Here is a 56,791-nt window from a genome sequence, read left to right on the forward strand (position 1 = left end):
CTCTAGTAGGTTTAATATCATATCTAGCAATAATCTGTTTACACAAACTTATAACACTATTAATTTGCCTTTCTGAATAGGGTAGCCAAACTATATCATTGTTTTTTGCATTTACTTCAAAAGCAGGATTTACGATTTCAATACCGATTGATGTATCATTAATACGCTCATGACCTTGCCAGTAACTTACTCCAGCATGCCATGCTCTATCATGCTCTTCTACTAATTGAAATATATGTTCAGGGTTTTCATTGTTTATTAAATAATGGCTACTTAACTTTTCACTGGTTAGAAAACCTAAAGACTGCTTAAAATCATACTGTGTATAATGTAGCACTAGGAATTTAATACGTTTATCAAATCCCACAGCTCTATAAGATGTTTTATCGATTACTATCATAATAATTCTTGTGAAAGTTTGCTTGCATGGATCGGTAAATCGTCATTGCGAGAAGAATTACGCAGTAATTCGACGAAGCAATCTCAGGAGTTTGTTATTATTTCATGAGATTGTCACGCACCCTACTGCTGCTCACAATGACGATTTGGTATCTATATAAAGATAGCCCCAGTATGACAAGAAAAATTTTGATGGTGCCGGATATCGGATTTGAACTGATGACCTACCGCTTACAAGGCGGTTGCTCTACCACTGAGCTAATCCGGCATATTAATATGATTATAGAGAAGAGATATGCGTGGCTTGACTATACGATATCTGGAAAAATAACTTGTAGTAGTCAAATTTACTAAATCCCGCAATCAAATAGCGGGATGACAGTAGCTGAATTGATCCACACAGTCAATGCCTGTTCGCAATGACGAAAAATATACTATAAACTAAGCTTCTTTAGCTTCCTTTTTACTTGGTCTAGCTTTGCGGTTTTTTGCTTTCACTTCCATTTCCTTTTTAACTTTCTCAGGAAGAGTAACACCCGCTTGCTCAATAAATTTTGCGACTCGCTCAGTTGGTTTAGCACCGGTGCTAAGCCAATATTGTATACGATCTTTTTTTAAAACAACACGCTCACTATTATCTGAAGCAAGCATTGGATCATAAGTTCCGACTTTTTCTAAAAAGTCACCGTCACGAGGTGCTGTTGCGTTAGCTACTACTACACGGTAAAAAGGACGCTTTTTAGCACCACCTCTAGCTAAACGAATTTTTACTGCCATATATTACTTACAATTATTTTATTTTTTCTTCTTTAAAAAGAACATGTTTTCTAACTACTTTATCATACTTACGAAAAGAAAGCTTCTCGGTTTGGGTCTTCGGATTACGTTTCTTTACCCAAAAAACACCTGTGCCGGCAGTACTTACTAGCCTTACCAAAACATTTTTATTTTTCTTTGCCATTAGCTGACACCTTAAATCAAGATATTATTTTATTATTCTAAGAAAAGCAGAATAAAACGAAATTGAAAAATAGTCAAGTAAAAACTAGGCATTGCAAACGACTGCAAGGAGCGTGGCAATGACGTATCTCTCTTTATTTTGCAATGCCTAGTTTTTACTTGACTATTTTTCAATTTAAACGAGTTACCGTCCAAATAAGCGTTCGATATCCTTAAGCTTCAACTCAATATAAGTAGGTCTGCCGTGATTACATTGACCTGAAAGCGGCATATTTTCCATTTGACGTAGTAAGGCATTCATTTCATCTACCGATAATTTTCGTCCTGCTCTAATAGAGTAATGACAGGCATAAGTTTCCGTTACATGCTCGATTAGCTCTGTCAAAGCTATATTCTTGCCAAAATCCGATAAATGATCGGCGAGGTCTTGAATTAACTTTTGCACGTTTACATCTCCAAGGATATTTGGAATTTCAGTTACTATAATAGATTTTTCGCCAAATTTTTCTAGAGTTAAACCGAGTTTATATAGTTTTTCTCTATGGTCATATAAACAATCTGCTTTTTTTTCATTTGGCAGTTCTACTATCTCAGGAATAAGCAAACGCTGTTTGATTAACTCTTCCGTTTTAAGGTAATCTTTTATTTTTTCATACCCTAAACGTTCGTGTGCTGCATGCTGGTCGGTAATCACTATACTATCTTCGGTTTGTGAAATAATATAAGTCGTATGAAGTTGTGCTTTAGCTGCCCCAAGTTTATATTGTTTACAGGTTTGCTGTTCATGTTCTATACGGTTTTCTACTTCTTGTTCTATTTTAGCATGTGATAATGTATCGATTAATTTTTGACAAACATGATTTTGAGGAACTGTATTAAGTGTAGAATGAGTAGCAGGTTTATAATCTGCCGATTTACTATTAACATTTATAACTTTACCTACTGGCGATTGTTTGTTAACTAAAGGATTTTTAAATAACTCAAGAGCATCATCAGAGGCAATAGTAGTAGAAGTAACATGGCTTTTATTTGTTAAAGCATTTTTAATTGCTTCTATTAATAAGTTTCGCACATAATTCGGGTCATGAAACCTAACCTCTGCTTTTGCCGGATGTACATTAACGTCAACAAGTTGCGGATCGATTTGTAAGAATATAGCACATAGTGGATAACGATCACGAGCTAAATAATCTTGATATGCTACCCTTAAAGCTACCTGTAATAATTTATCTTTTACCGGTCTATTATTAATAAATAAAAACTGATCTTCACTTGAAGCTCTATTATATGTCGGGCTACTAGTATAGCCGCAAATAGAGAAATCAGGTGTTTTGAAGTCTATATAAGAGGCGTTTTTTATAAAATCATCACCTATTACATCAATTATACGCTGTTTTAGGTTAGTTTCAGCATCTTTATTTTGTCCCTTTAGTTTTAATAAATTCTTGCCGTCATGTGTTAAACTAAAAGAAATTTTAGGATGTGCTAGAGCGATTTTCTTAACCACATCTACAGTTGCTGCAAGCTCTGTTTTATCGGCTCTAAGAAATTTTAAACGTGCAGGTGTTGCAAAAAATAAATCACGTATCTCTATTTTAGTACCTTCATTATGAACAGAAATAGTAACTTGTTTTTCATTGCCGCCAATTAACTTAATCTGAAATGCTTTGTCGGCATCTCGTTTTTTAGAAGTAATTAGCATTTTGCTAATAGCAGCAATAGACGACAGTGCTTCACCCCTAAAACCGAAAGTATGAATATTTAGAAAATCGCTTTCATCAAACTTAGAAGTTGTATGACGTTCAACGGCAATTTCTAATTCCTTATCAGTCATACCGATACCATCATCGGAAATAATGATTAGATTTTTACCGGCACGTTCTAAAATAATATCTATTTTAGTACTACTTGCATCAACAGCATTTTCAACTAATTCCTTTACTACCGATGCGGGCCTTTCTATAACCTCACCAGCAGCAATTCGGTTGATAGTACTTTCTGACAAAAACTTTATAGTCATTTTGTTACTAATTTAAATTTCTTACTACAATATGGGCAGATAACTTCCTTTTTTTCTTTATCTATCTCTAAATAAACTTTCGGATGGTCATATAGAGGTTCTTTGCCATGGCAAGATACAGATGCATCAACGCTATTAACAATTTCCATAGATTTATACATTATTTCTTTAAGTGAAATCTAATATAAGTTACTTTTAAATAAAAGACAAATATTACTTGGATTAACTATGTCATCCCATGACTTGATCAGCTTTGTTGCATGGTTCTAATTTTTTCATCATTGCGAGGAAATTACGTAAGTAATTGACGAAGCAATCTAATGCCAAAGTTCTGTGAGACTGCCACGCAGCCTATGGCTGCTCGCAATGACGATTTAGCTGGCTGGTACAAGCCACGGTATGAGATAGTACATATTTTTTATAAGGAGATAAAAATGAAAGACAAAGTAGTAGTTATTACCGATTCTACTAACGGTATTGGGCTTGAGATAGCAAAACATTTTGCAAAACTTAAGTCTAAAATAGTTATTAACGGTTTTGCAAAAGAAGATGAAGTAGCCAAAATTTCAGCAGAATTGAAAGAACTTGGGGCAAGTGCTGTATTTTATCAAGGAATAAATTTGGAAAAACCTGATGAAATTCATTCTATATTTGAAAGTATAATAAAAGAATTCGGTAAAATAGACATATTAGTAAATAATGCAGGTATTCAGCATGTTGCTCCTATCGATGAATTTCCTGAAGATAAATGGGAGCAAATTTTACGTATAGATTTAATAGCATCTTTCTATACTACAAAATACGCAATACAGATATTATGAAAAAAAGCGGCTTTGAGCGAATTGTTAATATCGCTTCCGCTCATGCATATGTCGCATCACCTTTCAAGTCGGCATATGTAGCAGCAAAGCACGGTATCCTTGGACTTACCAAAACCGTTGCTTTAGAAGTGGCTGAGAATAATATTACAGTTAATGCTATCTGTCCCGGTTACGTCAACACACCATTAGTAAGGAATCAAATAGCAGATACTGCTAAAGCTAGACATATCAGTGAAGAATCAGCGTTAAGGGATGTAATCCTTAAATCTCAAGCTACGAAAAAATTTATAGAAGCTGATGAAATAGCAAACTTAGTAATATTCTTATGTGACGAAAAAGCTTCATCAATAACAGGTAGTGGACTCTTGATAGATGGCGGCTGGACGGCACAGTAGTTTTTAATTCTAGTTATTGAGAAATAACTAACAATAAAAACTTCTTATTTACTCCTTTACACTTGAAATAAACCACAATTTATTCAAGGAGGAATTTATGCCAGAAAAAAAACATCTACATTTTCAAACTGAAGAAACTGAATTAAATAGGGAAAAATGACAAATTAATTCATTTTAAAGATGAACTGGGCAGCCCCATAGATGGGCAATTAGTTATAGGAAAAGTTGAAGAAGTAAAAGAAAAAGAATTTTCTAGATCCATAGAAGTTGAGGTAAAGCGTAATTTGGGTACGTTTAAAAAAGCTCTAACCTATCTTGGAATTATTAAAAATACGAAAAAAGTAGTAAGCAAAGAAGAGAAAATTATAGGCACCTATGAATTAGGCAATTTTACTAATGATAAGAATTCCATAGAGAACTTTTTAAACAACTTAGATTTCGATGAAGAAAAACTTTACGCATATGATCTTAGTGGTACAAAAGTTGGAGAAGTAGGTGATTTTGGAAAAGTAGTATTAGATGAGAATATTAAGCTTGATGAAACTATTCTTCAAAAAAAATGGTAAATTCTTAGATTTAGGAGGTAAAGCTTTACAAAATCAGTTTATACAAAAAGGTAGCGGAGTTTACCATATTAAGTACTGCTACAGACGTAAAATATTTTGATAAAGATTGAAAGTATTAAGACTTCAAAAGGGTGTTACGAATCTTAACACAAAGCCCGTAAAAAGTGCTTTTAAAGGTAGCAGAGAAGCTACAAAAATATGAGAAAAACTACGAAAACAACAAAAAGAACAGAAATTTGCAGGAATTAAAAAGCCAAAAGGAGCTAAACTTATAAAAGTAGGAATTCCGGTAGTTCCTACTAGAGGATAACTAGGTTATAAGTACTTGACCATTATAACGTGTATATTATAATAGTTATGATCAATTAATATGTACGTTATAATAGTCATAATAAATTATGTCTAATATAGCGTGTATTTAAGCTTGTGTCTCAAAGTCATTTGGCTCTAATTCTAATGCTTTGTTGTATGATTCAAGAGATAAATCGTATTTGCCTAATTTTTCCAAAGTAAGACCTTTATTAAGATGTGCTTTATAATCATTGATATTTAATTTAAGTGCTGCATCAAAAGCTTTTAATGCTAAATTATATTTTTTAAGAATTCCTAAAACTATTCCTTTATTCACGTAAGCTCTAAAATCATCACAGGATTAAGCTGTATTGTTTTATTATACATTTTAATAGCTAAATCATATTCTTCTATATTAAAATATATATTTCCTTTATTAAAGTATATTACAGGCTCATTCGGTTCTAGCTCTAATGCTGTATCATACGATCTAATAGCTTCTTCATATTCCTATAACGCATCTAAAGCTAAACCCTTATAGAAATATGCTTTAGCGTCATTAGGATTAAACTCAATTCCTTTATTATACGCTCCAAGTGCAAGTTCATTTTTTCCAAGTTCATATAATGCAACTCCTTTACTAAAGTAGGTGTATGAGTTATTTGGTTTTAATTTAAGTACTAAATCATATTTTTGAAGCCTACTCAAAATTGTTCCTAACTGAATTAATACCGCTCCTTTATTAAGATAAGCCTGAAAATGATTATGGTTTAGTATAATTGCTTTTTTATAAGCTTCAAGGGCCAACTTATATTTTTCAGGAAACCTAAGTCCCAGTATTCTTAGTCTAAATCCATATCCAATATATGCATCTGCATCATTCGGATTTTGTTTTATAGCTTTATCACATTCTGCTAATTCTTTTTCAAAATCATTTGCAACTGATTCAGGTTGTTTATTAAACAAGAACTTATAACCACAAAAACATATTACTATCACCACAAGAATTAAAATGCCGACAATTAAATATTTATACTGCATTGTAATTAATAATATGTAAAAAAATTAATATTATAAAGTGTAATTTATAATATTATAAATTACACTTTATAAATGATGTAACTTGTCTATAATAACTAATTAGTAATTAAGTTATTTAAAGCTCGATGAATAGGTCTAAGTTCATTTTTTTATCTGCTATTTCAGGTAATGTACTTGAATATTATGATTTTACGGTATATTCAGTTTTTTCGCTGATTATTGGACAAGTTTTTTTTCCAGGCGAATCAGAATTCATTAGAATTCTTCTAAGCCTTGGAGTATTTGCGGTTGGCTTTCTGACAAGACCGATAGGAGGCATATTATTCGGTTATATCGGTGATAGATACGGTAGACGTATCGCTTTAATAATCTCGATGCTAGGTATGACTATTCCGACCTTTATTATGGGTCTCATACCCTCATATGCAAGTATTGGGATTTATGCCCCTATAACTCTAGTTATAATGCGGCTTATTCAAGGTTTATGTATTAGTGGTGAAGGAACGGGAGCGGCCATTTTTATCCTTGAACATCGTCAAAATTTAAGACCGGGTTTTACGGCAGGTTTAGTACATGGTTCAAATATCGCCGGTACCTTAATTGCAACATTTATCGGTATTATAATAGAACGTTATTTCTCTCATATAGATTTTGCTTGGCGTTTTGCTTTTCTGCTTGGCGGATTTATGGGTCTTGCAGGATTTTACTTGCGATTGCGTGTATCGGAAACACCGATTTTTAAAATGCTTGAGAAAAAGAAACAAGTTCTTAAAGCACCTTTTTCCAATGTAATTAGAACTGCTTGGAGATCGATGTTTTTAACTATGTGTATAGGTGCTATCGCTAGCAGCGTTATGTATTTAGTAAAAACATATATAAATGTTTTCTATTATAATGTAATGCATCTTAGTAATACTATTGCTTTATCATATTTAGCGTATAGTTCGTTTATTGCGATGATAGCGATGTCGCTTGCCGGCGGTACTGCCGATATTATCGGAAAATTTAAAATGGCAATGCTTGTTGGTGTTGCTATCTTGATATTGATTTTACCGACCATGTTACTTATGTCGACAGAAGAGATGTGGCAACAAATTATAGCTCTTACAATGCTTGGTATGCTCGCAGGAAGCATAGCAGGTGCAGCTTATATATTCGTTATATCCTTGTTTACGGCAGAACAAAGATTTACCGGTGTTGCTTTCAGCTACAATTTTGCAATAGCGATATTCGGCGGAACTTCACCTATTATTTCTCGTTGGCTTGTAGAGCGCACAGGCTTATTCTATGCTCCGGCTTTTTATATTATGATCATTGCTGCCGTATTTTTAGTGATTATGTATATGATGAGGAAAATAATTAAATCGTTGCTTAATAATTATGAACATAGAAAATAAAGAAATAACAAGTAGTTGGTTTACTAATTTACGTGATTTATTGTGCAAAGAATTTGAAAAAATCGAAGAAGAATATGCACAAACCAAAGGTTTAAAACCGGCTAAGTTTGTACGCTCAAGCTGGCAACGTAACGGCGGCGGTGGCGGTGTCATGTCTCTCATGAAAGGAGAGGTATTTGAAAAAGTCGGGGTTAATATATCTACCGTATTCGGTGAATTTTCTCCCGAATTCCGCAGCGAAATTCCAGGAGCAGAGCTAGACGGGAAATTCTTTGCAACAGGCATTTCATTAGTCGCACATCTTAAATCACCGCTAATTCCCGCTATGCATTTTAATACTCGTTATATAGAAACTTCTAAAAGTTGGTTTGGCGGCGGTGGCGATTTAACACCTTTTTATCCGGAAGAAAACGAAACTGTAAAGTTTCATGCAGCTTTTAAAGAAGCGTGCGATAAGTATGATTCTAGCTATTATCCTAAATTCAAAAAGCAATGTGATGAATATTTTTATCTAAAGCATCGAAAAGAGCCGAGAGGAGTAGGCGGAATATTCTATGATTACTTAAATAACGATAATTTTGAACAGGATTTTGCCTTTACACAGGACGTAGGTAAGGCTTTGTTGTCGGTATATCCTGAAATCGTTAGAAGTAAGTTATTTTTACCTTGGACAGCTGAGCAGAAAGAATACCAGCTTATAAGGCGAGGTAGATATGTAGAATTTAATTTGCTATATGACCGCGGTACTAAATTCGGCTTAATGACCAATGGAAATGTCGAAGCAATATTAATGTCATTGCCACCTGAAGTAAAGTTTAATTGACTTTTTTAAAATCATAACCGGAATGGTAAAATGTTATTTCAGTGTGTTGAAACTTCTACCAAAAGTTAGAAAATCTCTCACATAACTTATGTATCCTCGACCTTATGGTCGGGGAGATAATAGGTATGTCTAGAACTTAAAGCAATCCTTTAAGCAAACCTATTATAGCTGACTTTTGGCAGTTTTGCTAACTCCCGACCACCAAGGGTTTATTTCTCTTCGGTAGTTGAAACTTAAGCAATTTAAGTTTAATTAATCGGGAGTAACTACATGCCCAACCAAACTAAATAGATGAACAGACATTGCTTTATTTATGTCATTCCTGCTTTCCTTTCACAGAAAAACATTGCCCGCATGGATCGGTTTTAACGTCATTGTGAGGAAATTACGTAAGTAATTGACGAAGCAATCTTAGGAGTTTGTTATTACCTCATGAGATTGCCACACAGCTTACCGCTGCTTGTAATGACGATATATCTTTAACAATCCCTTTTCAAATAAAAAGAGTATACTAGTCAAATGGTTTCACTATAACCATAATCACTGCAACAATCATACAAATAGCCGGAATCTCATTAACTATGCGATAAAATTTTTCTGAATGGACATTCTTACCATTTGCAAAATCTTTTCGCCATCTTGCAAGTAAACCATGAAATGTCACTAAAATTAATACTGTAAACATTTTAACGTGAAACCAAGTATCAAGAGCAACAAACCCGTAAATATGAGCATTTATTAAACCAAAAATAAATGTGCTAATCATTGCCGGATTCATAATGAATCTGAGTAATTTTAGCTCCATTACTTGTAAAGTACTATCTAGCTCACTACCTATTTTAGCTTTGGTATGATAAACATATATTCTAGGTAAATAAAGAAGTCCTGCCATCCAACATATAGCAGATATCAGATGGACTGACTTAAACCATAGGTAGTAACTTGCCATTCTTTTCCTTATTAATTTGTTAATTTACACAAACATTTAGTAAATTCGTTTGGACATATTCTTGTACTAGAGCTATTCATAACTAAATTAGTATCAACCTTATTAATAAATCGTAGCAATATATTTGTCAAACTATTAATAAAAATTTTATTTGTTCCAAGTGTCGGAATTCGGGTATATTGAATTTCATATTTATCTGCGATTAATTTATATTCAATATCAAGCTCTACTAGTGTTTCAACATGCTCGGACACAAAGGATATAGGTACGATAATTATGTCTTTTTTTAACTTTCCTGCTAGCTCTATTTCGTCTTCCGTATTCGGTTTTAACCACTCTATAGGTCCTACTCTACTTTGATAAGTTATCTTATAATCTAGATCTTTTATATTTAATTCTTTAACTATTGCTTGTACTGTTTCTTTTATCTGAAAACTATAAGGATCGCCTGCTTTTATTATTTTTTCGGGTAACCCGTGAGCAGAAAATAATATACGAAAATTTTTATCGTATAGTTTTTCTTTAATTAGTGAAACATGGGCTTTTATAAAATCTTTTTCTAGAGGATAACAGCAAATTGTTTTAATTGGAATATCAATATCAAGGTTTTGTAAAAAATTTTTAACCGATGATCCTGTCGTAGTACTTGAAAATTGAGAATATAGAGGCAATAATATTATTTCGCTTGGATTATATTTTTTTATTTGACCTATTACTTCTTTAGCAAAAGGTGCTGAATATCTCATATTTATAAAAATAGCGAAATCTTCTTTTATAAGTTGCTTTAGCTTTTCGGTTAGTGCTAATTTCTGCTCCTCTGTTTCCTGAAGTAAAGAAGATTTACCACCGATTAAAGAATAAGTTTTTTGAGATTTTTTCTCTCTAGTAATAGAAATTATTTTAGCGATAATATAACGCAAAGGATTTGGTAGATTAATTATAGCTTTGTCATAGAATAGATTAAATAGAAAAGGCTTCACTGATTTAAGGTCTTTTGGACCACCCAAATTAAAAAGTACTATTGCTATTCTTTTCTTCATATAACCTAACATATTCTGTCAAAAATTCTACATTTTCCGTAGGTGTTTCAGGCAAAATACCATGTCCTAAATTAAAGATAAAATTCTTTCCTTTCATTGCCTGAAGAATTTTATAAGTTTTTTCTTTAATAATTTCTTTATTAGTTAATAATACAACCGGATCTAAATTACCTTGTACTATTACTTTATCACTCCACTCTTTCATTTTTTCAAGAGGAACCATTTGATCTACGGCCAAAATATCTATCGGTACTTCTTTTATAAATTTTTCGTACAATAATCCCGCTCCTTTAGGAAAAGCAATTATAGGAGTTTTTGGAAAAACTTCTTTTACTTTTAGTACAATCTTTTTTGTCGGCTCTATTACAAATTCAGTAAATTTCTCTTCTGCAAGTACTCCTGACCATGAATCAAAAAGCTTTAAAACATCTGCTCCAGATTTTGCTTGGTTTATAAGATGATCAGCTGTTTTTTCCGTAATAAAATTTAATAATTCTTCAGCAAGCATTCTATTTTCATATATGAATTTTTTGCTCGTTTTAAAATCCTGTTTTCCTTTTCCTTCTAGCATGTAACTCATCACTGTCCAAGGACTACCTGCAAATCCTATTAAAGAAGTGGGTGATGGTAATTCTTTTTTTACTTTTTTTATTATTTCATAAACCTTTTCTAATTTATCATTCGGATTGATTTGCAGATATTTAAAATCTTCTTGTGATTTGAATTGCTTTAATTTAGGGCCTATATTTTCTTTAAAATCCACTTCCCATCCAAGAGCATGAAGTAAAACTAATATATCGGAAAAAATAATAGCTGCATCAAATCCATAACGTTTTATCGGTTGTAAGGTTACTTCCGTTGCTTTGTTAACATCGTAACAAAAATCCAGAAAATTTTTTGTTGTTTCTCTTACTTTTTTATATTCCGGCAAATATCTACCTGCTTGACGCATAAACCAAATAGGTATTTTGTTACTATTTCCTTTTAATGGATTTATAATTTGCTTCATGATATTAATAAAAATATTAGAATAATAAATAATTTATTATTTGTTGTTTATGTAAATAGAATTATGTAGATTAAATGTTTTAAACAGAGTTATCAACAAAATTTTCATTAAAATTTTCTTAAAAATATCGGTATTTTTAATTATTATTCACATAAGTTTGTAATGAATTTATACAAGTGGATAATTAAGTGTAAAATTCATTTATAGCTTAGAAAAGACTATTTTTTCAAAGAAAAATGATATTTATTCACAATTTTATCCACAAACTATTTGTTTAAAAGAAAATACACTAGATTTACTTGATTTAATAAGGATTTGAGGAAATTTTTAATGGATTTTAATAGGAAAAATAATAAGTTATTAAAAAAATTATCCACAATTACATGTGTAAAGTATGACAAAGCTAGTTATTCACTTAGTTTCAGATTCTTCCGTACAAACTGCAAAATATGCAGCAAATTCTGCCATTGCACAATTTACTTCCGTAAAACCAAAATTATATCATTGGCCAATGATTAGAAATTTGGAATTGCTAAATGAAGTATTAAGTAAAATAGAATATAAACATGGGATAATATTATACACGATTGCCGATAAAGAACTCCGAAAAGCTTTAACGAAATTTTGCTATGAATTAAAAATTCCATGTATTTCTGTAATAGGTAAAATTATTAAAGAAATGTCTGTTTTTTCAGGTATTGAAATAGAAAAAGAACAGAATTACAATTATAAATTTGATAAAACTTATTTTGATACACTTAATGCCATAGATTATGCTATAAGACATGATGATGGACAAATGCTTCATGAGTTATCAGAGGCTGATATAATATTAATAGGTCCTTCTAGAACTTCTAAAACACCGACTTCCGTATTTCTAGCGTATAACGGTTTAAAAGCTGCCAATATTCCTTATGTTTATAATTGCCCCTTTCCTGATTTTATAGAAAAAGATATAGATCAATTGGTAGTAGGACTCGTTATTAATCCAAATAGGTTAATTGAGATAAGAGAAGTTAGATTAAATCTATTACAAATTAGCGAAAATAAAAGTTATACGGATTTTAATATAGTACAAAAAGAGTGCCTAGAAGTCAGAAAAATTTGTGATCAAAGAAATTGGCCGGTAATTGACGTGTCGACTAGATCAATAGAGGAAACAGCAGCTTTAATAATGCGAATATATTATAATAGAAAAAATAAATATAATAAATAAAAAGATTTTCATTATTTACAAGTATAAGCCTGTACTTTATAATTTTATTTATAAATATAGATGTTGTCCATATGAATCCGAAAACAACACTATGTCATTCCCGCGTAGGCGCGTGGATCCAGAAAAATAACTTCAAATATAGAAGTTACACATTTAATAAAATAAACCTAAAAAACAAGTTTTTATAGGTTTTACTGGATCCACGCCTACGCGGGAATGACATAAAAGCCATATGGACAATTCTACAAAACATAGAGGAATTTATGGCAAATAACGTAACGGATAGCTCTTTTAAAAAGGAAGTATTAGAATCGGATTTACCTGTACTGGTTGATTTTTGGGCAGAATGGTGCGGACCGTGTAAAATGTTAACACCGATAATAGATGAAATCAGTAAAGAATTACAAGGCAAAGTAAAAGTACTTAAAATGAATATTGATGAAAATCCTAACACTCCTTCAGAATACGGTATTCGTAGTATTCCAACGATAATGTTATTTAAAAACGGTGAACAAAAAGATACTAAAATAGGTTTGCAACAAAAAAATTCTCTTTTAGATTGGATTAATAAATCTATTTAATATTTATTTTATGTCACTTAGCCATCCAAAAGTATTTATAGAGATAACTAATGGTTATGTTGAAGGTATTGATACTCATAAAAGAGCTCAAGGTTTAAAGCATTTCTTCTTGAAAAAAGGAGTCTCTCTTTCTCCAAATATATCTATATTAAACAATATTAATTTTTCTTGTTATGAGGGAGAAAAAATAGCTTTTATAGGGAGCAACGGTTCAGGAAAAAGTTCGCTTCTAAAGCTAATCGCCGGAATATATCCGTTAAAATCCGGTATAGTCAAAGTTCGTGGAGATATTGCGGCAATTATAGATATGGGAGTTGGTTTTGAGCCTGAGCAAACTGGTCGTGAAAATATAAAAATGTTAATGCTATATAATAATATGCTAGATAAATATAGCAAGAAAATTGAAAAAGAAATTATAGATTTTTCAGAACTTGGTAGTAAAATTGATTTACCGATAAAAATTTATAGCTCCGGTATGTTATCACGCCTTGCTTTTTCTGTATCGATATTTCAAAATCCGCAGATTCTATTACTTGATGAAGTTTTTGCGGCAGGCGATAGCTATTTTATAGAAAAATCTCTTAGTTTAATGAAGAATAAATTTAAAAATACTCCTATTTCAATAATAGTAAGCCATCAAGAAGAAATTATAAAAGATAATTGCAATAGATGTATTTTATTAAAAGACGGCAATATTATAGGTGATGGTACACCATCGGAAATGTTTAAAATCTATAGCCAACAACAAGGAAATTCATAAATGATAAAGTATTTTTTTTCTAAAAAATATTGGCGGGCAATAGCATTACTAGTTAAAACTTCTATAATTAGGCAAAATAAAGATTCTTTTTTAGGTTCTTTATGGAGTTTAATTCAGCCTTTTATTCACATAATGGTAATTTCATATTTTTTCGGTTTTTTATTAAGACAGCCGAGAGAATTTATGGTAATGAACTTAGTCGGTGGTATTCCTTTGTGGAGTTTTATAGTAAGCAGCTTAACGATTTGTTCAAGTTCTTTAGTTACACGTGATCAAATAATAAAAAAAGTTAGAATTTCTAAGACTTTTTTTCCTGTTGCGGATAGTTTAGGGCAATTATATACTTTAATTTGCTCATTTTCGGCAATGTATTTTGCTTTTATTTTATTATTTCCAGAAAAATTTTCTTGGCAAATAATATTTATGCCGATATTAATTTTGCCCTTAATAATATGTGTGATTAGCGGTTCTATCGCAGTAGCATTTTTAACGCCGTATATTCGAGATATTCCGCAAATGTTGAGTGTTATTCTTGGAGTTATTTATTGGAGTATACCGATAGTTTATCCATATTCGCTAATTCCGGAGTCTAAAAAGATATATTTTGAATTTAATCCGTTCTTTTTAGTTATAAGACCCGTACAAGCGTTGGTGATTGACGGAACATTACCGGATATGATGCTGATAGTTAAGTCTATTATAGTTGCATTTATTACTGTTTGTATCAGTTATTTAATTTATAGACAATTTTCTAAAAGAGTTATTTATTATTTATGAAGCTTGGTTTTAATCTAGATTTTAATGAATTAGATTTGACCGGACTTAAAAAATTAGATCAAATATTTTTAGATTATCTCTTTAAAGCCGATAGATCTTTGCATGAAGATTTAATGTTATTTAGATCGACTCCTCTCTCCATTATTCCAAAAGATTATTCCGAATTTTTGCTAAAAATTTCCCCTCATTTAGACGATTTTTTAGCAGAGTTATTTTGTATTTCAAAAGAAATAACGATATCAAGGTTAAAACATAAAGATTTTGATATTATTTATGAATGTAAAAGAAAATTTGTTCAACGTGTTGCCGTAAAGAAATATCCACCAGAAAAAATAAAAGATATTGATTTTGAAGATGTGTATTTAAAGCTAACTGATTTAATAGGTGCGAATTTTACTTCTAGAGAATTTGCCAAACAAATAATTATATGGCAACAGGCAGAAGAAAATTTTGCAGAAGAATTAGACATAGCAGCTAGGTATGCTGCGTATAGGGTTTATTCGTGTGAGGGTATCAAGCCACAGGATGATACCCTATTCAACCTCCCACAAAAACTAGATAAAGAAAATCTAATAGACGATAAAAAAATATTAAAATATCAAAAAAATGAGAGAGTAGATTTTGACTATACAGATTCTTTTTTAAATCTAGATGAAGCTTTAAACCATTCTCATTATTGTATTTATTGCCATAAGCAGGATAAGGATAGCTGTTCTAAGGGATTACTGCAACCTCAGAATCGTAATTGTGAGGAAGAGCGAAGCGACGTGGCAATCTCAGGAGATTTGATGAGATTGCCGCGCTCCTTGCAGTCGCTCGCAATGACGGATTTAAAACAAGGCTGCCCGTTAAAACAAAAAATTTCTGAAATGAACTATGTTAAGGCACAAGGTTTTAACCTAGGTGCTCTTGCTATTATAGTTATTGATAATCCAATGGTTGCAGCAACAGGTCATAGGATTTGTAATGATTGCTCAAAAGCTTGTATTTACCAAAAGCAAGACCCAGTAAATATCCCATTAATAGAATCAAATATTTTAGAAGAAACGCTTAAATTACCTTACGGCTTAGAGATATATTTACTGCTTACTCGTTGGAATCCGCTTAATATTTATGCACCGCTTCCGAAAGAACCTACTAATTATAATATTTTAGTTACCGGTCTTGGTCCTGCAGGTTTTAGTCTTAGCTATTATTTATTACGGTCAGGTCATAATGTTGTGGCTATTGACGGTTTAAAAATTACTCTACTGCCTTTTGACGTTCATAAGCCTATAAAATTTTGGCATGAATATAAAAATTTGTTATCGGAAAGAATGCCAAGAGGATTTGGAGGAGTAGCGGAATATGGGATTACCATTCGGTGGGATAAAAACAATCTCGATATATTGCGGCTAATATTAGAGAGAAATAATAATTTCAAATATTATGACGGAGTAGCTTTAGATTTTAATATAACGAAAGAACAAGCTTTCGATTTGGGTTTTGACTATATAGCTTTTTGCATTGGAGCAGGTCAGCCGAAAGTTTTAGATATAGAAAATTTTAAAGCTAAGGGCGTAAAAACGGCTTCTGATTTCTTAATGACTTTGCAAAGCGGAGGGGCATTTTTGAAAAATTCTAATACTAGTATGGTAATTAGGATGCCGATTGCGGTAATAGGCGGCGGTCTTACTTCCTTAGACGTAGCAACGGAAAGTTTATATTACTATAAAAAACAAGTAGAGGAATTTGCCGAAGATTATATAGAAAAAGATTTAACAGAGGAAGATAAAGAAATAGCTAAAGAATTTATTGCTCATGCAAAATTGTTTAAAGAAGCTAAGAATAATGAAGAATTAAGAAAGGTTTTTAATAAGCTTGGGGGTGCTACTATCTACTATCGTGGAAGATTGCAAGATTCGCCGGCATATAAGTTAAATCACGAGGAGCTAATATATGCATTAGCACTCGGTGTTGATTTTAAGGAAAATATGCAACCTTTAAGGGTTAATGTTGATAAATACGGTCATGTGGAATCTGTGGAGTTTGAGAATCGAAACCGTCATTGCGAGCAGTCAAAGACTGCGTGGCAATCTCAGGAGTTTAGATTAACAAGATTGCCGCGTCAATGCTACGCATTTCCTCGCAATGACATCAAAACCAAAACCGTGATTATGGCAATCGGCATAGAAAATAACACTCAATTCGATGAGGATAAATATAGTTATTTCGGTGATTGTAATCCTAAATATTCGAGTAGTGTAGTGAAGGCTCTTGCTAGTACCAAAGAAGGGTACGACGCTATTAACAAAAGGCTTATAAATAATAATCCTAGCTTTAAAGGTAGTTATAAAGATTTTTGTACGCAGCTTGATTATTTGCTGACTTCTAGGGTTAATAAAATAAATATTTTAGATGATAAAACTTTTGAGTTGATAATTCATTCGCCGCTTGCTGCTAAAAATTTTAAGTTCGGACAGTTTTTTCGCTTACAAAATTATTCTGAAGATGCTGCTAAGTTAATAGAGCCTGTAGCCTTAAGCCCTATCGATATTGATGTAGAAAAAGGCTTAATTAGCTTTATAGTTTTTGAAGTCGGTAAATCTACTAGCTTATGTAAAACATTATCCGAAAATGAGAAAGTAGTTTTAATGGGACCGACAGGTTCGCCGCTAGAAATACCTCAAAATAAAAAAATAGTTATTGTTGATTTCAAAGCCGGTAATATAGGCTTATTAAAAGTTCTAAAAGAAAACAATAATGAAGTTATATTTGTTACCTATCCTGATATAAAAATCCGTAAATTAGTTTCAGTGGATATAGTAATAATTAATGCTTCTCCTGAAATAATAGAGGAATTGCAAAGTCTAAAAAATGAAATATTCAGTGAAAATACAAAAATAATAGTTAGTGTTAATTCATCGATGCAATGTATGATGAAAGGAATTTGCGGACAATGTATTCAAAAAGTTAAAGGAGAGCAGAAATATATTTTTGCATGTAGCCAGCAAAATCAAAATGCAGAAATAGTTGATTTTAAGAGCTTGAAAACTTGTTTACGCCAAAACTCTTTGCAAGAAAAAATGAGAAATTAGTGGCTAGTTCATCCATAATTTAATAGCTTCAATTAACTCTTCTAGTTGTTCAGGTGACAATATTTTTTTGAATTTTATCAACCATAATATGAGTCTAATAAATCCGTTGTTAGAGGGCAAACTGTTTTATACTGGGATGATTTTTATATAAATTAGATTGAACAACAACAGTGGGGCGAGGTTTACCATAATCTCCAGATATTACAACCAAACAACAATATATCTTTTTTTAATATTATTTCCATTCATCTAACCAACTTTCTTCATTGTGTTTTAACCATAAGTCGGTATCAGGATTTCGTAATACTTTCTTATAATATTTAATTGTAACACATAAGTGTTACAATATCGTTAGTTAAATAAATTTACTTCTCAAAACGACAAAATGCTCTACTGCTATCTTGATTAAGAAAATCGATAATTTGTATTACTATAGAATTATTGTTATATTTCTCGGCAACTTGTTTTATACGCTCAGCAAAATTACCTTCACCTGAGAAGATTTCTTCGATAGCTTTTAAAGCACTTAAAGACTTTACTTTGTCAAACCCTTTTCTATTCATACCGATTAGATTTAAGCCCTCAAGCACCGCACGTTTGCTACTTACAAGCCCAAACGGTATTACATCTGCTCCGACCGGCGATAGCCCGCCGATCATCGAATATTCACCGATTCTAGCATATTGATGTACGGCAGACAGCCCGCCGATTATTGCATAATCACCTACCCCAATATGACCTGCTAGGCTTACATAATTAGCAAATACTACATTATTGCCGATTTTACAATCATGACCTATATGGACGCCGACCATAAATAAATTATTATTTCCTACTCTTGTCACCATTCCGCCGCCTTGGCTTCCTGCTTGTACCGTAACATATTCTCTAATAGTATTATTAGAGCCGATTATCGTGCTTGATCGCTCATTAACATATTTTAAGATTTGTGGAGGTTGACCTATTGATGCAAAAGGATAGATTACGGTATTTTCGCCGATTTCGGTAATCCCTTCAATTACTACATGGGATTTTAGCTCGACATTGTCATGAAGCACAACTTCAGGACCTATAATAGAATACGGTCCAATTTTTACCTTTTTACCGAGCTTTGCACCTTCTGCAATTACAGCTGTAGTATGGATATTAGAATTTGACACTATGTTCCTATGCTTTATCTTTAATCATTGCGGTAAACTTACTTTCTGCAGCTATTTCACCTTCGACCGTAACTGTACTTGAAAATTTCCATACGTTAGCTCTTTGCTGATCAATAATAGCGTGGATATGCATAGTATCCCCCGGCTGAACAATTCTACGAAATTTTGTATTTTCGATAACCATTAAAAACACTTCTTTATTATTAGTAGAATCTAAAGATTTAGCAACTAATATAGCAGCTAATTGTGCCATAGCCTCAACCATTAGAACACCGGGCATAACAGGTCTTGCCGGAAAATGTCCTGTAAATTGTGGTTCGTTAACAGTAACGTTTTTAATACCTGTTATTGATTTGTTAGGATCAATTTTAAGTACTCTATCTACTAATAAAAATGGATAGCGATGAGGTATCCAATCCATGATTTCGGTAATATCTATGATCATTTATTTAGGTCTCTTCTTTAATGTAAATTTTCCATCATTGCGAGGAATTTATGAAATAATTGACGAAGCAATCTAGTAAAAAGTACTAAAATCAGCACTTTTTGCTAATTTTTTTGGATTGCCACGTAGCCTATGGTTGCTCACAATGACGATTCAGGTATTCATGCAACAACAAAGCTCTTTTCAATAGTAAGCTACTTTTTTAATTTGCTATTAGAGGTCTTTAGTAATTGTTTCATAATAATAGATTGTCTATGCCAATCCATGATAGGAACTGCAGGGCTGCCGCCGACAATTTTACCTGCTTCTATATTTTGTGCTACACCGCCTTGTGCCGCTACCTGTGTCCCGTCGCCTATATTTAGATGTCCGGCGATTCCTACTTGTCCTCCAAGAGCACAATATTTACCGATCGTGCTACTTCCTGCTATACCTGTCTGTGCTACGATAATAGAGCCTTTACCTATTTTGACGCCATGCCCTATTTGTACTAAATTATCTATGCGGCATAAATCTTTTATAATTGTATCTTGAAGTGATCCTCTATCAATAGTAGTGTTTGCACCGATTTCAACATTATTGCCGATTTTAACTATTCCTATATGAAATATTTTGTGATGTACGCCTTTTTCGGTAGAAAATCCAAACCCGTCCTGTCCAATTTTTGCACCTGCAAGTATTACGACGTCGTCGCCTATAATTGCATAATTTATTGAAACATGTTGTTCTATTCTAGCGTTTCTACCGATATTTACGCCTCTACCTATAAAACTTCCGGCTTCTATAATACTATTATCACCTATAATAACATCATCTTCAATAACTACATTGTGACCTATATAACAATTTTTTCCGATAGTCGCTGAATCTGCAACAATAGCGGATTTCATTATTTTAGCAGGGTATGATTTAATAGGAGCATAAAAAAAATCTATTAATTTGCCGTAAGCAAAATATGAGTTCTGGGCGTGTAATAAAACAGTATTTGGATTTGCTTCTCCCGTAAAATTTTTTGGCACTATACAAGCAGCAGCTTTGGTAGTTTTTAAAAATTCAGAGTATTTAGGATTGCTTAAAAAGCTAATATCATTTGGTGATGCTTCCTGCAGAATTTTAATATCATGAATAGCTATATCTTCATGAATCTTAGGAGGTTCTATAATATCGTGTAAAAAATCTATAATTGCCGCCAGTTTTCGTGGCCCTAGATTTTTATAAAAATTACTACTTACCATATAACTTTAAGCAAATTAATCATTAGCGACAGTATATAAGTGATAGTTTTATTATGCAACAAAATTTACAGGTGACATAAAAGGTATTGCTAAGTAAAGAATGATATCGTCATTGCAAACGACTGTAAGCTTTGTTGCATGGCTCAAAAAACCCGTTCGATGTCATTCCCGCTTTCGCGGAAATGACATAAAACGAGTCATGCGACCAATACCAATTTTTGAAATCAATAATCATATTGACTTGTTTAAAGTTTTGCTTAGAATTATCTTGGAACAGCTAAGGTTGTCCTGGAGTATAGAAACCTCCATCAACAGGTGGTAAAATCACCGTTAAATTGGTTTATTCCTCAATATTTTACGATCGGGGAGATAGTAGTCATATTCAGGGCTTAGAGTATTAACTTTAAGCCTAAAAACTACTCAGCTGTTCTTGTTGCTCCCTGATCACCAATCGGCCTTTACTTAGCTTCTTGGTGATCAAACTTGAATCATTTAAGTTTAACTAAGAAGAACTAGGCCGTTATGAACACTAAAACAGTAGAAGAAAGAATAGCCATTATTGAGCCATATCTAGATTTTTTTATTAAAGACAAAGACTTATTACGTGAAATTTATCCAAATGGTATAAATAGGGAATTAAGAATAGAATTTATTTTAGCTAATTGTTGTTTAAAAGTTGACCACGTATATTCTCGATTGTATTAATAGCCCCTTGTCAGACATCTTGGGAATAAGTTTTAAACAAGCTTCTTATAAACCTGCATCAGCAGCTAAAATTAAGGCTGTATTACCATTTCTAGTAAAGATATTAGTTGATTATATAATATTTCATCTGATTCTTCAGGTGTTGATTCTTTTATGTATCCCAAAAATTTTTTTATACGTATAAACATAATTTATCCTTATTAACCTAAAGTTAATTAAAATTACAAAAATAAGTTTACAGATGCAATAGAAATTATAAAACAACGGGATTTAAAGTAAGGAATGGTGGTGGTGGCCACGGTTGGAATTGAACCAACGACACAAGGATTTTCAGTCCTTTGCTCTACCGACTGAGCTACGTGGCCGTATATACTCGATGAACTTGAAAAATTGGCTTCGTCGTCTTTGTAAGTCTTCAGATGTTCACTTATTTAGTATACGCTCCGCTCCTCGGCTTACAGACTCCTTGCTCTTTTCCAAGTTGATCTTCGTCTATGCTATTTTTTCATTTATTAGGGTGTAAGAAAAAGAAATATAACTTAAGCTTATAATATATTAATCGGCTTTTGTCTATTCTTAATTAGTAATATTAGACAAAAATACTTAATTATGATATTATGAGTGTTTATTTCTTAATTTTGGCTGTCCGGTGAAAATAAGTAGTAGGCGGTTATTCAGGCTCGGCTCTAATGAGGGATGAGCAGCTATAAAATTTTTGAAGCTACCGTTGAAGCGGTTAAGCTGTCAGTAACCGTTAAAATGTATATGGGTTGGGATGATAATACGAAAAATGCTCCGACTTTAACCAAAATTGCTGAAAGCTCAGGTGTTCAGATGGTTACCGTTCACGGTAGAACTAGATGCCAGTTTTATTCCGGTAATGCCGATTGGGATTTTATACGATCAGTTAAAGAATCGGTAAAGATTCCGGTTATTGCTAACGATGATATTACTAATTTTGCTAAGGCAAAAAGAAGTCCTACAAACAAAAATCTGGTGGTGCAGACGGTATTATGGTCGGTAGAGGAGCATATGGCAAACCTTGGCTTATTTCACAAATTGATCATTATCTTAAAACAGGTGAAGAAAAATCTGCTCCCTCTATAGCAGAGCAGCTAGAACCGAGCATTATGAGGCAATACTTGATTATTATGGTGAATCTGTGGGCGCGTACCTATTGCACGTAAGCATATTGGCTGGTATAGTAGTGGTTTACCGAATTCAGCAGAGTTTAGAGGTGCTGTTAATTTAATGAATGATCCTCTAGCTGTAAAAGAGAAAATTGCGGAATTTTATACGAGCGTTATGGAGACGAATAAATTAAAAGAATTTTAAGTTTTATTTTTGTAATATTGTTTTTTAGTTTAAGCTATGCAAGTGAAAAAGCAGTAATTATAACTGATTATAAACCGGTATTTTTGTCTGTAATTGCTGAAAATAAAAAAATAAGAATTGCTATTCGTTCTTATTTAAATAATGAAAAATCATATTTCGTTTTAGTAGATCCGAATTCTTTTAAAACTGAAATAACCCTATAAGAGCTGGTAATTTTACCTACGAATAAAATAGAAAAGAAAATCTTCTAAAAAAATTAAGTAAAACTCCGTATATTAAAGTTTTAAATAAATATAGCTCTGCACCTTATGTACAACAAAATTATGGTGTTACGAGTAGCATATATAAAGTAAAAGGACAGTTCTTGACAATTGACATGTGTCCTTCTTCCAAAAGCTTTGAAGAAGATTTTTTTAAAAAGCTCGTAGAATAAACTAAATAAACCTATTCCGATTGTTATATGTGTTTCAGGATTATGGATTAATGAGCATACAGAAGAATTCTTATGGTTATTAAAACAACAAGAAAACGGTTATTTACAAATAACATGGGTTAATCATTCATTTAGTCATCCTTATTTTAAAGATAAGCCTCTTGAAGATAATTTCCTTCTTTCCAATAAAGATGATTTTGAAAATGAAGTATTAGAAGCAGGAAAGATATTAGTAAGTTATAATATTGCTTCGTCACCTTTCTTTCGTTTTCCTGGATTAGTTTCCGATCAAACATTAATAGAAAAACTAAAAGATTTGGGATTTATTCCGCTTGGGAGTAATGCATGGCTTGCTAAAGGCGAAAAAGTTCAAAATGGTTCTTTTATATATTGGTACACGGTAATATTAACGAAAAAGCCGGAATAGATTTAATTATGCCGATGTTACCGGAATTAAAATTACTTCCTATTGAAAAGGCGTTTTTATTACATGACAATTGATTAGTTAGATATTAATAATTAGTAGTTATCATATTGATAATAACTTATCATAGCTAATATAATAATTATACAAACTAAATAAAGTAACAATATGAAAAGTATTAGTAGTAAAGAAGCTCAAAATCATTTTGGGGAGTTGATGAATCAAGCAGTAAAATCACCGGTAATTATAAATACGGTAAGCCCATAGTTGTTCTTATATCACATGAAGAATATGAGAAATTTAATCAGCTTGAAGATATGTATTGGGCAATGCAAGCAAAAAATGCGAGTAAAAGCGGTTTTTTATCAGAGGAAGAGAGTAAGGATTTTTTAAATAAGATATTAAATATCTTTCTTATAGGAAAAAGAAATGATGGAGAAGTTTATAAATTATTTAAAAGAAAAATTAAATAGTTCATAATTATAACTTAACTTTTCTAGTAGGGCTTTTATCTCTTTGAATATCAAGTTTTGTATCGAATAGCGGAGAATCTTGTAAAAAATCAATAAGGGAAGATTCTTGTGAATTTTCTTTATGATTTGTTATTATACTACATAAACGTTTATTATTATCTAATACTTCTAGATTTACTTCGATTAAAGGCGGAGTAAGTAAATGCTTAATAATTTCAGACCATTCTATTAAAATTAAATTGCCGTTTAATGCCTCTTCAAATCCAAGTTCATAAATTTCTTCAGGTGATTTAAGACGATACAGGTCATAGTGATATATAGTGAAGTTAGATGCTTTATACGTTTGCAGTAAGTTAAAAGTCGGGCTTATAATGCTTGTATTTTCACCGCAAAAATATTTAATAATTTCACGACAAAAAAATGTTTTACCTGCTCCAAGGTCACCGTTAAGTAAAACTATATCATTTGGTTTTAAGCTTTGTGCTAAAAGCTTTGCAAGCTTCTTTGTCTCTTCTTCGCTATTTAGTGTATGCATTTTTTAACTTGATAAATCATTTGTAAATATTGATTCTGAAAAGTGTTGGAACCTATATTCTGCACATTCCAGTTTTCGCTATTTAATATTATTATTTTAGCGTTTAATTTGTCGTATAATCGTGAATTTTGTTCATTACTTAAAACAAGACATTTGTTATTAGACTCTTTAATTAAATCTTCTAGCTTGCTTATATATCGGAGGCTTTTTTGACTTTCGCTATATAATTTTGCAGTTTTAATATTAGTATTAAGAAAAAAATACTCGCTACTGTCACTTAATAAAGTTACGTCTTTTATCGTTGCAAGCTCATTATTTTTAATCTCTTGTAGCTTATTTAATTCTTTAAGTGCTGTTGAAAGGTTATTATTAATATCTTCTTGTACCTCAGGAAAATTTTCACTAAATATTCGTGCAAATTCCTGTAGTAAAATCACAGCATTATTAAGATCAAGCCAAATATGCCAATTATCTTTTATAGTGGTTAAAGATTTAATATCACTGATTCTTATAATGTTTTTGCTATGATTATCAATTAATTTCTCGGCAAAACCGTCAAATTGTTCATTAATATAAATTGCTATATCGGAATTTTTGACTTTTACTAAATCACTAGGTTTTAAATTATAATGATGTGGACAGTCACTACTAATAGCTAAGCTCTCGATATCCGCTTTATCCTTAACAAGCATCGAAACAATACTACCGATTGGCGTAATACTTACAACTATCTTAGGCTTAGCATAGCTAGTAAGGCTGAGGAATGTAAGGAATAGTAATGCTAGGTATGTCATCCCTGCGAAGGCTTGCTTACGTTGATACCAAATCGTCATTGCTAGCGACTGGAAGGAGCGTGGCAATCTCAGGATTTTGGCACGAGATTGCTTCGTCAAAATTTTCAATTTTTCCTCGCAATGACGGTTTGACGTACTAGCTCTCATAATTTCTCCAACAACTCTAATTTACTAGGTTTAAAATCCTGCTCTATCCAAAAATTTTTTAGATATTCTAGTTTTGCTCCTATCTCTTTTTTTTCTATATTCATATTTAACAAATCATTACCGTTTACTTGGAATTTAGGACGTAATAACGCATCATATTTAAGGATAAATTCTTTTACTTGTGAATGATTTAATTTACCGATTATGCTAGCTGCTAATAAATATTCCTTATAATTCTTTTTTTCAAACCAAATTTTTTTCATGTTAAATTTAGCGTCATTCAGAAAGTTCGTTATTGATAATATTTGCATTGTTTCATGTTTTGAGAATTTCCAATTTAGAAAGACCTTTAAATTAAAATCTTTTTGACAATATAATAAGAGTGCATATCGAGTAACTAATTCTAATTTAAAATTATTTGCCTGCTCAAAAAATTTTATTTCATAATTTTGGATAGAGAATATTAGTTCTAATATTCCTATTTCAAACATAGCTTTTAAAATTTGTGCTGCTCTTTTTGAAACAATAATTTTATCCATTTCGCTTTTAATTCGCTCTCGTGATAAAGTTTTTAAGCCGTCTTTTAAAGCTTTACATGCTTTAAAGTTGCCATCATCAAGCTGATTCGCATAATAGCTAGAAAAACGAAAAAAGCGTAGAATTCGCAAATAATCTTCTTTAATTCTATCTAGAGCTTCCCCTATAAATACAACCTTTTCCTGCTGCAAATCCTTAAACCCTTCAAAATAATCATATATCTTGTTCTTAAAGGGACAATAGCTTAAAGCATTAATAGTAAAATCTCGTCTTGCGGCATCTTCGGCAAAATCGTTAGTGAATATTACTTTGGCATGTCTGCCGTTACATTCAATATCTTTCCTAAGAGTCGTGATCTCAAATTTTTCATTATTTAAAGTAGCAGTAATCGTGCCGAATTTTAAACCGGTCGGAATAGTTTTTATTTTAGCTTCAGATAAAATATTTGTTACTTCACTAGGTGTCAAATTAGTAGCTATATCTATATCGTAGCTACCTTTCTCAAGTCGATCTCTTGGATAACTTGCTTCTAAAGGTAATTTGTACGTCGATCCGGTACTCGAATCGTCACGTACGTTTATATACACTGCGATTCTGCGTTCCGTGTCTCCTTCAAATCCCTCTTTATTAGCTTTGTTATGCAAGAGATCTAGTAACGCATCACGTACGCAGCCGCCTATAAGTCTTGCTTGTCCTTTTTCATTTAAGAGACTCAAGATTTTTTTATATCCTTTTGAGGGGATTTTTAGTATTTTGTGTGTAACTTGCATTATTCGATTTTACCTAAAGTATCGGATAGTTTTTAAAAAGATTTTGATGTCATCCTAGCTAAAAGCTGGACCTTGTTATATGGCTTGTTTATGTCATTTCCACTTGGCATTGTTGTGTGGATACTGAGTCGTCATTGCAAGCGACTGTAAGGAGCGTGGCAATCCAGAAAAATAATAAAAAAATGTTAAAAACTAGCATTTTTACTGGATTGTTTCGTCAAAACTTACAGTTTTTCCTCGCAATGACTGATAGCCTATCCACGCAACAATGCCAAGTGGAAATGACATAGAACAAAAACAGTCCGGTACTACTAAGTTTACCGTACATTCCTTTTTATTGCAAAAGATAAGTATAACAGGGCTTTTTTTAAAAAAATCTTTATTAATCTTTATTAAGCTCCTGCGGCATTTAGATTTATAATTGAGATTAATATGAATTTCGGCTTTCTCACAATGATTATCTTTATTAATGACAATTTTTTGTCCGTAGTTGGTTAAAAAATATTATTCTCTAAAAGTAACACCATACTATCTTTTTGTCCAAACCAATTAGCCCAGTAAGTTCTATTGAAAACAGGTATTTTATCAGCATGTATTACTAGTTTATTTTCTCTATCTTTAACGCCTACCGCCATATGATTTGCATCAAATATTAATTCCGGCTTTGGGGAGTAGAACATAAATATAAAAGATATTGCCATGATTGCAAGACCAAGCAAACGCTAAGCAGTTTTCTATATACAAATCCAAAAAAAGCCGAATAAAAGGAGTAATATGCTGAAATTGGTAATATAACCGAAATACAATACAGCAGCCGGTAAACTATTAAAATAGGTGGCTGATTTTATTATTATATCAATAAAGAATCCCATAAGCTTTAGGATATAGTTATCAAACCCGATCATGGTAAAAGGCAGAGATAACAAAGCAAGCGGCATAAGAAAAAATGACGTTATCGGAACGACAATGAGGTTAGCTGGTACTGAGTAAGTAGCAAATATAAAGAATTGATTAATTACTACAGGTGCCGTTATAATGCTTGCTAAGAAGCTTGAATAAATATTTGAGGCTGTATGAAATTTTACTGCTCCAAAAATGCCTTTCTTTTCTCCAAGTAACCGTGAATTCTTTAAGTAAAATTCATATAACCGGCAACAAGCGATAATACGGCGATAAAAGATAATTGGAAACTCGGATGAAAAATATATTCGGGCTTGTAGTAAGGAAAATAATCATCACGACTAAAGATAGATGCAATCCTGAAACACAAAGCACGTGTGATATACCGCTTTGCCTCATATCCTGCATTATTTGTCTGTTTAAACCTTTCGTCTCGCCAAGTAATATTGCAGCTGCAAAATTCCCTTTATCTTTTCCTAGCTTTTCTATTAAATTATTATAAATATAGGAACGCACTCTATAAATAAAACTATCAAAATTTGTTTCATTACGTTCTATAATTTGCGGCTCAGACATCGCATAGCCGTTTGCTTCAATATCTGATAGATAAGCGTAAAAACCAAAATCATAATCCCCTGGTAGTATACTATTTTGCGGCTTATAGAGCTTAGCAAGCAAAGTAATTCAGTTATTTACCCTAATTTCTTGTATATATTTTTTCGGTATACTAATTTTAACTTTTTGTAAGTTACGATTAATTTTTTCTATCTTTATGCGACTTAATACTACTTATCCTCCTATAATAGTCGGTTTTATAGATTCTATTTTACCGCTAATTTTAGTGATGATAGCTTTATAAAGCATTTCGCTATGTAAATTTGTCACACAATATTTAGAGATGAATATGCCAAAAATAAAAGCAATAATCATTCAGTAAATAAACTGTAAAAATATATTAGAATTTCTAGTAAAGGTTAATATTAAAAAACACAAAAAATGAAAAAATTGTTGTAAATAAAAGCTCAAAATCAAGCGAAAATAAACAATAATACCGTAAATAAAACTAACAAAATACCAAATATTTAAATTATTATACTCCGTTTCCAAAGTTATTTTAAAATATTGTAGTATTTTCTATCAAAAGTTATAAATACATTATACGTCATATCTGTTATATTTTCAATAATTAGAACAAAATTCTCTTGTAATTATAAGTTAAGATAAATTAACTTATATATTGCTTTTTATTAACTTATTTGTTAAAATATCCAAGGTTTATGTATAAAATTTTAATTTAAATTGAGATATTTGTAATGAATAAGTTAACAGAACAACATTTACTAAAAAAGTCAAGATTTTTAAAATATTCTCTGCTTACCTCTATTTCAGTAGGAGCAATAATTGCAATACCTTTTGAGGGTATGGCGATGAGTAAAGAAGCATTTCGTACCGATCTCAGTAATAAATTGTTGAATAACTTGTCACAATTAAATGGAAGCAAAGATACGACAAGTACCTCGCAGCAGATAGGAACAGTAATTGTACCGGAACCGGAAATAAACACATATACTCCATCTGAAATAAGAGAAATGAAAATATCTAACAAACCTAAGGCATCTAATCCATTAAAAGATGTTCCTGTAGAGGATCATTATAAAGTGGTAGCATATAGTAAGTCTGATGTCGGAAAAGCAAGAAAAGTACGACCAATTACTAGACGCAAAACATTTGTAGGCACTGAAAAAACAGAACAAAGTCAAAATACTTATACTCCTGAACTGACAGAACAAATGCCTCAAAAACCAGAGATTATAATAACAGCGTCTTCGTCTACTGTTAGCCCAGCTTCAAATAGTTTTGTCACTGCACCTAATACATCAAATACTATCCTGACATCACCTGAACATTATACTACGGCACCTGGTACTCCATCATCAACACCGGCGACTCCGTATCAGCCTACTCCAGATTCTAAACCAAATGATAGTTTAGGAGCTAATATACCACCAAACATAAACACAAACTCAAAGGCAGCACGAAGATTATCGTTTAGCAGTAGCGACCCGCAACAACAGACAGTGCAATCTAGCTCACAAGTTAAACCAGAAGTTCATCTGAAGTCGACATTTCCGTTGCCTATGAAAAAAAGCAGTACTGAAATTGCAGCAGGAATGGTAAGTAATATATCACGAGTTAATGCGATGATAGGAATCAAGTTAGCTGAAGTAACACAGGCTATTAAAGATACCACAGGTAAAAAAAATAAAAAACCATTGCAGAAGTTGTATACGCAGCTAACTTCAGCACAAAAAACAATAGAAGCACTCAAGTCAAGAGCTGAAGAGATAGAAACAAAAATCAAAATAGGTGAAAATAAAAATAAAATAAAGAAACTTGAAAAAGAGTTAACAAGTAAAAACAATGAAGCAAATAGATTATTTCAGAAAATAGAAAAAATAGATATTCCAGCAAATAAAGTTTCGATAAAATCGCAGGAAACAGTTCCGGTTACAACGGCGTCAACCAAAGTTAGTGCGTTTCAAGTACAGCAAGCAAGAATTAATGAGGCTCAGCAAGGTGTATTAGTACAAAATCAACAACATATTGCTGCAGAAAAAACAAAAAAGCAGCGACAAGCAAAGGATAAGCAAAGAACAGAAAGAGAAAAGAAAAAACAAGAAGAACAAAAGCAGTTATCAGAAATAAAGAAACAAGAAAAAGCTATAAAAACGGCAGCAGATAAAGCTAAAGAAGTAGCTGCTAGTGCGAAAAAAGAAACAAGTAGAACGGCATTACGAGCCATGCAAGATAAAATGAATGGTTATTCTGAACAAACTCCTGCTGTTTATAATAGTTCTACCGGTTCTACTTATAAGCAGCCGCCAAAAGCAAAGCCAACCATACCATTAAGTCATGGGGTTCAGAGAATTTTAGGTGAACAACCAGAGGATGAAGAGGGGTACTTAGTGCCAATAAAAGTTCAGCAGCAACCTTATACAGTAATATTGCCGAGTCAAGAAATAGAGGACCCTAAAAGTATGGATTCAGGCTTGGGGAACTTATCAAGCGGCACTTTAGGTAAAGAAATAGATGAAGATGTCGGATTTTATTCAGGTTGGGGAAATATGCCGTATACGCAAGCTGCTAATGTGAATGGTTCATTTGCAGAGCATGAAGAGAAGTCAAGAAAAAGCGGTACTCCAGTATTATCACGCTCGTCTTCAGCTAAAAGTGACTCATCGAGGAAAAATAATGTAAGTGGAAGTATTCCGGAGATACAACAACTGCAATCAGAAAAAATGCGTACCGAAACTTTAGGTGTGCAGAATGATCTAGGGCTAGATTTACATTCACAAGAAGAACGTTTTGATTCAGCCTTTAGGAGTTTGGAAAGTCAAAATTTGTCGTCAGCCTATGATTTCGATCAACTATCAGCGAGTTGGGATGCAGCGTATAACCAAAGAATGAATACAAATGCACCTCAAGAAACTTTAACTGAAGAAAGTACCTATTTAGTTTCTAGTAAGAAAAAACAAGGTAATATAATAAAGAGAGCTGTATCAAAGGTAGGGTCAATTTTGCAAACAAATGATGCAGAGAACAGAAAAAGTAAAAGAGATGGAGAAACCTCAAAGCAAAGAACAGTAGATCAAGAGGGAGGATTTGGCCATGCTTGGGGAAATGAGAATCATAAGGAGTCTAGTTTAAGTGTAGTTAGTGGATTCACAAAAAAGGCAACTCAGCTTGTAAGCCTTTTAGATGCAAAGAGAACCGCAATACTGCAAACCACCAGTCCTTCACAAAAAAAATCACTTGATTTAGCTTTACAGGAAATAGAAAATGGTTACCAAGAAACAATTAAAATCTCTCAAGAATTACAGCAGGTATTAATACGCAAACCGGAAGATATAAAAGCATATAATGCAAAAGCAGAAAAAAAGTTGGATGCTATTAAAAGCAGAGCAAATAAACACTTATATAATACTGCTCCCCCTGAGGTACTAAAAGAAGCTGAAGCTTTACTTGATAGATCACAAGGTAGACTAAATTTGGTTGATAGTACTATTAAAAAAGGTACACAGTCATTATCTAATTTATCTACTATATATGAGTCGGTTAGTTATGAGAATTTAGCATCAGAAACAATAGAGCAACCCAAGCCATCTATAAGTTACAAGAATACTAGTAAACGAAAATTACCTATACCATTATTCAGAAGTGCCCAGCTTGACAAGAAATTAGATTATTTGGATTTAGAAGATAAACTATTAAAAGTAGAGGAAGCTAGAATAGTTAAGGAAAAGCAAGCTATTGCCAAATTGAATCAATATCAAGATCCAGAAAACCTAGAATTTAAGCGGTTAGCTATAGAAGCACGAGACTTATCTTCAAAAGAATCACAATTAAAAGAAAAAAGGAAAACCAGAGAAGCAACATTTTCTTTAAATAAAGAGTATTCAAGCACAGATGTATCAATATCACGTTCCTATTCAATTGGTGACATAAGCAGTTTACTTAGTGATGCAGAATCAAATCTATACTGTTCACCTTCGGTTAGTGGCTTAGAGGATTTAAACAATTCTAATGTTATGAAATTAGGGGAATTAAAATCTAAACATGAAAAAATAGCCAATGATTATAAAGCTAAGGAATTGGAGTTAGATACTTTAAATCACGATGATCCAGAATTTAAGAAGTTAAGGCTCGAAGTATTTGAGATATCAAAAGAAAAGATTTGGTTAGAAGGGGAGATAAAGCATCTAGATACTGAATCTAAACCTAAGGTAAATGAGAGTAAGCCAGTATTTTCATGTTCATCTTCAGTTGGTGGCATAAACAGCTTATCTAATGGTGATGATTTGAGTAGTCGTGATGTTGTAACTCCGGTAGATACTCTAACTATAGAAATTGATAAAGATTATGTAGATACCTATATAAGAGTATTAAGCAGTAAAATACAAAAAATAGAAGAATTGCCTGGCTCAAGTTCTGTAAGTGAGGAACTTAATCATATTAAAGAAGCAATGGCTTATATAAGTAATCGTATACAGGATGTAGAGGAATTAGATGAAAAAATGCTTTTGGCAATAAATGCACGATTACAAGAACATGATGAAAAAATTTATTCGTTACTTCTAGAGAAGTATACAGGCGAAGAAGCTGCAGATATTCTTGCTCAATCATTGTTACAAGAAATGTTAGTGTCGGATGGTAAATCAGAATCTACCTTACCTGCAGGAGATGAAGAACAAGAAGACACAGAAGTAAGTAGACAATTATCTTCATTACCTGCACTTGCATCAAGTAATGAGTGTGCATTAGCATTAAGTGACGATAGAGAAAAGGAATGTTTAGCATTAGGCGATGGTAGTGAAGATGAAGAAAGTTATGATTCAGGGTTTGAAGAGGAAGAAGAAACAATAGGGCAATTATCCGATTCCGATGGGGGTAATCTTAAAATAATGGAAGTTGATACGGCTATTCCTCTTGAACAGGAAGCAAAAAAAGAAATGCAAACGCAAATTTCAGAAAGTGCTCCTACTTTAAATCAAGCGAAAGTTGTTAATACTATTGTAAATAATATGATTCGTAACAGATTAGATACATCTATGAATATGTCTAATAATATGGTAGCAGTAGGAGCCGGTGATGAAGAAGAGTCTCATATAAAAAGAGGTTTGTGGATGCGTGGTATGTACGGCACTAATAATCATGGACGCGTTGACAATATGACCGGTTATAGAGGTACTAACAAAGGTGCTACTATCGGGTTCGATGCTGAAATCGACAATAATATCGTAGGTATAGCTTATAGTAATGTTCATTCAGTATTTAAATTTAAAAATAGTAAAAATAATGATAAAGAACTTATTAATAGTCATGTGGTTTCTATTTACGGACAAAAAGAATTACCGAAGAATTTTGCACTACAAGCTTTAGTATCTGCTTCTAAAAACTTTATTAAAGATAAAACAACTTATTCATATGGTAATACTAAAATTAGAAGTAATGTAAAACATCGTAATCATAGTTATAATGCGGAAGCATTACTGAATTATAATTATCTTTTGCAGAGCAAGCTCGTTATTACCCCGAATATAGGCTTAAGATACGGGAAGTCACGAGACGGGGTATATCATGAAACCGGTATTAATGTACAAGAAATAGCTCTTACAATGAAAGAGAATAATATATTGTCCGGAATTGTCGGTACTAAAGTCACAGTACCTTTAAAAGATGCTTTAAAATTTAATAATTTAGGTCTAACATTCCAAGGAGCGGTAGAACATAATTTTAAAGAGAAAACCCAAAGAATAAATAGAGTTGTTAAAATATTTGATGATACATTCAAACATGATTATCTAATACCGAAGCAACCGAAAACATCCTATAATTTAGGAACGGGTATTATAGGCAGTATCAAAAATACTACTATTTTGTTGGATTATAATTATTATCTAAATAAACATTATAGAAGTCATCAAGGTAGTGTTAAGCTTAAGGTAAACCTATAATTTTTATACTTGCAATATTTGCAAAGGTGTTGTATAAAACTTCTAACTTACTGTCATGCCGTGGTCATAGCCATGGTATGACTAATATATCTATATTGTCTACTTTAAAATTAAGGCCCCTTCGTCTAGCGGTTAGGACACCACTCTTTCACGGTGGGAACACGGGTTCGAGTCCCGTAGGGGTCACCATTCTATATTTTCCTATAATATAAGATCTTAAATAATCTAATTTTAAATTTAGAATAAAAATAATGGTTGAAAACGCAAAGTTCAGTTCAATTAGTATTATACAATACAACTAATAAATTTTATGAAAGCAGAGGAAAATGATATTGTAGAGTTTGCTGTAGAAAAAGAAAATAATGAAAAGGTCAAAACCCGAAATGAACAATTAAAAGACTGGAAAATATTTAACAAGCCTGAAATAGGTAGATATGAAGCTACAAAGGAGATTACCAAGTATGCTGAAGAGAATAATTATAATTTATCTTTCACAGGTCATTCTTTAGGTGTATGGCTCGCAGAGCTTAGTTTATATTTTGCTCATAGAGATTTTCATTATCCAAAAGCAAAGGCAATCACATTCGATAGTCCGGGTTTAGCTACAGAAAATCTTCAGCCGCAGATGTTATAGCCATGAAACTACCTTTGACGTAAAAAATTTAAATATAACAACTTGATTTATCAGCTCCGAATTTTGTAAATGTCTGTAATCCGCATATTAATAAAGCATATAGATTATTTCCTAAGCGGTAATATTGCAACCGGACAATTTTTAGAAGTAAATTTATCTGTAGATATAGCAAATACAAATAAATAAGGGCAGTAGCGATTGGTATCTAGCACAGTTGAGCAAAGATAGAAATACCAAATTTAATAAAACAACAGTTAAAAGTAATAAAAGAACTATATGAAATAAAACCTCAATATGGCAAATATTATATATTTACAAACTTACCTAAAGTTAAAGTAGATGACTTAAGAGAGCAAATTTTAAGGTTAATTGAAGTAAGTAGGGAAGCAAAGAAAGTATTAGAAGACTGCAATGCTTATACTCCTAATAAATCAATTAAAGTTACAGAAAATATAATTAGCAATTTACCCAATTTATCAACTTATAATTTGATTGTCTGTAATGAAATATTACAAAAAATAGAAGAAACTTTAAACGAAAAACGATTTGTAACAGTTAGTGCTTTCGCTGGAGCCGGTAAAACCACTCTAGCTATAAAATATGGAGATAGACAAACACAAGCGAAAAAGAAAATAGTACATTTTATTAACCTAGATTCTGCAGACAAAGTCCTTTTGAAGCATGTAGACAACTTTAAAGAATTTACTATTTACGTAATAGAGAAAAGGAAGAAAACATAATAAGATTAGTCCATGAGAGGATTGCTAATTTAAATTCAGCTATATTATTTATTTTTGATAATGTTGAAGATCATAAAGATATAGAGCCTTATCTTAACAGTATAATTAATATACTTAAAAAAATAGATTAAACAAGAAAGATATTGATAAATTAGTAGAAGACTTTGGTAGTAACGATGCTGCATCACCTTATAGGCTATCTAAAGCAGTAGCATATTTAAAAGCAAATAAATTACTTAAAGTAAATGATTACATTAATTACTTTAAAAATAGCAAAGATGATCATATAGAAACCGTTTTATTACTACAATTATTAGAAAAATCACCTTTAGCTTGGCAGATATTACAATATTCTGCAGATGTAGACCCTGATTTTATCAGTATAGAGATTTTTAAAGAATTATTTTTAATAGATAAAGAAAAGCTACAAGAACCTATAAAAAGGTTAGAAACATTATCGATAATGAATCTAACATACCAAAATGGACAAGCCGGCTTACAATTACATAGATTAATGCAATTTATAACAAAGCAATATATAAATAAATATAAAGAACATGCGATAGATGAAAAAGAGATTTATACAAGACTAGCAGAAATCTTAGATAATTTATTTCCAATATTAACAGATGTTTCAAGTGAAGACTGGGAAAATTCTAAAATGTTTTATCCCCATGTAGTAAAAATATTAAATGATGATATTGAAATTGATAAATTGAGTTATTATAATGAATATATATTATGTAAATTTGAAGAATCGTTAAAGTATTATAAGAAAGCTTTAAAAATTGATCAAGAATTAGTTCATCCTTCTTTTATTGCTAGCTCTCTTAATAATATCGGAGTGATTTATGAAAATTAGATAATACATACGAAGCTATAGAGTTCTATAAACAATCTTATTTAATGTACGTACAAACTTTAGGTTTAGGTCACTACAAGGCTAAAAACTTATCTCAAAAAAATTGCACCAGAATTTATAAAAAATAATGAAACTAGGGAGTTTATATTACAAAGAGGCGATTTTGAGGAAGTTACATTAGAAATTAAATAAAAATACAAAAGAATATTTTAAATAAAATATATATTAATGCTGCTAAAGATAAGTGGAATAGTAAGTTCTCAATCTTAGGAAATTGGGGGGTGAAAGGCTATTTAGGCGATAGATATTTAAAACAACTAGGAGTTTTATCTGACCTTAAAAATATAGAAATAGCTAAAATGTTATGTTTTGAAGCGATTTGCTTAGGAGCGATTAACAGCTCTAGTAAAAACTTCACTTGTGTAAAAGAATTTGTTAGAGCCTATCCTGAATTAACAAATAAGATAACAAACGAACATCCTGAATATTTTATTGATGGCTCGATATTACGGGGTATGTGTTAATAATGATGAAGCAATTTAAATAAATTGCTAACTAGTGGTTAGTGTGGCTATGTAGCTTTACCCTCATCCTGAGGAAAATCAGATTTATCCATTAAATTTTTAGCAATGTTACTTTCTGAAAGCTTAACTGATTGAAAATATTCGGATACAAGCTTTATCACTTCATCACAAAATTCATCTTGTAGCTCTTTACTTGCGGTTGATTTTTGGTTTTGCATTAACTGTATAGCATCAGATTTTTTATGCTCTAAAAATTCTTCAATTTCTTTAGTTTTTTCTTGAATGATTTTCTTGGTAACTTCATTACTTTCTTCTATCATTTGAGAGCGTAAAGTTTCTAATTTCTTTATTTGTGCGTTGGTGTGTTTAAAGAGCAAAGCAGCATCTTCTTTTAATTTTTCAGCTTTTAGAACTTTTTCTTGGACTTCTAAAATCTTAGCATCTAAAGAATTTAAAATGGCTTTTTTTGCCGGTCTATAAACTAAATATACAAAAATTACAAAACTAACGGCAAGCCAGAAGCTCTCATCTAGGAAATTCATTATTTTACTTTTATATTTTGTAGTAAATTCATATCTGCTTTAGTGCCGGTTATTTTTTCAATAATATTAACGGCAAGCTTTATGATTGCTGCGCTTTTATTAGTTCTAAATTGCTTAGCAGCTAAATTTATATCTTCAATGTTTTGATTTATAGAGTTTTTTAAATCTTGCTCTAGATTCTTTTTTTTAATTAAAAATTCTGATTCTAAAGAGTCTATTTTTTCTTTTTTTAGCCTATCTATTTCAGTATTTGTTTTGTCTATTTCCTCGTTATAATATTTATTTAGCTTTTCTACTTCTATGGTCAATGTATTGGCTTGCGTGATATTATCTTGAATATTTGTCTGTCTATTATTAAAAATTTCTTCAGCTTTTGGAGTTATAAATTTATAAACAAAGATATACAATAAGCTGAAAGTCACGATAAGCCAAAAAATTTGTGAATAATAGGTAGCAATATCAAATTGAGGCATCTTATTTAAAAATGAATTTTAAGAAAAAATAAGTAACATAGCAATTACAAAGGAAAAAAGTCCCATTGCTTCAGCAAGACCTGCACCGATCAGAGCCATTCTTTGTAAGTTTTCTGTAGCCGAAGGGTTTCGTGCTATTGAACTAAGTAGAGAGCTAAATATATTACTAACGCCTAAAGCTGCACCGTACATGCCGATAGCCATAAATCCTGTACCAATAAATTTTAAAGAAACCATATCCATAAAAAACCTTACTTTTAATTAATCAAAAAAGTTTATCTAATTATCTGTATAATAGGTTTTTTGCACAACGAAGCTAATAAAGAGGAATTTACAGGAAACACAAAGCACAGAACCACAGCGTACAAAAAAGTACGTGAGGATTCAAGCATCGGATTGACATACAAATTATCTTTAGAAGCAAGTTGTGCAAAAAGCCTAGTGTAAATTAATAGCATCATTAAGATACATACAAGATAAAATAGTAAAAATATAAGCTTGAAGTATTGCAACAAAAATTTCAAACCCAATTAGTATCATCATAAGAGGGATTGGCAGAAATTTCAAGTAAATCATTAATGAAACGGTAAAACCGGCTATTACTTTTAATAAAACATGTCCCGCCATCATATTAGCGGCAAGTCGCAATGATAAACTAACCGGTTTTGCTAAATATGTAAATAGTTCAATTACTATCATCAACGGTGCTAACCATAAAGGAGTACCATGCGGTAAAAAAAGGGTTAAAAAACGTAAGCCGTGTTTTACAAAACCGACTATAGTTACCGTTAAAAATACTAGAATTGCCAAGGTAAAAGTAACGATAATATGACTAGTAGCAGTAAAGCTATAAGGTGTCATACCAAGTAAATTACAGAATAAAATGAAAATAAATAAACTAAAAACTAACGGAATAAATTTACGTCCTTTTACTCCTATAGTCTGATTTAACATATCAGCTACAAGATTATAAACTATTTCAGCACTCACTTGTAATCTAGAAGGTACTAATTTCCGGTTATAAAAAGCTAAGTAAAAATAAGTTAGAGCTAAGATGCTAGCAAGTAACATATGGATACTCGAATTAGTAAAGCTGACGTCAAAACCGAACATTTTGATGTCTATTAATTTTTTGATATCAAATTGTGCTAAAGGGCTATGAGTCATTTCCTTACTTTTTATTATTTACTTTTTGGCTTATAATGTTAAAGCCGGCAATCATTCCTATTATTGTAAATATAATAAGAAATAAAGGTTTAGAGTTAAAAAATTTATCCGTAAATATTCCAATTACGACACCTACCATTGTACCTGAAACTAAATCTACAGCGATAGTGAACGGGCTAATTTCTTGCCGAATTTTAGGATTAAAAAACTTAGGAGTTTTTAAGTCTTTAATTCTTGCTTTGATATCTTTTAGTTTTTCCGTATTCATTAGTTTATCTCTGTCATTGCGAGAAGACGCCATAGGCATCGACGAAGCAATCTCAGGATATTTAATGAGATTGCCGCACAGTCTACAACTGCTCGCAATGTAAATTACAAGCTCATTTCATTTTTTGCTTTTTCTTTCTGCTCCTCTAAAGCTTTATCAACTGCTGTGGAAATAGTATCTATGCTATAACTTCCTGTTTGTACTCCGTTAACGAAGAAAGAAGGAGTACCTATAAATTGGGGTGCTTTTGCTACAAAATTGGTATTAGCAATTAGTATTTCAGTAATTTTATCATTATTTAAACATTGTTTATATTCTTCGGGGGAAATACCGCCAAGTTGTCCCATATCAGTTAATAATTCTCTGTATTTATTGCTATATGCCCACTTATCTTGTTGTGTTAATATAATATTATGAAGTTGTGTAAAACTATTTGTATCCCCCTTGCAGCGGGCTAAAATTGCAGCATCTAAATCTTGTTTAGTAGCAATAAATTCACGAATCACATATGCAATTTTGTTAGTATCAATATATTTTTTCTTAAGTTCCGGAAAAATTGTTTGATGATAATAAGCACAATGCGGACAGGTAGGAGAAAAATACTCGACTACTATAACATTTGATTTTTTGTTACCGAGAACCATATCATTATCATCAACTTTAAAAGTGACTTTAACAGGTTTTATTGCAGGATTTTTTTGTTCTTGTGAAGCCGGCGTTGATACTTCATCAGTCTGATTATTATCATTAGCAGGAACTATTGATTCAGCCGTATTTTCAGAATTTACGGCTTCCTGATTCGTTTCTTTAGAGGTTTCATTATTTTGTAGAGTTTCGTGCTCTATTATTTGTTTTTCCTCATGGTTCTTATCTTGTGCTTTTTCTTCTGAACAGCTACTCAAAAATAATAAAAATATTAGTACAATAAAAATACTTCGCATATTTATTCCTTTAACTTATTAATATTATCTACAATAAGATCGTATCAATTTTATTTCAATAAAAATCTCTACTTTATAATAAAAGCAAAATGTGCTATACTAAATAATAGTCTAACATTAAGTTCTTAGGCACTAAAACCACTACGGAGGAATTAATAATGGCAAATACAACACAATCCGAACATAAAACCGAAAAATCCGAGTTTAAAATAGGGCAGAGAATTGTTTATCCTGCACATGGAGTTGGTGAAATAACAAATATAGAATATCATACTATTGCAGGTACTGAAATTAAAGTATATGTAATTTCCTTTTCGCAGGATAAAATGACATTAAAAGTGCCTGTTAGTAGAGCTGCGGTTGTTGGTCTTAGAGCGGTTGCAAGCAGAAAAGATTTAGATGTCATATATTCAACTCTTCAAGGTAAACCAAAACAAGGAAATAGAATGTGGAGTAGAAGAGCCCAAGAATATGAAGGCAAAATTAACTCAGGTAATATTGTAGCCATAGCCGAAGTATTACGGGACTTACATAAAAATGTTGATAATGATCGTTCTTACAGTGAAAGAACACTCTATGAATCAGCTTTAAATAGACTTGCAGGCGAGCTTGCTATCCTTGAAAACATCCACCCAACCGAAGCAATTAATAAGTTAGTTGAAGTATTGCGTGAAAAATTAGTAGCATAGTTATACTCGTTCAACTTGAAAAATTGGCTGTGTTTTCTTTGCAAGTCCTCGGATGCTCGCGTATTAAGTATATGCTCCGCTCCTCGGCTTACAGGCTCCTTGCTCTTTTCCAAGTTGAGCTTCGTATAGCTACTCTTCATTTACTCGGATTATATTTTTATGGATTAGCTGTAGTCTACGACTACTCGCAATAACCGAAAAGCTGATTCATGCAACAAAGCAGACTTGACCACGAACATTTTAATTACTCTACTAACAGATAATTTATCCGGAATTTCTCAAGGGATGTATTAACTACATAGTCAACAAATTCTTTTAATAATTTTGGATCTGTTACTTCCTGTCCTTTATCGTCACGAGCAGTTAAAAGTTTTGAATTAATTTTTTCAAGAACGCCTTTCTTAATATCATCAATATTATGCGTACCGTCTAACATTTCTAAAATATATTTTTCATGTATCGGTATACCTACCATATCATTAAGTCTATTAGTGACGTTAAACACGCTAGTTACATTATTAAAATGTGCTTGTTTTGCTTGGTATCTTGCAAATTCGCTAATTTTAGGTTTTTCGGTGATAGTTGCTATAGCATGAGGTTTGGTCTCAAATATTTTGAGATAACCTTGAAAAATGAATATGATAAAATGCTGTTCTAATGCTGCTAAGAAATCTTGTAATTGATATTTACCAAGCTTTTTAAAAGCTTCTTTTGCTACTTGTTCTAAGCTTATCGGATTGCTAATATTTTCAGCATATACATATAAAATAGCTTTCATGATCGGCGAAGTGGTTGAAATAAAAGGCTCAGGTAAATTTTCGTAATAGAAGCTAACATTTTCCTGTTCGTTAGTTAAATCAACAGCTTTTTCTAGAATTACCGGTCTAATATTAAGGCTAGTAAAAAACTCTTTTAAATTATTAAATTCAATTTTTCTGTTTATAGGTATGTTTTGATGACATAATAATGTCGAGCGGAACTTTCTATTAGTGATAAAATCCATATATTGCTCAGTACGAACAATATCATTAACGGCTTGTAGCTTTTCTGCTGCCTGAGTAGGTAAATTACCGATAAACATTGCAGTAAGCGACGTATCACCTAAGTAATTTAGATGATTTTTTTGAGCTTTTTCTATGAATTGGTGAAAATATGTACCTGTATTAATTTCGCCTAAATATTCATGTAATACATATGAGTCCGTATATGCAGATAATAATTTTGTTTCATCTCGTAAGAAATTAGAATAAGGCGTTGTGGAGCTTTCTAATGAGTCATTGATGAACTTTAAAAGTAATCTAGCTTGCTGTAATTTATCGTGGCTAGTATTAAATAGCTCTGAATGGAACATCATCATTTCACGTATTGTTCGCTGCATATTCCAGCCCGGGAGGGTATTATAGCTTACAAAAGCTATGCCGTTCGGATTTAGCAGTTTATTACAGACTTCGAGTATTTTATTTTGTACTTCTTCAGGTACCCATGAATATACGCCGTGACAAACTATGTAATCAAACTTACCGTATGACTCATCAAGGTCCAATATAGATAATGTCTTTAGTTGGGCATTTTTTATTTTCAAATCACTGATAATTTTTTTACCTAATTCTATTTGTGTTTTGGATAAGTCAACACCTAGAGATTGTGATTTAGGATATGTTTCAGCAAAGTTAAGCAGATTAACACCGATTCCACAACCGAGTTCAAGTATTTTAGCAGTTTCAAGAGGTGGAGGGTTTAGCCCGAATAGCTTGCCGATAGTTCTTAAATAAGATGGGGAGGTATAACTGAAAGTAAATGGAGAATAAGGTACTTCATCATAGGATATTTTATTAGCTTGTTTTGTCATAGTATTTACATAAATTAAAAATTAATTTTAAGCAGTTTCAAAAGATTAAGCAATATATTTATATACAAAAAACTTTAAATTTAACTAATGCTCATATAATATGTAAGTGAAGTGTTATTTTATGAAAAATAATAATAGTTATTTTAGTTTTTTAAGAGGTGCGATAAAAATCAAGAAGGATGTTGTAAATTTTTCTTGTGAATCTGATTGGGATAGTGCTTTATTGTATGGATCGGAAAATACTCTTGATGTCATTCCCGCTTTTAGTGGGCGTTGTTACATGGTGCGAGAAAAGTGTTCAATGTCATTCCTGCGAAAGCAGGAATCCAGAAAAAAAGTATTAAATACAGCAAATTTTTGAAATTAAAAGCTCGATTTATCTAAACTATAACTTAATCAATTGTGCTTTAGTTGCAAAATTTTCTATTCCCTCTAGATTGGTAGTGGTAACCCATAGCTGCATGTTTAAACCAGTAAAAAATTCGATTAAATATTGACGTCTTTTGTCGTCTAAATGCACAAAGACCTCATCTAAAAGTAAAATCGGTGCTATTTTAGTTAGCTTTATAGCATAATTCATTTCAGCAAGGATTATTGCAATTAATATAGCTTTTTGTTCACCGGTAGAACAGAATTTGGCTAAGATATTTTTCTTTTGATGCTTTACTAAAAAGTCACTTTTATGAACTCCAAAACTAGTGCGACCAAGTAGTTTATCTTTGTTTCTTGTTTGATAAAGTTCTGCAGTAATAAAACTAATAATATTTTCTTCGCCGTTTAATATTTTTTGTTCAACAATGCCGTCAATCGATAAATCGGCTTTTGGAAATTCATTTTCAAGGTCATCTATTGTTTGCTGCATAAATTCTAAGGTTTTTAAGCGATTATTAGCAATATGGTTAGAAATATCAGCCATCTTTTCTTCAATAATTTTAAGCCAATTATCATCTCTTATATCTTCTACTAGAATTTTATTTCTCTCATGCATGTAATATTCGTATTTACTAACTAGCTCTGTATGCTTTGGATCAAAATTATAAACTATTCTATCAAGAAATTTTCTTCTATCACTGCTACCGCTTGTAAAGATTCCTTCCATGTGCGGAGTCAGCCATACCATGCTAGTGAATTTACTTAACTCATTATTGGCTATTTTACTTTCGTTATACTCAGTTATCCTTCTATTAGAACTACGTTTAAATTGGGTGGTAAATTCTGCAAGTCCTAGCTTACTTTGCAATAGAGCTTTAACTAGACAATGATCTTCTGAAGTTTTGCATATATCGGCAAGTTTTGCTGATCTCAGCCCTTTTCCTGGATAAAATAGCGATATAGCTTCTAAAATATTAGTTTTACCGCTACCGTTTTCACCTATTAAAATTATTGGTGTATTATCTGTTTTTAGTTCAAGATTTTTAAAATTACGATAATTCTCAAGACTTAAGGAATGTAGGAAGATATTTTTCATTTTATGAAAGAATAATAGTTAAATTATTGATACGTTGCATTTATACCGTCTAGAAATTGCCATAGTAGTTTTGCTCCTTGATATGCTAATTTTTGTTCTTTTGAGCTTAAATTATTAATCAAATTTGCACATTCTTGTGATACATACCATTGATCAACTTTACTATGAACAATGAAAAATTGTAAAGTTCTGTAATCTGAAATTCCATAAAATTTTTGTAATCCTTGAATTTTAGAGTCAGATACTTTAGGAGTCTGACGCTCATAAGCATAAAGTGCTCCAAGACCTATAGAAAAAGATTTCTCTGTTAATTTAAAATAACCTTGAACAAGTTTTTGAGTTGAGTCTAGGTTCTGAAGTGAGTTGGTTTCTTAAACATCCAAGTCCTTCAGCAAAACGTTTCCATGGTTCCGGGTGATTTTCTTCACCTTGTTCTTCTTCTATAAGATTACCAAGTAATATTTGTCTAGCTTGTATATCAACTACATTTGGAATGTATTGCACTTATATAACGTGGGAAAGCTGTAACGTGATGATAATATTCTTTTGCGTAAATTTGTAAAGTAGAATGAGTAAGTTTTCCCATATTCTATAATTGATAAAATAGATGATTTAAAAGGTTACATTGCTCAAGATTTATATTAAGCTGTTCTAAAAATTTCATCTTACCTCCTTTTAGAGGTTATCAGTAAATTTATAAATCTGATGATTGTTTGTTTTATCTATTATTACAGAATGCTATTCTGCTAAAAGATTAAGAGGCAAAAATTTATTTTTGTAAGTAAAAATTCATCAATAAGATTTTGCTCTAGGGGAAGAGTCGCTATTTCTGCCCCTCCAACCATAAAAATTTTCTTATCAGTAAAAGGTTTTATTACCTAAAGTCATCTAAAGATTAAATAAAAAATATATTATTATAAGATTGTAATGGTGTATTTCTTGAAAAAACAATACAAATACAATTTTTTAAAATCTTTGCAGGTATAGAGTCAAAGGTTTTTCGTCCCATGACTATAATATTATTTTTTACTGTCTGATAAAAATATTCAAACTCCTTAATATAAGATCAAGGCATCTGACCTTTATTACCTATCACCTCTTATAAATCTCACCTAATTCAATGCATTTAACTATACATATTTAATCATATGGTCTGCTACAAAAAATCTTTGATGCTCTATAACATTATGCACTCGTAAATAATCAACTACGTTTTCCATTAAATATTTTGATATTGCTATTGTTTCTAAGTCTCTTTCCGATGCTTTGGAATTATAAAAAGCAGAAATATAAGATTTTCGTGAGTGTCCTACCAATATCTCACATCCTAGATTTTTAAATTCTTTAATATGTTGTAATATATATATATAAATTTTGATAAACGGATTTTCCAAAACCAATTCCAGGATCAAGAATGATATTTTTTCTATCAAGTCCACATTTTTCTAATTTTGTTATTTCTTGCTCTGTCCATATATTTAAGCTAGCAAGCGGAGATTTATCGAAATCAAGACATTTTTGTTTTTGCGGTGGAACGGTTAATGAATGCATAGTAATAATTTTACAATTATAATCGGCAATTAATCGTAATGTGTAATCATCTAGATTATTTTTAACCAAGTTGATACAGGAAATAGGGTATTTTTTTAAAACACGTTTAATTACTTCAGGAGTAAAACTAATCAATACTGACTATAACTTCCTTAAGCTCTTCAAGAACATTATCAAGCCTTGCATATTCTTCATCTTCATTAATAATTAAAGCAGAAGGACGTGTTGATTGTGATCCAAGCTCAATTATTGTAGCCCCTTCATTTATCAAGCGTACAAAATTTCTAACGGCATCTTCTTTATGAGAACTCAATCCTCCATTAGAAAAAGAATCAGGAGTAATGTTTAAAATACCGACAAATTGAGGATTTAAAACAAGAGAGCGTATAACTCCTTGATTTTCAATTAAATGTGCTATTTCTGCAAAGGTTTTATTGTTGTAAAAATTATTGATCGGACATGAATAACGACATTCCAAGCTTAAACCTGCAATTAGATGAATAAGAAACGGTCTGTTTAATAATTCAGGATGCGGTATCTTTAAATCAGGTAAATCTATATGGCAATTATTCCAAAGTAGGATATCTAAGTCAATAACTCTTGGAGACCATTTATCATAAGAGCTTGCTCGACCTAGTTGTTTTCAATCTTTTTAAGCTCAATTAGAAGTTTACTAGGCACTAAAGTATTTTTGCCCTGCACCATCATCCCAAGCTTTATCTGCATTGGGTGGTAGAATAGCTTGTGTTTCGAAAATAATAGCTTGCTTAAGCAATATAAAATCACAACTTTTTAGTAAATTTAGAGCTTTTTTAATATTTAAAAGTCTATTACCTAAATTACTGACTATAGAAATATAAATCATAGTGTCTCCTTTCCTGAATAAGAAACTCCGCCATGCACTCCTGAAACCGGTGATTTTAATTTAGTAACGGTTACGTTTAGAAAAATCTTTTCTAATTTTAGATTCGATAAAATTTTGATAAATAATATCATATATTTGTACGACTAAATACTCGATAAGATTAAAGTGATTTTCTTGAGAAAGTTTTTGTACTAACTAACTGTTTACAGGTTGAGCGTAGTGTTTTCCTTGAGTACTGCAGCCAAGATGTACCAAAGTTATTAGTTCTGAAATGTTAAGTTTACATGAATAATTTAAGTTGAAAGCTTGATACCTATCCATAATATTAATGTTAGTTTAGTATAAGCTCTTTATAAAAAGATACAACAGTTAAATTGATATACCGCCACTTTTTTTAAAGCCGGCATGAGCTTTTTCAAGTTTTTTAATAAGTCTAGGTGAATATGATTTAATGTCTTTTTCCTTGCCGCCTTCATATTTTTTAGCGAGTTTCATGCCCCCTCTGATCATATTGTAGGCGAAGTTCATTAGCTTCGTTTCGCCTGCTATTCTTTTTGGGTTCATAAACATATAAATTTGGTAAACGGCAAAGCTTTTTAATAAACGTTTTAAGTCTATTCTAGCTTGTTTGGTTAAACCTTGTAATTTGTCTTTTGGTTTTACAAGGTTTTTATTAGCATCTCTAACTATTTTAGAATGCTGATGCATTAAATAATTACTGACTTCGGCAACATTCTTGTTAATGAGCTTCTCATCCATTTTAAGCATTTTAAGCTTTAAGTTTTTAGTTTTACCTAAATACTTACGGATTAATAAGATAATCTGACTTTGCAGTTGAGTTAAATCCATAGTTTGTTCATTTAAGATAGCAAGCATTCGTTCCATCTCATACTCAAATTCTTCATTTTGGCTTAATTCTTCAAAAATTTCCTCTACCTCTTTACTTTCAAGTACAAGATTGTCACTAATACCCATTAATGCATCTTTTATTTGATCAGCAATTTTTTTGGTATCTTCCGAAAATTGATTATTTGTCATAATCTGATTCATCGTTAAATATAGCTATTTTTATACTAGCACCACATTTCTACTTGTCTATAAAAATTGTATTAAGAGATATTAAATTTTTCTCATTGAGGATACTCTGAGGAATTATAACACAAACAAGCACCTAACATATTGCTAGAATCTTCATCATTATTATCATAATATGGTTTAAATGAAGAAGTAAGGTTTACATCATCAAACTTAAGTAAAGGTTCTTTAAAGTATGAATCATGTGACCAGCTTGTCGTAATATTCGTATAATCAGTTTCTAGTTTTTCTTCTTTAAATGTTTCTGCTAAATTTTTATATTTTTCAGTTTTTTGTATAAATTTAAGTTGACTACACGGTGAAGAAATTATTGATGTTAACTCTTTAGACAAATCATATAATATTCCATAAGGTTTAGCTCTTCCTTGTTCTTCTATATTCTATATCTATTAATTGTTTCAATTTGTTTGTTTTAGGCAAAACATCTTCAAAACTTAAATTATTTTCTATATTTTGTTCCCATTTTTTTTTCTATATATGTTTTAAGCTCAATATTGGCTTTGACAAGGGAAGAGTTAGAGTTTTTGGTTTCAATATTTTTTATTGCTAATATAAATTTAGTAGGAGTCGTACTTAGAATTTTTTGTAGGAAAAATTTGTCAATAGTAGATTCAGAGGATGAATTAGCAGCATCCAAATAAGAACTGTTATATGTTAAATATTTTTCGTTTTTTATATAAAAACTATCTGAAATATTTGAACTTGCTGTTAGACTTTTTTTTTGAGAAGTCCCAATCTCCATACTCATTACTTTTTAATATTAATTCACCGTCTTTAAGAAAATTAGCTATGAGATTTAAATCTTCTTTCTCTTGCCCTAATATAATTATAGCTTTATTACTCCTATCAATAATAGATTCATATTTCTCACTATCTTTATTAATTAAGTCGATAAAATTTTTATCCTTTAACATATCGGATATAAAATTTTCCATTTCCGCTTCCTTTATTTCTTCTTTTTTCAACATCATTATATCCCTCATATTTTCTGCTTTATTGTGTTCAATATTATTTGTTATTTCAAACGAATTTTAATTTAGGAGTGTTTATATCGGTTGAGTTGCTTTGAAATAAATGGTCTTCAGAAATAGTACTATCTACTATTTCCGTATGTTCGTGTTTTTTAAATTTATCACTTAAACGTTTTACATAAGCGGTATAATTGTACATAATTAATCCGTTTCTTAGTTGTTTTTTTATTTAATAATCTTAACTTTAAGATTTAAAAAATTTCAATTTAGTTAATAAGTTAATTAATTTTAACTAAAAATATCACAATTCAGATAATACGATATTTAATATACTGAAAGATGATTTTTATTGCATATATGATAAGAATAAGTTTTATTATAAATAAGTATTAATAATTACTTAGGTTATGAGAAATAATAAAAACCAAATGTATATTATAAAAATTTTTATAGCCCTAGCTATGATTACGAGCATAATATTTTTATTGTATTCTTCATTAACTCCGTCTAAGCTTAAGATTGGTGCGAAAACTAGTAATATGGACGATTCACCTAAAATTAAGTTTACTCTTATAGATCAAGAAGGAAATTTGATAGTACCCATTTGCAAGGTCATTTAAGTTTGATTTATTTTGGTACTACCTATTCCTTATATGACAATCAAGTACTAAAAAGAGTAGAAGATATTATTAAGATTTTGAAGAAAGAGAATATTTTAGTACAAGTAGTTTTTATTACTCTAGATTCTGAGCATGATACAAGTGAGGTATTATAAAAAAATATTTAGAAAAAATAGATGATAATTTTATAGGTTTAACGGGGAGAGTCCAAGATATTGAACAATTAGCAGATCAATTTAAGGTCTTCTTCTATACATCCAAAATATTTGATGTAAAAACAAACAAATATGAATTACAACATTCTAATTTTGTGTATTTAATTAGCAGTCAGGGAAAATTTTTAAAGCATTATTGCTTAGGCTTACCGAAAAATGGTTAACAGATAATCTCTAAGCATTTCCTATTTGTGATGAGAAATGTATTTCATCAATACCTAAGTGTTTTAATGCATTATGCCATTTACTTTCAGGATTATCGGCAAAAATAAATTCTTTATTACAATCCATAACCAGCCATAGATTTTTCTCTAATTCTTCTTCAAGCTGCCCTGGTTTCCATGCTGTATAACCGACAATGAATAAGCTATTTTTAGGTCCTTTACCGAAAGCTATATCTTCTGAAATTTCTAAATTAGAGCTTACTGCTAAATCATTATGGAAATCCAATAACAAATTTTTATTATAATCGCTAGAATGAAGAAAAAACCCTTTTTCATGTTCTACGGGTCCGCCAAGATATATAGGAACCATAACCGGGGTTGTTATTTCGTCATTTTTTATTTTAAAAAACGATTTTAAATCTATATGATTTACTAAGCGGTTAAATATTAATCCTATTGCTCCTTCTTCCGTGTGTGATAACATATAAATTAAGGATTTATGGTAAATGCCTTTTGTAATTACATGCGGTGTAGCAACTAGTGTTTTACCAGATAAGTTATGAAAAATTTTATCGCCCATAAATAAAACTTTTTTAATTATATAATATATAAGATTTAAATCCAATTATTCAATAGAAGTTAACAATAATGATCACATTTTTTGATATTACTATTTTTGCTATTATTACTCTTTTCTCATTTTTCGGCTTATATCAAGGCATAATCGGGTTTGCAACTAGAATACTCGGTTTTATTACTTCTATAATGTTAGGATATTTTTTATATCCGTATATTTCTGACCTAATCGGGAAATATATGGATAATGAGGTTATAAGAATAATTATTGTCGGTGTTATATCTTATGTTATTGCTTTAATTTTATGTGTTTTTATAGTTTATAAATTTCTTGCTATAATTTCATTTATGAGAAACGGTTTTATTGACAGATTCTTAGGGCTATTAGCAGGATTTGCCGTAGGTACTACTATCTCGTTAGTACTATTTTTTATAACAATGATCTTTACTTCTGAAAACTATTTTAAAAGTAAATCTTTAAAAGATTTTGTAGTAAGTAGCAAACAGACCAAATATGGAGGAGTACTGAAAGTTTCTGTTACCACTGATTATTTAGATGAATTAAGTAAAAATATTATAGTTATAATTCCAAACGAGACTTTAAAATCTATTGAAATATTTGAAAATAAAGACCTAAATAATTTCAAAAACTCTCTTAAGAAATCGAATGATTGTAACGATAATGAGGATGTATTTTCTCGAGAATTACAAGATGAGCTTTCTAATATAGATGATGAATAGGATGTTATTTTGACGTCATTGCGAGGAAATTACGACATTGTTGTGCGGATCGAAAAACGCACTCGGTGTCATCCTGTGGTCAAGCCACCGGATGACAACAGAAAACTGATCCACGCGGGCAATGCCTGCTAGCAATGACGATTACCTATCAGACAAACATCATAACCTCTACCTTTCATTAAACCAGCCTATTCCCCTTAAATTTCATAAATCACACCATCGTAAATAATTAGTAAATTATTATAGTAAATTTATTAATTAATTATTCTACGTCGTAAATAAATAGTGTATAATGACCGATAAGTTAAGTGGTAAAATCATTAAAAGCAATAATTTATAGGGGAATTTATGACTAATAAGAAAAAACTTTTTTAATAAACTTTTACTAACAACCAGTAGTATCGGCCTACTTGCAAGCATAGGAGGCTTTGTGGCGGATATTATTCCGGCGGGAAATCCATCTTCTAATATAAGTACGATGAATGATTGAAGATATAATCACAACCATTATCTTCCGCAAGATAATGACAATATTATTATCGTAGAAAATAACCATAGGGTTAATTTTGCCCAAAAGATTAATATTAATGATATTAATCTTTATGTTTTTAATGGGGTATTATTGAAGGCAATCCAACTACAAGAGTTAGTATTAACAATATAACTAACGTTGACAATCCGCAAACTCAAAGGGTAGTTCAAAATGCTTTAGGAGCACCTCTTGCATATGAAGCAAAAGCAAAGCTAAAGCTTACAAGCGGTAATGGAACAGGTTCTGAGCTAACCATTACCGGTAATGATATTAGTGCCGTTGAATCTATTGAGCTTGTATTTAAAGAAAAAGTTGATATGAAACATCGTAAAGGCGGTGTAATAGATACAGGGAATTTAGAGTTTATAAGTTTTGGGAAGGTAAGGGTTAATAAAGATTTTACTGGTCATATTACTACTACTAAAACTATGAGAGGAGAGGTAACTTTCGTAAAGGCTCCTGATATTTATGAAAACGTAATAGTAGCAAGAGAAACAGTAGATACGTTAGGGCAGAGACAAGCACGACTACAGCAAGATATGATAGCAGTTCCAATGAGGGTTCAGCAACAAGTAGACAGAGAAAACTTAAGGTTAAGGCAAGCACAGAATGCACTAGCACGGATACAAGCCGAGAATCCGCAACAATTAGCAGATGCACAGCAACGATTAAATGCTGCACGTGCAGGAGCCGTATAGGGGGAACAAATCGAGCACAGCAAGCTTTATTTGATATTCGTAATGCTCCGTTTGTAGCACAGCTGGACTTAACAAATGCACAAAGAGAAGTACCGGCACAAATTGCAATACTGCAGCGAGATGGACAAGCTAGACAAAGAGAGATACAATAACCAATTGATAATATAGCTCTAGAATTGGTTCAAGCCAGACAAGATCAAGTTGATGCAGAGACACAAGCTAACCTAGCAGGTTTAGTAGTACCGGCGATGCACAAGCACAGCAACAAGCACAAGCTCAGCGTTAACGAAAGAGCAGTGGTTGAAGAAAATAATAGAAGAATAGAAGCGCAAAGACTGCAAGCGGAGTCAGCAACGTCAAGCTAACGAAATAAGAATAGCAGAGGAATGTGTTAAAAAGCTTGAGTCGCAAAAATTAGCTGAGGCAATCAATAATACTATCGTTGTCCATACGGAAAATACTTTTGTAGCGGAAGCACAAAAAGAAGTGATTAGAGAAAAATCTGCACTTGTTATGCAAAATCCTGAAAAACACTCTGTAGAGCTTGCTAAGGAATTAGTAAATAATAAAGCTGAGCTTAAAGAAGTAGTTAATGATGATACTGTTGTAGTGAGTAAAACAAAACAAGAACAATCCTTATTATTCGTAGCAAACTTAGCTCAAGTTGCACCTGATAATGCAAAAAAAAGTAGTAGAGCATTTAACCGAGCAAGGGACAAGATCGGTTAGTGTAGCAAATGTTACAGCTGAAGCAGTAACTACTAATATTAATAATCACTTATCAGGTGGTATTATGATAGCTGTTGCAGCAGGTGATGAAGCAAACCCTTAGCTATAAAGGCACGGTATCTGGCGGCACGATCGGCGGTGAGCTTTACATCGGGGAAAATAGTTTTGTCGGTATTGCATACCGTATGAACTCTGACTTTAAGTTTAAAGGTTCAAGCACTGGTGATAAATTATCGGCAGAAAGCGATATTATTTCTCTATACGGTCAACAACAATTTAGTAATGGCCTTATATTACAAGAAATATTTTCAGCAAGTAACAGTAAAATCAACAAAAAGGACTTAAGTCCGGTCGGACTTAATAGCTATAAAACGGCTAGCGGTAAATATACAAGCAAAGCTTATGGTTTTGAGGGTAGTAATGTCGGTTATTAATTCTCTGCCATGGACGGTATAAATTTAATGCCTAATATCGGTATTAGATAAATACATATAAAGATAATGCTTACACCGAAACCGGTACAGGTGTGAATAATATGTATGTCGCTGGTAAGTCCGGTAACTTAACTACAGGGATTGCAGGCATAAAATTAACCGCTCCTAAGAGATTATCAAACGATACTCAAATAGTACCGGGACTACATGCTTCCGTAGAAAATAGTTTTAAGCAATAAGCAACCTAAGGTGAAAGCTAGATTTATTTGGGCAGATAATTACTTTGAGAACGCTACAAGTAGCAGTACACCGAAAGTCGGATATAATGTAGGTGCAAGTTTACTTACTGCTCATAAGAATATTGAGCTACTTGCAACGTATAACTGTAATTTACACAGCAAATATACTAGTCACCAAGGTTCATTAAAGTTAAAGATATTGTTCTAAAAATATCATTCCTGTGTGGGATACCAAATCGTCATTTTGCGAGCAGCCGTAGGCTGCGTGGGAATCTCATGAAATAATAACAAACTCCTGAGATTGCTTTGTCAAGTTACTTTGTAATTTTCCTCGCAATGACGAAAAAACAATATCCACGCAGCAATGCCTCATCGCCTTGTGAATTCCTTGCTCTTTTTGAAGTTAATCTTCGTCTACCATTCTTCATTTCACATCATTATACTCATAATTCCCTAACCGGTTTTAGTACTAACTTTTTGTTACTAAAGATATTGATTTTAGAAAAGAAATTACTTTTTGGCTTTTTAAAATCACGTTGATAATTTTCACCGGTGACAGCATTATAGCTAGTAATTAAAGAAGGTATAACCTCGTTATAATATATTTTATAAAGGTCATGCATAGTTTCTTTGGTAGTTAAATATCCCCATTTTACCACTTGTTGCGGTACTCTTGCTAAGGCTTCAATGCAGGCTATCGCTTCTTCAATTTCAGGGTTTTTATTTTTATACACGTCAGCTGCCGGTGATAAATTAGCTTGCATATCTTTAAACATAGCATTAATCATTAATGCCATATATTCATCGGTTTTAAATTTTCTTACAAATATTAGATTATTCCTACTGCTATAATTTAAAAGCCGAAATTTATATATAAAAATCATGAATTTTATAGCATAAACTTTTAAGCCGCTAACTTTATTTGCATTATAAAATTTAAGTTTCGTTTCATAATCTAATTGCTTTTTCATACCTGCTTTAAGGAGCTTACTCAGCAAATTATGACAATGTATTATGTCATTTTTTCTAGCAATTCGTACTTTATCGGTAGCTTTAGTACCGGAAAAATTAGCCGAATGGCGAGTTATTTGCCTGCCTTTATCATCTCTTTTTATATCGGCAAAATGCCCAAGCTCTTGGGCTGCGATAATCTGAAGTCTTGCTGCCGCAGCAAAGCCGTTGCCGTAAGTCGGATGATCTTTATTGTTTTCAGCAAAAGGATTACCGCCGCATGAAACAAAAATAGCTACGTCCTTGCCGTTAGTGCTTTGCATACCGCTATTACCGCCTACTCGTTGCCAGCTAACCATATCCATCATATCGCCGATATTGTGTGAGTAGGTAAGAAATACTTCCGTCTTATTAAGAAGAAGCCACCTTATTACGATCGGATGAGCCGACTGAACAAAAATACGTGCTAGCATTTCGGTTACTTCTTTCTTAACTGGCTGTAGCTTTTGTATTTGCTTTTTTAAATTATCGAAAATTGATTTTATTTTTTGATCTGAAGCGGAATTTCTGTATAAATTTTGAAAAAGCTTCGTAGTTTCAGGAATTAAATGCGGGCTTGTTAGTTCTTCTTGACTAACCATTAAGCTTATATTAAGAGCAGGTTCGGTAAACCTTGCAAAATTGCAGCAATCATCGGTATCTATCCGTAATTTACCGGACTTAATTAATTGCATAGCCAAATGCTCATATTCTATTTCCATGTCCTGCTTATAAATAGCAGGAACACGGTCAAGAATGTGATATATGCTAGTCATTTTAAAAATTTAGTGGTTATTTTCTACATTACCTGTTGGTAGTACATCATCATTTTCGTCTATATTTAAAGGTATGAGCTCTAAGTTAAATACAAGCTCAGGCTCATTAGGTACGTGCTTCGGTTTAGGTTCTTCTTCAAATATGAGGTTTACAACAACATCTACCTTGGGGAATACTGTATCAAAGCAATCTTTAAAAAATTTACCTGACGATTTTACTTTATTGCATCTAATGCTTTTTGTCTACCATCTTCTCATTTCTTTGGTATTATTAGTATCATAACGAAAAAATTTATTTTGCATTGGCAATTTAGTCGTAAAGAAATTATTGAAATCTGTCTCATTATTTTTTTTGATTTCTACACTCCTTAAATTAGCAAAAAGTAAAGCTAATCTCTGTAGATCTTGTCCTACAGGTACGGTACAAAATTTAGTAAGTACATCTACTAGCTTTTTTCTTCCTTAGAGTTAAACATATTATCACCGGCCTCATGCAGAACTGCTATTAGAGCAGTGGCAATAGAATTTAAAAAACCGGACGCTGCTATGTCGCCAAGATAACAAACCCATTTTATAAGAGAAGAGGCACTCACACGTTCCAAATACCCTGCATCATGCTACTAGGCCGCTACTTACAGCACTAGCAGCAATACATACATTGTGTAAAGCCATACTAAAACATTTATAATATTCTTCTAATTTAGAGTTAATGATTTTCAATTCTTTAATTTGGTTGTTTATATCTGCAGTATACACAACATTGCAGATTGTAACATTTTTTTATGTCTGCAATTGCTTGCGCATGTCGAGCTATATCGTGGTCATGTTTAGCTATTATGCTTATTAATGCATTTAATGTTTGACTCGCTTCTATTATATCATGCGAATCTTTATTATTAAACGAAGTT

Annotated in this window: 60 protein-coding genes, 3 tRNA genes and 13 pseudogenes (2 of these 76 only partly in view); 28 read left to right on the forward strand and 48 right to left on the reverse strand. The window is 31.7% G+C overall.

From position 1 onward, the window contains the following. From AB4K15_RS01645 to AB4K15_RS01670, 6 genes are all read right to left on the reverse strand, one after another. Positions 1-400, reverse strand: partial view of an N-acetylmuramoyl-L-alanine amidase gene (locus AB4K15_RS01645; RefSeq protein WP_032073724.1) — the 5' portion only. It extends 344 nt beyond the left edge of the window; 400 of the gene's 744 nt are visible here — the first part of the coding sequence; its start codon is at positions 398-400; the stop codon falls past the left edge of the window. Positions 401-592: 192 nt separating this feature from the next. Further along, positions 593-667: transfer RNA gene (locus AB4K15_RS01650), tRNA-Thr, on the reverse strand. A gap of 173 nt (positions 668-840) precedes the next feature. Beyond that, positions 841-1,176, reverse strand: a complete 336-nt coding sequence (rpsP, locus tag AB4K15_RS01655; protein WP_032073725.1) for a 30S ribosomal protein S16 — start codon at positions 1,174-1,176, stop codon at positions 841-843. 13 nt (positions 1,177-1,189) lie between these two features. Beyond that, positions 1,190-1,360 (reverse strand): 50S ribosomal protein L33, encoded by a 171-nt coding sequence (gene rpmG, locus AB4K15_RS01660; protein WP_004997072.1) that lies wholly within the window; start codon positions 1,358-1,360, stop codon positions 1,190-1,192. 183 nt (positions 1,361-1,543) lie between these two features. Further along, the gene (mutL, locus tag AB4K15_RS01665) at positions 1,544-3,379 is read right to left on the reverse strand and encodes a DNA mismatch repair endonuclease MutL (protein ID WP_032073726.1); all 1,836 of its coding nucleotides are present in this window, start codon (positions 3,377-3,379) and stop codon (positions 1,544-1,546) included. Continuing rightward, positions 3,376-3,540, reverse strand: a complete 165-nt coding sequence (locus AB4K15_RS01670) for a zinc-finger domain-containing protein (protein ID WP_084698762.1) — start codon at positions 3,538-3,540, stop codon at positions 3,376-3,378. Before AB4K15_RS01670 ends, mutL begins: the two co-directional genes overlap by 4 nt. 342 nt (positions 3,541-3,882) lie before the next feature. Here AB4K15_RS01670 and AB4K15_RS01675 point away from each other — a divergent pair. Next, a pseudogene (locus AB4K15_RS01675) lies at positions 3,883-4,592 on the forward strand (SDR family NAD(P)-dependent oxidoreductase); the annotation flags it as partial. A gap of 287 nt (positions 4,593-4,879) precedes the next feature. Next, positions 4,880-5,161, forward strand: a complete 282-nt coding sequence (locus tag AB4K15_RS01680; protein WP_500224134.1) for a hypothetical protein — start codon at positions 4,880-4,882, stop codon at positions 5,159-5,161. A 418-nt stretch (positions 5,162-5,579) separates the two neighbouring features. Here AB4K15_RS01680 and AB4K15_RS01685 read toward each other — a convergent pair whose 3' ends face one another. From AB4K15_RS01685 to AB4K15_RS01695, 3 genes are read right to left on the reverse strand one after another with little or no spacing between them, the layout of a single operon-like run. After that, complete coding sequence (locus tag AB4K15_RS01685; protein ID WP_032073728.1) at positions 5,580-5,789, reverse strand: tetratricopeptide repeat protein; 210 nt, start codon at positions 5,787-5,789, stop codon at positions 5,580-5,582. Next, a complete protein-coding gene (locus AB4K15_RS01690; RefSeq protein WP_500224304.1) occupies positions 5,786-5,947 on the reverse strand; it encodes a tetratricopeptide repeat protein in 162 nt (53 codons plus the stop codon). The genes AB4K15_RS01685 and AB4K15_RS01690 overlap by 4 nt, the downstream gene beginning before the upstream one ends. Positions 5,948-5,962: 15 nt before the next feature. Next, positions 5,963-6,493: a tetratricopeptide repeat protein gene (locus AB4K15_RS01695; protein WP_500224137.1), complete on the reverse strand. Its 531-nt coding sequence runs from the start codon at positions 6,491-6,493 to the stop codon at positions 5,963-5,965. A 125-nt stretch (positions 6,494-6,618) separates the two neighbouring features. Here AB4K15_RS01695 and AB4K15_RS01700 point away from each other — a divergent pair, with 125 nt between their 5' ends. Together AB4K15_RS01700 and hemF are read left to right on the forward strand one after the other, a co-directional pair. Continuing rightward, on the forward strand, positions 6,619-7,890 hold the full coding sequence (locus AB4K15_RS01700) for an MFS transporter (RefSeq protein WP_032073729.1): 1,272 nt from the start codon (positions 6,619-6,621) through the stop codon (positions 7,888-7,890). Further along, on the forward strand, positions 7,874-8,713 hold the full coding sequence (gene hemF, locus AB4K15_RS01705; protein ID WP_032073730.1) for an oxygen-dependent coproporphyrinogen oxidase: 840 nt from the start codon (positions 7,874-7,876) through the stop codon (positions 8,711-8,713). The genes AB4K15_RS01700 and hemF overlap by 17 nt, the downstream gene beginning before the upstream one ends. A gap of 511 nt (positions 8,714-9,224) precedes the next feature. On the opposite strand, the gene hemJ is transcribed toward hemF, so the two are convergent. The 3 genes from hemJ to hemE are packed head-to-tail and all read right to left on the reverse strand — an operon-like array spanning position 9,225 to position 11,711. Further along, on the reverse strand, positions 9,225-9,662 hold the full coding sequence (hemJ, locus tag AB4K15_RS01710) for a protoporphyrinogen oxidase HemJ (RefSeq protein WP_032073731.1): 438 nt from the start codon (positions 9,660-9,662) through the stop codon (positions 9,225-9,227). Between the two features lie 11 nt (positions 9,663-9,673). Further along, entirely contained in the window at positions 9,674-10,714 is a 1,041-nt protein-coding gene (gene hemH, locus AB4K15_RS01715) for a ferrochelatase (protein ID WP_032073732.1), read from the reverse strand. Then, a complete protein-coding gene (hemE, locus tag AB4K15_RS01720) occupies positions 10,671-11,711 on the reverse strand; it encodes a uroporphyrinogen decarboxylase (protein WP_032073733.1) in 1,041 nt (346 codons plus the stop codon). The genes hemH and hemE overlap by 44 nt, the downstream gene beginning before the upstream one ends. 394 nt (positions 11,712-12,105) lie before the next feature. On the opposite strand from hemE, the gene AB4K15_RS01725 reads away from it, so the two are divergent. The 5 genes and pseudogenes from AB4K15_RS01725 (at position 12,106) to AB4K15_RS01745 (ending at position 18,145) form a co-directional block, all read left to right on the forward strand. Then, positions 12,106-12,927 (forward strand): pyruvate, water dikinase regulatory protein, encoded by an 822-nt coding sequence (locus AB4K15_RS01725; RefSeq protein WP_032073734.1) that lies wholly within the window; start codon positions 12,106-12,108, stop codon positions 12,925-12,927. 263 nt (positions 12,928-13,190) lie between these two features. Next, complete coding sequence (trxA, locus tag AB4K15_RS01730; RefSeq protein WP_024547208.1) at positions 13,191-13,508, forward strand: thioredoxin; 318 nt, start codon at positions 13,191-13,193, stop codon at positions 13,506-13,508. Positions 13,509-13,518: 10 nt separating this feature from the next. Beyond that, positions 13,519-14,268, forward strand: coding sequence for an ABC transporter ATP-binding protein (locus AB4K15_RS01735; protein ID WP_032073735.1), 750 nt, complete (start codon positions 13,519-13,521; stop codon positions 14,266-14,268). Continuing rightward, positions 14,269-15,045, forward strand: coding sequence for an ABC transporter permease (locus AB4K15_RS01740; RefSeq protein ID WP_032073736.1), 777 nt, complete (start codon positions 14,269-14,271; stop codon positions 15,043-15,045). It abuts the gene before it with no gap. Beyond that, positions 15,042-18,145, forward strand: a pseudogene (locus tag AB4K15_RS01745) (FAD-dependent oxidoreductase). Before AB4K15_RS01740 ends, AB4K15_RS01745 begins: the two are co-directional and overlap by 4 nt. 104 nt (positions 18,146-18,249) lie before the next feature. Here the strand turns inward: AB4K15_RS01745 and AB4K15_RS01750 are convergent. The 4 genes and pseudogenes from AB4K15_RS01750 to lpxD all read right to left on the reverse strand — a co-directional run. Continuing rightward, positions 18,250-18,333: pseudogene (locus AB4K15_RS01750) on the reverse strand (type II toxin-antitoxin system PemK/MazF family toxin); the annotation flags it as partial. 154 nt (positions 18,334-18,487) lie between these two features. Then, positions 18,488-19,282, reverse strand: a complete 795-nt coding sequence (gene lpxA, locus AB4K15_RS01755) for an acyl-ACP--UDP-N-acetylglucosamine O-acyltransferase (RefSeq protein ID WP_032073737.1) — start codon at positions 19,280-19,282, stop codon at positions 18,488-18,490. 7 nt (positions 19,283-19,289) lie between these two features. Further along, the gene (gene fabZ, locus AB4K15_RS01760) at positions 19,290-19,727 is read right to left on the reverse strand and encodes a 3-hydroxyacyl-ACP dehydratase FabZ (RefSeq protein ID WP_032073738.1); all 438 of its coding nucleotides are present in this window, start codon (positions 19,725-19,727) and stop codon (positions 19,290-19,292) included. A gap of 194 nt (positions 19,728-19,921) precedes the next feature. Further along, complete coding sequence (gene lpxD / locus AB4K15_RS01765; protein ID WP_032073739.1) at positions 19,922-20,962, reverse strand: UDP-3-O-(3-hydroxymyristoyl)glucosamine N-acyltransferase; 1,041 nt, start codon at positions 20,960-20,962, stop codon at positions 19,922-19,924. A gap of 522 nt (positions 20,963-21,484) precedes the next feature. Here lpxD and AB4K15_RS01770 point away from each other — a divergent pair. After that, positions 21,485-21,667 (forward strand): hypothetical protein, encoded by a 183-nt coding sequence (locus AB4K15_RS01770; protein WP_084698765.1) that lies wholly within the window; start codon positions 21,485-21,487, stop codon positions 21,665-21,667. A gap of 289 nt (positions 21,668-21,956) precedes the next feature. Here the strand turns inward: AB4K15_RS01770 and AB4K15_RS01775 are convergent. Further along, a tRNA-Phe gene (locus tag AB4K15_RS01775) sits at positions 21,957-22,032 on the reverse strand. Positions 22,033-22,298: 266 nt separating this feature from the next. On the opposite strand from AB4K15_RS01775, the pseudogene AB4K15_RS01780 reads away from it, so the two are divergent. The 3 genes and pseudogenes from AB4K15_RS01780 to AB4K15_RS01790 all read left to right on the forward strand — a co-directional run. Next, a pseudogene (locus AB4K15_RS01780) lies at positions 22,299-23,002 on the forward strand (tRNA-dihydrouridine synthase); the annotation flags it as partial. Next, positions 22,987-23,936: pseudogene (locus tag AB4K15_RS01785) on the forward strand (polysaccharide deacetylase family protein). The pseudogenes AB4K15_RS01780 and AB4K15_RS01785, both read left to right, overlap by 16 nt. A 252-nt stretch (positions 23,937-24,188) precedes the next feature. Further along, entirely contained in the window at positions 24,189-24,332 is a 144-nt protein-coding gene (locus AB4K15_RS01790; protein ID WP_172795061.1) for a hypothetical protein, read from the forward strand. Between the two features lie 7 nt (positions 24,333-24,339). Here AB4K15_RS01790 and tsaE read toward each other — a convergent pair whose 3' ends face one another. From tsaE to AB4K15_RS01815, 5 genes and pseudogenes are all read right to left on the reverse strand, one after another. Further along, positions 24,340-24,867, reverse strand: coding sequence for a tRNA (adenosine(37)-N6)-threonylcarbamoyltransferase complex ATPase subunit type 1 TsaE (gene tsaE, locus AB4K15_RS01795; RefSeq protein WP_004996990.1), 528 nt, complete (start codon positions 24,865-24,867; stop codon positions 24,340-24,342). Further along, the gene (locus AB4K15_RS01800; RefSeq protein ID WP_032073740.1) at positions 24,855-25,808 is read right to left on the reverse strand and encodes a metal ABC transporter substrate-binding protein; all 954 of its coding nucleotides are present in this window, start codon (positions 25,806-25,808) and stop codon (positions 24,855-24,857) included. Before AB4K15_RS01800 ends, tsaE begins: the two co-directional genes overlap by 13 nt. Next, positions 25,805-27,115 (reverse strand): palindromic element RPE1 domain-containing protein, encoded by a 1,311-nt coding sequence (locus AB4K15_RS01805; RefSeq protein ID WP_032073741.1) that lies wholly within the window; start codon positions 27,113-27,115, stop codon positions 25,805-25,807. The genes AB4K15_RS01800 and AB4K15_RS01805 overlap by 4 nt, the downstream gene beginning before the upstream one ends. Before the next feature lie 494 nt (positions 27,116-27,609). Continuing rightward, positions 27,610-27,816: a hypothetical protein gene (locus AB4K15_RS01810; protein ID WP_032073742.1), complete on the reverse strand. Its 207-nt coding sequence runs from the start codon at positions 27,814-27,816 to the stop codon at positions 27,610-27,612. A gap of 33 nt (positions 27,817-27,849) precedes the next feature. Further along, positions 27,850-28,414: pseudogene (locus AB4K15_RS01815) on the reverse strand (ComEC/Rec2 family competence protein). Positions 28,415-29,328: 914 nt separating this feature from the next. Between AB4K15_RS01815 and AB4K15_RS01820 the strand changes: the two are divergent. The 6 genes from AB4K15_RS01820 (at position 29,329) to AB4K15_RS01845 (ending at position 37,290) form a co-directional block, all read left to right on the forward strand. Further along, the gene (locus tag AB4K15_RS01820) at positions 29,329-34,530 is read left to right on the forward strand and encodes an autotransporter domain-containing protein (RefSeq protein ID WP_500224154.1); all 5,202 of its coding nucleotides are present in this window, start codon (positions 29,329-29,331) and stop codon (positions 34,528-34,530) included. 114 nt (positions 34,531-34,644) lie between these two features. Further along, a tRNA-Glu gene (locus tag AB4K15_RS01825) sits at positions 34,645-34,719 on the forward strand. A 121-nt stretch (positions 34,720-34,840) separates the two neighbouring features. After that, positions 34,841-35,164, forward strand: a complete 324-nt coding sequence (locus tag AB4K15_RS01830) for a lipase family protein (protein ID WP_500224157.1) — start codon at positions 34,841-34,843, stop codon at positions 35,162-35,164. Positions 35,165-35,652: 488 nt separating this feature from the next. Then, positions 35,653-35,904, forward strand: coding sequence for a hypothetical protein (locus AB4K15_RS01835; RefSeq protein ID WP_500224158.1), 252 nt, complete (start codon positions 35,653-35,655; stop codon positions 35,902-35,904). A gap of 685 nt (positions 35,905-36,589) precedes the next feature. Beyond that, positions 36,590-36,766: a tetratricopeptide repeat protein gene (locus AB4K15_RS01840; RefSeq protein WP_500224306.1), complete on the forward strand. Its 177-nt coding sequence runs from the start codon at positions 36,590-36,592 to the stop codon at positions 36,764-36,766. Between the two features lie 281 nt (positions 36,767-37,047). Continuing rightward, positions 37,048-37,290: a hypothetical protein gene (locus tag AB4K15_RS01845; RefSeq protein WP_048751031.1), complete on the forward strand. Its 243-nt coding sequence runs from the start codon at positions 37,048-37,050 to the stop codon at positions 37,288-37,290. A gap of 47 nt (positions 37,291-37,337) precedes the next feature. On the opposite strand, the gene AB4K15_RS01850 is transcribed toward AB4K15_RS01845, so the two are convergent. From AB4K15_RS01850 to AB4K15_RS01875, 6 genes are all read right to left on the reverse strand, one after another. Then, positions 37,338-37,832, reverse strand: a complete 495-nt coding sequence (locus tag AB4K15_RS01850) for a F0F1 ATP synthase subunit B (protein WP_014013746.1) — start codon at positions 37,830-37,832, stop codon at positions 37,338-37,340. Then, the gene (locus tag AB4K15_RS01855; protein ID WP_032073746.1) at positions 37,832-38,305 is read right to left on the reverse strand and encodes a F0F1 ATP synthase subunit B family protein; all 474 of its coding nucleotides are present in this window, start codon (positions 38,303-38,305) and stop codon (positions 37,832-37,834) included. Before AB4K15_RS01855 ends, AB4K15_RS01850 begins: the two co-directional genes overlap by 1 nt. 18 nt (positions 38,306-38,323) lie before the next feature. Then, on the reverse strand, positions 38,324-38,548 hold the full coding sequence (locus tag AB4K15_RS01860; RefSeq protein WP_014365151.1) for a F0F1 ATP synthase subunit C: 225 nt from the start codon (positions 38,546-38,548) through the stop codon (positions 38,324-38,326). A gap of 195 nt (positions 38,549-38,743) precedes the next feature. Beyond that, the gene (locus AB4K15_RS01865) at positions 38,744-39,472 is read right to left on the reverse strand and encodes a F0F1 ATP synthase subunit A (protein WP_500224163.1); all 729 of its coding nucleotides are present in this window, start codon (positions 39,470-39,472) and stop codon (positions 38,744-38,746) included. 4 nt (positions 39,473-39,476) lie between these two features. Further along, entirely contained in the window at positions 39,477-39,740 is a 264-nt protein-coding gene (locus tag AB4K15_RS01870) for an AtpZ/AtpI family protein (protein ID WP_032073748.1), read from the reverse strand. A gap of 104 nt (positions 39,741-39,844) precedes the next feature. After that, the gene (locus AB4K15_RS01875) at positions 39,845-40,681 is read right to left on the reverse strand and encodes a DsbA family protein (protein ID WP_032073749.1); all 837 of its coding nucleotides are present in this window, start codon (positions 40,679-40,681) and stop codon (positions 39,845-39,847) included. Positions 40,682-40,839: 158 nt separating this feature from the next. Here AB4K15_RS01875 and AB4K15_RS01880 point away from each other — a divergent pair, with 158 nt between their 5' ends. Beyond that, positions 40,840-41,370 (forward strand): CarD family transcriptional regulator, encoded by a 531-nt coding sequence (locus tag AB4K15_RS01880; RefSeq protein WP_500224167.1) that lies wholly within the window; start codon positions 40,840-40,842, stop codon positions 41,368-41,370. A 244-nt stretch (positions 41,371-41,614) separates the two neighbouring features. Here AB4K15_RS01880 and AB4K15_RS01885 read toward each other — a convergent pair whose 3' ends face one another. Continuing rightward, complete coding sequence (locus AB4K15_RS01885) at positions 41,615-43,219, reverse strand: class I SAM-dependent methyltransferase (protein ID WP_032073751.1); 1,605 nt, start codon at positions 43,217-43,219, stop codon at positions 41,615-41,617. A gap of 121 nt (positions 43,220-43,340) precedes the next feature. Between AB4K15_RS01885 and AB4K15_RS01890 the strand changes: the two genes are divergently transcribed. Next, entirely contained in the window at positions 43,341-43,580 is a 240-nt protein-coding gene (locus AB4K15_RS01890) for a hypothetical protein (protein ID WP_032073752.1), read from the forward strand. Positions 43,581-43,604: 24 nt separating this feature from the next. On the opposite strand, the gene recF is transcribed toward AB4K15_RS01890, so the two are convergent. From recF to AB4K15_RS01960, 14 genes and pseudogenes are all read right to left on the reverse strand, one after another. Further along, on the reverse strand, positions 43,605-44,687 hold the full coding sequence (gene recF, locus AB4K15_RS01895; RefSeq protein ID WP_032073753.1) for a DNA replication/repair protein RecF: 1,083 nt from the start codon (positions 44,685-44,687) through the stop codon (positions 43,605-43,607). 23 nt (positions 44,688-44,710) lie between these two features. After that, a pseudogene (locus tag AB4K15_RS01900) lies at positions 44,711-45,018 on the reverse strand (iron-containing redox enzyme family protein). A gap of 147 nt (positions 45,019-45,165) precedes the next feature. Then, the gene (locus AB4K15_RS01905) at positions 45,166-45,273 is read right to left on the reverse strand and encodes a thiaminase II/PqqC family protein (protein WP_084698768.1); all 108 of its coding nucleotides are present in this window, start codon (positions 45,271-45,273) and stop codon (positions 45,166-45,168) included. A 155-nt stretch (positions 45,274-45,428) separates the two neighbouring features. Beyond that, a pseudogene (locus tag AB4K15_RS01910) lies at positions 45,429-45,783 on the reverse strand (dihydrofolate reductase); the annotation flags it as partial. A gap of 34 nt (positions 45,784-45,817) precedes the next feature. After that, positions 45,818-46,081: a dihydropteroate synthase gene (locus AB4K15_RS01915; protein WP_500225671.1), complete on the reverse strand. Its 264-nt coding sequence runs from the start codon at positions 46,079-46,081 to the stop codon at positions 45,818-45,820. After that, positions 46,032-46,373, reverse strand: a complete 342-nt coding sequence (locus tag AB4K15_RS01920; RefSeq protein ID WP_500225674.1) for a dihydropteroate synthase — start codon at positions 46,371-46,373, stop codon at positions 46,032-46,034. Before AB4K15_RS01920 ends, AB4K15_RS01915 begins: the two co-directional genes overlap by 50 nt. Next, the gene (locus AB4K15_RS01925; protein ID WP_500224174.1) at positions 46,366-46,716 is read right to left on the reverse strand and encodes a dihydropteroate synthase; all 351 of its coding nucleotides are present in this window, start codon (positions 46,714-46,716) and stop codon (positions 46,366-46,368) included. Before AB4K15_RS01925 ends, AB4K15_RS01920 begins: the two co-directional genes overlap by 8 nt. Before the next feature lie 69 nt (positions 46,717-46,785). Continuing rightward, positions 46,786-46,833 (reverse strand): annotated as a pseudogene (locus AB4K15_RS01930) (2-amino-4-hydroxy-6-hydroxymethyldihydropteridine diphosphokinase); the annotation flags it as partial. 78 nt (positions 46,834-46,911) lie between these two features. After that, positions 46,912-47,103 carry a 2-amino-4-hydroxy-6-hydroxymethyldihydropteridine diphosphokinase gene (locus tag AB4K15_RS01935; RefSeq protein WP_500224176.1) on the reverse strand — a complete coding sequence of 64 codons (192 nt, stop codon included), beginning with the start codon at positions 47,101-47,103 and terminating at the stop codon, positions 46,912-46,914. Positions 47,104-47,472: 369 nt separating this feature from the next. After that, positions 47,473-48,141, reverse strand: coding sequence for a DUF5394 family protein (locus AB4K15_RS01940; RefSeq protein WP_032073865.1), 669 nt, complete (start codon positions 48,139-48,141; stop codon positions 47,473-47,475). A 92-nt stretch (positions 48,142-48,233) separates the two neighbouring features. Beyond that, entirely contained in the window at positions 48,234-48,530 is a 297-nt protein-coding gene (locus tag AB4K15_RS01945; protein WP_032073755.1) for a hypothetical protein, read from the reverse strand. A gap of 107 nt (positions 48,531-48,637) precedes the next feature. Continuing rightward, entirely contained in the window at positions 48,638-48,946 is a 309-nt protein-coding gene (locus AB4K15_RS01950; RefSeq protein WP_500224180.1) for a hypothetical protein, read from the reverse strand. Then, entirely contained in the window at positions 48,882-49,169 is a 288-nt protein-coding gene (locus AB4K15_RS01955) for a hypothetical protein (RefSeq protein ID WP_500224182.1), read from the reverse strand. The genes AB4K15_RS01950 and AB4K15_RS01955 overlap by 65 nt, the downstream gene beginning before the upstream one ends. A gap of 49 nt (positions 49,170-49,218) precedes the next feature. After that, a complete protein-coding gene (locus AB4K15_RS01960) occupies positions 49,219-49,368 on the reverse strand; it encodes a hypothetical protein (RefSeq protein WP_500224185.1) in 150 nt (49 codons plus the stop codon). Positions 49,369-49,576: 208 nt separating this feature from the next. Between AB4K15_RS01960 and AB4K15_RS01965 the strand changes: the two are divergent. Then, positions 49,577-50,168 (forward strand): annotated as a pseudogene (locus AB4K15_RS01965) (SCO family protein). A 10-nt stretch (positions 50,169-50,178) separates the two neighbouring features. On the opposite strand, the gene AB4K15_RS01970 reads toward AB4K15_RS01965, so the two are convergent. Then, positions 50,179-50,748 carry a YqgE/AlgH family protein gene (locus AB4K15_RS01970; protein ID WP_010420684.1) on the reverse strand — a complete coding sequence of 190 codons (570 nt, stop codon included), beginning with the start codon at positions 50,746-50,748 and terminating at the stop codon, positions 50,179-50,181. A 68-nt stretch (positions 50,749-50,816) separates the two neighbouring features. Between AB4K15_RS01970 and AB4K15_RS01975 the strand changes: the two genes are divergently transcribed. The 6 genes and pseudogenes from AB4K15_RS01975 (at position 50,817) to AB4K15_RS02000 (ending at position 54,325) form a co-directional block, all read left to right on the forward strand. Beyond that, positions 50,817-51,485, forward strand: coding sequence for a CvpA family protein (locus AB4K15_RS01975; RefSeq protein WP_032073757.1), 669 nt, complete (start codon positions 50,817-50,819; stop codon positions 51,483-51,485). Positions 51,486-52,023: 538 nt separating this feature from the next. Beyond that, positions 52,024-52,490: pseudogene (locus AB4K15_RS01980) on the forward strand (hypothetical protein); the annotation flags it as partial. A 711-nt stretch (positions 52,491-53,201) separates the two neighbouring features. Then, positions 53,202-53,444: a hypothetical protein gene (locus AB4K15_RS01985; protein ID WP_032073759.1), complete on the forward strand. Its 243-nt coding sequence runs from the start codon at positions 53,202-53,204 to the stop codon at positions 53,442-53,444. Then, positions 53,392-53,547 carry a hypothetical protein gene (locus tag AB4K15_RS01990; RefSeq protein WP_500224188.1) on the forward strand — a complete coding sequence of 52 codons (156 nt, stop codon included), beginning with the start codon at positions 53,392-53,394 and terminating at the stop codon, positions 53,545-53,547. Before AB4K15_RS01985 ends, AB4K15_RS01990 begins: the two co-directional genes overlap by 53 nt. Beyond that, positions 53,531-53,878: an autotransporter domain-containing protein gene (locus AB4K15_RS01995; RefSeq protein ID WP_032073760.1), complete on the forward strand. Its 348-nt coding sequence runs from the start codon at positions 53,531-53,533 to the stop codon at positions 53,876-53,878. The genes AB4K15_RS01990 and AB4K15_RS01995 overlap by 17 nt, the downstream gene beginning before the upstream one ends. A 101-nt stretch (positions 53,879-53,979) precedes the next feature. Beyond that, positions 53,980-54,325, forward strand: a pseudogene (locus tag AB4K15_RS02000) (autotransporter outer membrane beta-barrel domain-containing protein). 235 nt (positions 54,326-54,560) lie between these two features. On the opposite strand, the gene AB4K15_RS02005 reads toward AB4K15_RS02000, so the two are convergent. The 4 genes and pseudogenes from AB4K15_RS02005 to AB4K15_RS02020 form a co-directional block, all read right to left on the reverse strand. Beyond that, the gene (locus tag AB4K15_RS02005) at positions 54,561-55,883 is read right to left on the reverse strand and encodes a DUF2748 family protein (RefSeq protein WP_500224190.1); all 1,323 of its coding nucleotides are present in this window, start codon (positions 55,881-55,883) and stop codon (positions 54,561-54,563) included. Between the two features lie 9 nt (positions 55,884-55,892). Then, positions 55,893-56,137 (reverse strand): annotated as a pseudogene (locus AB4K15_RS02010) (hypothetical protein); the annotation flags it as partial. Between the two features lie 192 nt (positions 56,138-56,329). Continuing rightward, positions 56,330-56,485, reverse strand: a complete 156-nt coding sequence (locus AB4K15_RS02015) for a hypothetical protein (RefSeq protein WP_500224193.1) — start codon at positions 56,483-56,485, stop codon at positions 56,330-56,332. Between the two features lie 122 nt (positions 56,486-56,607). After that, positions 56,608-56,791 carry the 3' portion of a hypothetical protein gene (locus tag AB4K15_RS02020; protein WP_032073762.1) on the reverse strand. 26 nt of this gene lie beyond the right edge of the window, so 184 of the gene's 210 nt are visible here — the last part of the coding sequence; its start codon lies off the right edge, out of view; its stop codon occupies positions 56,608-56,610.

It is taken from the genome of Rickettsia aeschlimannii, from assembly GCF_047973405.1.
Classification (GTDB): Bacteria; Pseudomonadota; Alphaproteobacteria; order Rickettsiales; family Rickettsiaceae; genus Rickettsia; species Rickettsia rickettsii.

What these genes read in the sequence shown, in the direction of transcription:
- mutL (WP_032073726.1), bottom strand. Translation starts at nt 3,379, where the DNA reads ATGACTATAAAGTTTTTGTCAGAAAGTACTATCAACCGAATTGCTGCT.
- AB4K15_RS01975 (WP_032073757.1), top strand. Translation starts at nt 50,817, where the DNA reads ATGATCACATTTTTTGATATTACTATTTTTGCTATTATTACTCTTTTC.
- AB4K15_RS01995 (WP_032073760.1), top strand. Translation starts at nt 53,531, where the DNA reads ATGAAGCAAACCCTTAGCTATAAAGGCACGGTATCTGGCGGCACGATC.
- AB4K15_RS01855 (WP_032073746.1), bottom strand. Translation starts at nt 38,305, where the DNA reads ATGCCTCAATTTGATATTGCTACCTATTATTCACAAATTTTTTGGCTT.
- lpxD (WP_032073739.1), bottom strand. Translation starts at nt 20,962, where the DNA reads ATGGTAAGTAGTAATTTTTATAAAAATCTAGGGCCACGAAAACTGGCG.
- trxA (WP_024547208.1), top strand. Translation starts at nt 13,191, where the DNA reads ATGGCAAATAACGTAACGGATAGCTCTTTTAAAAAGGAAGTATTAGAA.
- hemE (WP_032073733.1), bottom strand. Translation starts at nt 11,711, where the DNA reads ATGAAGCAAATTATAAATCCATTAAAAGGAAATAGTAACAAAATACCT.
- AB4K15_RS01950 (WP_500224180.1), bottom strand. Translation starts at nt 48,946, where the DNA reads ATGAGTATGGAGATTGGGACTTCTCAAAAAAAAAGTCTAACAGCAAGT.
- AB4K15_RS01740 (WP_032073736.1), top strand. Translation starts at nt 14,269, where the DNA reads ATGATAAAGTATTTTTTTTCTAAAAAATATTGGCGGGCAATAGCATTA.
- hemH (WP_032073732.1), bottom strand. Translation starts at nt 10,714, where the DNA reads ATGTTAGGTTATATGAAGAAAAGAATAGCAATAGTACTTTTTAATTTG.
- AB4K15_RS01830 (WP_500224157.1), top strand. Translation starts at nt 34,841, where the DNA reads ATGAAAGCAGAGGAAAATGATATTGTAGAGTTTGCTGTAGAAAAAGAA.
- AB4K15_RS01860 (WP_014365151.1), bottom strand. Translation starts at nt 38,548, where the DNA reads ATGGATATGGTTTCTTTAAAATTTATTGGTACAGGATTTATGGCTATC.
- AB4K15_RS01850 (WP_014013746.1), bottom strand. Translation starts at nt 37,832, where the DNA reads ATGAATTTCCTAGATGAGAGCTTCTGGCTTGCCGTTAGTTTTGTAATT.
- AB4K15_RS01905 (WP_084698768.1), bottom strand. Translation starts at nt 45,273, where the DNA reads ATGGGAAAACTTACTCATTCTACTTTACAAATTTACGCAAAAGAATAT.
- AB4K15_RS01990 (WP_500224188.1), top strand. Translation starts at nt 53,392, where the DNA reads ATGCAAAAAAAAGTAGTAGAGCATTTAACCGAGCAAGGGACAAGATCG.
- AB4K15_RS01790 (WP_172795061.1), top strand. Translation starts at nt 24,189, where the DNA reads ATGCAAGCAAAAAATGCGAGTAAAAGCGGTTTTTTATCAGAGGAAGAG.
- hemJ (WP_032073731.1), bottom strand. Translation starts at nt 9,662, where the DNA reads ATGGCAAGTTACTACCTATGGTTTAAGTCAGTCCATCTGATATCTGCT.
- AB4K15_RS01800 (WP_032073740.1), bottom strand. Translation starts at nt 25,808, where the DNA reads ATGAGAGCTAGTACGTCAAACCGTCATTGCGAGGAAAAATTGAAAATT.
- AB4K15_RS01955 (WP_500224182.1), bottom strand. Translation starts at nt 49,169, where the DNA reads ATGATGTTGAAAAAAGAAGAAATAAAGGAAGCGGAAATGGAAAATTTT.
- hemF (WP_032073730.1), top strand. Translation starts at nt 7,874, where the DNA reads ATGAACATAGAAAATAAAGAAATAACAAGTAGTTGGTTTACTAATTTA.
- AB4K15_RS02005 (WP_500224190.1), bottom strand. Translation starts at nt 55,883, where the DNA reads ATGACTAGCATATATCACATTCTTGACCGTGTTCCTGCTATTTATAAG.
- AB4K15_RS01820 (WP_500224154.1), top strand. Translation starts at nt 29,329, where the DNA reads ATGAATAAGTTAACAGAACAACATTTACTAAAAAAGTCAAGATTTTTA.
- AB4K15_RS01805 (WP_032073741.1), bottom strand. Translation starts at nt 27,115, where the DNA reads ATGCAAGTTACACACAAAATACTAAAAATCCCCTCAAAAGGATATAAA.
- AB4K15_RS01700 (WP_032073729.1), top strand. Translation starts at nt 6,619, where the DNA reads ATGAATAGGTCTAAGTTCATTTTTTTATCTGCTATTTCAGGTAATGTA.
- AB4K15_RS01890 (WP_032073752.1), top strand. Translation starts at nt 43,341, where the DNA reads ATGAAAAATAATAATAGTTATTTTAGTTTTTTAAGAGGTGCGATAAAA.
- AB4K15_RS01970 (WP_010420684.1), bottom strand. Translation starts at nt 50,748, where the DNA reads ATGGGCGATAAAATTTTTCATAACTTATCTGGTAAAACACTAGTTGCT.
- AB4K15_RS01870 (WP_032073748.1), bottom strand. Translation starts at nt 39,740, where the DNA reads ATGAATACGGAAAAACTAAAAGATATCAAAGCAAGAATTAAAGACTTA.
- AB4K15_RS01695 (WP_500224137.1), bottom strand. Translation starts at nt 6,493, where the DNA reads ATGCAGTATAAATATTTAATTGTCGGCATTTTAATTCTTGTGGTGATA.
- AB4K15_RS01875 (WP_032073749.1), bottom strand. Translation starts at nt 40,681, where the DNA reads ATGCGAAGTATTTTTATTGTACTAATATTTTTATTATTTTTGAGTAGC.
- AB4K15_RS01735 (WP_032073735.1), top strand. Translation starts at nt 13,519, where the DNA reads ATGTCACTTAGCCATCCAAAAGTATTTATAGAGATAACTAATGGTTAT.
- recF (WP_032073753.1), bottom strand. Translation starts at nt 44,687, where the DNA reads ATGAAAAATATCTTCCTACATTCCTTAAGTCTTGAGAATTATCGTAAT.
- AB4K15_RS01885 (WP_032073751.1), bottom strand. Translation starts at nt 43,219, where the DNA reads ATGACAAAACAAGCTAATAAAATATCCTATGATGAAGTACCTTATTCT.
- rpmG (WP_004997072.1), bottom strand. Translation starts at nt 1,360, where the DNA reads ATGGCAAAGAAAAATAAAAATGTTTTGGTAAGGCTAGTAAGTACTGCC.
- AB4K15_RS01940 (WP_032073865.1), bottom strand. Translation starts at nt 48,141, where the DNA reads ATGACAAATAATCAATTTTCGGAAGATACCAAAAAAATTGCTGATCAA.
- AB4K15_RS01880 (WP_500224167.1), top strand. Translation starts at nt 40,840, where the DNA reads ATGGCAAATACAACACAATCCGAACATAAAACCGAAAAATCCGAGTTT.
- rpsP (WP_032073725.1), bottom strand. Translation starts at nt 1,176, where the DNA reads ATGGCAGTAAAAATTCGTTTAGCTAGAGGTGGTGCTAAAAAGCGTCCT.
- fabZ (WP_032073738.1), bottom strand. Translation starts at nt 19,727, where the DNA reads ATGATCATAGATATTACCGAAATCATGGATTGGATACCTCATCGCTAT.
- AB4K15_RS01810 (WP_032073742.1), bottom strand. Translation starts at nt 27,816, where the DNA reads ATGGCAATATCTTTTATATTTATGTTCTACTCCCCAAAGCCGGAATTA.
- AB4K15_RS01865 (WP_500224163.1), bottom strand. Translation starts at nt 39,472, where the DNA reads ATGACTCATAGCCCTTTAGCACAATTTGATATCAAAAAATTAATAGAC.
- AB4K15_RS01670 (WP_084698762.1), bottom strand. Translation starts at nt 3,540, where the DNA reads ATGTATAAATCTATGGAAATTGTTAATAGCGTTGATGCATCTGTATCT.
- AB4K15_RS01725 (WP_032073734.1), top strand. Translation starts at nt 12,106, where the DNA reads ATGACAAAGCTAGTTATTCACTTAGTTTCAGATTCTTCCGTACAAACT.
- AB4K15_RS01935 (WP_500224176.1), bottom strand. Translation starts at nt 47,103, where the DNA reads ATGATTTATATTTCTATAGTCAGTAATTTAGGTAATAGACTTTTAAAT.
- AB4K15_RS01960 (WP_500224185.1), bottom strand. Translation starts at nt 49,368, where the DNA reads ATGTACAATTATACCGCTTATGTAAAACGTTTAAGTGATAAATTTAAA.
- AB4K15_RS01770 (WP_084698765.1), top strand. Translation starts at nt 21,485, where the DNA reads ATGAACACTAAAACAGTAGAAGAAAGAATAGCCATTATTGAGCCATAT.
- tsaE (WP_004996990.1), bottom strand. Translation starts at nt 24,867, where the DNA reads ATGCATACACTAAATAGCGAAGAAGAGACAAAGAAGCTTGCAAAGCTT.